The organism is Streptomyces shenzhenensis (assembly GCF_021462265.1).
Taxonomy (GTDB): Bacteria; Actinomycetota; Actinomycetes; order Streptomycetales; family Streptomycetaceae; genus Streptomyces; species Streptomyces shenzhenensis.
In genome coordinates, this window is sequence record NZ_JAJONF010000028.1 from 1 (window position 1) to 56,326 (window position 56,326).

Annotated in this window: 53 protein-coding genes and 1 pseudogene (1 of these 54 cut by a window edge); 28 read left to right on the top strand and 26 right to left on the bottom strand. The window is 70.8% G+C overall.

Annotated elements, in window-relative coordinates; genetic code table 11:
* From LQ326_RS30010 to glgB, 3 genes and pseudogenes are all read left to right on the top strand, one after another.
* Nucleotides 1-102, top strand: a pseudogene (locus LQ326_RS30010) (alpha-glucosidase C-terminal domain-containing protein); the annotation flags it as partial.
* A 111-nt stretch (nt 103-213) separates the two neighbouring features.
* Nucleotides 214-1,593 carry a maltokinase N-terminal cap-like domain-containing protein gene (locus LQ326_RS30015; protein WP_234542192.1) on the top strand — a complete coding sequence of 460 codons (1,380 nt, stop codon included), beginning with the start codon at nt 214-216 and terminating at the stop codon, nt 1,591-1,593.
* Nucleotides 1,594-1,620: 27 nt separating this feature from the next.
* Nucleotides 1,621-3,795: a 1,4-alpha-glucan branching enzyme gene (gene glgB / locus LQ326_RS30020; protein WP_234542272.1), complete on the top strand. Its 2,175-nt coding sequence runs from the start codon at nt 1,621-1,623 to the stop codon at nt 3,793-3,795.
* Here glgB and LQ326_RS30025 read toward each other — a convergent pair.
* From LQ326_RS30025 to LQ326_RS30045, 5 genes are all read right to left on the bottom strand, one after another.
* Nucleotides 3,770-6,007: a HelD family protein gene (locus tag LQ326_RS30025; RefSeq protein WP_268207739.1), complete on the bottom strand. Its 2,238-nt coding sequence runs from the start codon at nt 6,005-6,007 to the stop codon at nt 3,770-3,772. The genes glgB and LQ326_RS30025 overlap by 26 nt on opposite strands.
* Before the next feature lie 180 nt (nt 6,008-6,187).
* Nucleotides 6,188-6,505: a thioredoxin family protein gene (locus LQ326_RS30030; protein ID WP_234542274.1), complete on the bottom strand. Its 318-nt coding sequence runs from the start codon at nt 6,503-6,505 to the stop codon at nt 6,188-6,190.
* A 14-nt stretch (nt 6,506-6,519) separates the two neighbouring features.
* Nucleotides 6,520-6,948 (bottom strand): MerR family transcriptional regulator, encoded by a 429-nt coding sequence (locus tag LQ326_RS30035; RefSeq protein WP_181803379.1) that lies wholly within the window; start codon nt 6,946-6,948, stop codon nt 6,520-6,522.
* Nucleotides 6,949-6,977: 29 nt separating this feature from the next.
* Nucleotides 6,978-7,751 carry a DUF2127 domain-containing protein gene (locus LQ326_RS30040; protein WP_234542193.1) on the bottom strand — a complete coding sequence of 258 codons (774 nt, stop codon included), beginning with the start codon at nt 7,749-7,751 and terminating at the stop codon, nt 6,978-6,980.
* A 297-nt stretch (nt 7,752-8,048) separates the two neighbouring features.
* Nucleotides 8,049-9,386, bottom strand: coding sequence for a cation:dicarboxylate symporter family transporter (locus tag LQ326_RS30045; protein ID WP_372496993.1), 1,338 nt, complete (start codon nt 9,384-9,386; stop codon nt 8,049-8,051).
* Between the two features lie 180 nt (nt 9,387-9,566).
* Between LQ326_RS30045 and LQ326_RS30050 the strand changes: the two genes are divergently transcribed.
* Together LQ326_RS30050 and LQ326_RS30055 are read left to right on the top strand one after the other, a co-directional pair.
* Nucleotides 9,567-11,210, top strand: coding sequence for a sensor histidine kinase (locus tag LQ326_RS30050; RefSeq protein ID WP_234542195.1), 1,644 nt, complete (start codon nt 9,567-9,569; stop codon nt 11,208-11,210).
* Nucleotides 11,207-11,917 (top strand): response regulator, encoded by a 711-nt coding sequence (locus LQ326_RS30055; protein WP_234542196.1) that lies wholly within the window; start codon nt 11,207-11,209, stop codon nt 11,915-11,917. Before LQ326_RS30050 ends, LQ326_RS30055 begins: the two co-directional genes overlap by 4 nt.
* A gap of 238 nt (nt 11,918-12,155) precedes the next feature.
* Here LQ326_RS30055 and LQ326_RS30065 read toward each other — a convergent pair whose 3' ends face one another.
* From LQ326_RS30065 to LQ326_RS30075, 3 genes are all read right to left on the bottom strand, one after another.
* Nucleotides 12,156-12,716 carry a hypothetical protein gene (locus tag LQ326_RS30065; protein WP_234542197.1) on the bottom strand — a complete coding sequence of 187 codons (561 nt, stop codon included), beginning with the start codon at nt 12,714-12,716 and terminating at the stop codon, nt 12,156-12,158.
* Between the two features lie 114 nt (nt 12,717-12,830).
* Entirely contained in the window at nt 12,831-13,094 is a 264-nt protein-coding gene (locus tag LQ326_RS30070) for a type II toxin-antitoxin system RelE family toxin (RefSeq protein ID WP_181802709.1), read from the bottom strand.
* On the bottom strand, nt 13,087-13,353 hold the full coding sequence (locus tag LQ326_RS30075; RefSeq protein WP_181802710.1) for a type II toxin-antitoxin system Phd/YefM family antitoxin: 267 nt from the start codon (nt 13,351-13,353) through the stop codon (nt 13,087-13,089). Before LQ326_RS30075 ends, LQ326_RS30070 begins: the two co-directional genes overlap by 8 nt.
* 118 nt (nt 13,354-13,471) lie before the next feature.
* Here LQ326_RS30075 and LQ326_RS30080 point away from each other — a divergent pair, with 118 nt between their 5' ends.
* Nucleotides 13,472-13,711 carry a hypothetical protein gene (locus LQ326_RS30080; RefSeq protein WP_234542198.1) on the top strand — a complete coding sequence of 80 codons (240 nt, stop codon included), beginning with the start codon at nt 13,472-13,474 and terminating at the stop codon, nt 13,709-13,711.
* A 64-nt stretch (nt 13,712-13,775) separates the two neighbouring features.
* Here the strand turns inward: LQ326_RS30080 and LQ326_RS30085 are convergent, their stop codons facing one another.
* A complete protein-coding gene (locus tag LQ326_RS30085; protein WP_234542199.1) occupies nt 13,776-14,243 on the bottom strand; it encodes an ATP-binding protein in 468 nt (155 codons plus the stop codon).
* Nucleotides 14,244-14,496: 253 nt separating this feature from the next.
* On the opposite strand from LQ326_RS30085, the gene LQ326_RS30090 reads away from it, so the two are divergent.
* The 6 genes from LQ326_RS30090 to LQ326_RS30115 all read left to right on the top strand — a co-directional run bounded on the left by LQ326_RS30090 (nt 14,497) and on the right by LQ326_RS30115 (nt 19,625).
* Complete coding sequence (locus LQ326_RS30090) at nt 14,497-15,348, top strand: DUF5753 domain-containing protein (protein ID WP_234542200.1); 852 nt, start codon at nt 14,497-14,499, stop codon at nt 15,346-15,348.
* A 9-nt stretch (nt 15,349-15,357) separates the two neighbouring features.
* Nucleotides 15,358-15,549 (top strand): hypothetical protein, encoded by a 192-nt coding sequence (locus LQ326_RS30095; protein WP_181802713.1) that lies wholly within the window; start codon nt 15,358-15,360, stop codon nt 15,547-15,549.
* A 153-nt stretch (nt 15,550-15,702) separates the two neighbouring features.
* A complete protein-coding gene (locus tag LQ326_RS30100; RefSeq protein ID WP_234542201.1) occupies nt 15,703-17,070 on the top strand; it encodes an extracellular solute-binding protein in 1,368 nt (455 codons plus the stop codon).
* A gap of 8 nt (nt 17,071-17,078) precedes the next feature.
* Nucleotides 17,079-17,975, top strand: a complete 897-nt coding sequence (locus LQ326_RS30105) for a carbohydrate ABC transporter permease (RefSeq protein WP_372496983.1) — start codon at nt 17,079-17,081, stop codon at nt 17,973-17,975.
* A gap of 8 nt (nt 17,976-17,983) precedes the next feature.
* Nucleotides 17,984-18,814, top strand: coding sequence for a carbohydrate ABC transporter permease (locus LQ326_RS30110; RefSeq protein ID WP_234542203.1), 831 nt, complete (start codon nt 17,984-17,986; stop codon nt 18,812-18,814).
* Nucleotides 18,815-18,905: 91 nt separating this feature from the next.
* Complete coding sequence (locus LQ326_RS30115) at nt 18,906-19,625, top strand: XRE family transcriptional regulator (protein ID WP_372496984.1); 720 nt, start codon at nt 18,906-18,908, stop codon at nt 19,623-19,625.
* A 110-nt stretch (nt 19,626-19,735) separates the two neighbouring features.
* On the opposite strand, the gene LQ326_RS30120 is transcribed toward LQ326_RS30115, so the two are convergent.
* A complete protein-coding gene (locus LQ326_RS30120; protein ID WP_234542205.1) occupies nt 19,736-20,761 on the bottom strand; it encodes an ATP-dependent 6-phosphofructokinase in 1,026 nt (341 codons plus the stop codon).
* Between the two features lie 227 nt (nt 20,762-20,988).
* On the opposite strand from LQ326_RS30120, the gene pta reads away from it, so the two are divergent.
* The 3 genes from pta (at nt 20,989) to pyk (ending at nt 25,845) form a co-directional block, all read left to right on the top strand.
* Nucleotides 20,989-23,103: a phosphate acetyltransferase gene (gene pta, locus LQ326_RS30125; protein ID WP_234542206.1), complete on the top strand. Its 2,115-nt coding sequence runs from the start codon at nt 20,989-20,991 to the stop codon at nt 23,101-23,103.
* Nucleotides 23,100-24,341, top strand: a complete 1,242-nt coding sequence (locus LQ326_RS30130) for an acetate kinase (protein WP_234542207.1) — start codon at nt 23,100-23,102, stop codon at nt 24,339-24,341. Before pta ends, LQ326_RS30130 begins: the two co-directional genes overlap by 4 nt.
* A gap of 73 nt (nt 24,342-24,414) precedes the next feature.
* On the top strand, nt 24,415-25,845 hold the full coding sequence (pyk, locus tag LQ326_RS30135) for a pyruvate kinase (protein ID WP_234542208.1): 1,431 nt from the start codon (nt 24,415-24,417) through the stop codon (nt 25,843-25,845).
* Nucleotides 25,846-26,200: 355 nt separating this feature from the next.
* On the opposite strand, the gene LQ326_RS30140 is transcribed toward pyk, so the two are convergent.
* The 4 genes from LQ326_RS30140 to LQ326_RS30155 all read right to left on the bottom strand — a co-directional run bounded on the left by LQ326_RS30140 (nt 26,201) and on the right by LQ326_RS30155 (nt 30,541).
* Entirely contained in the window at nt 26,201-27,547 is a 1,347-nt protein-coding gene (locus LQ326_RS30140; protein WP_234542209.1) for a hypothetical protein, read from the bottom strand.
* The gene (locus LQ326_RS30145) at nt 27,537-28,091 is read right to left on the bottom strand and encodes a DUF6114 domain-containing protein (RefSeq protein ID WP_181802722.1); all 555 of its coding nucleotides are present in this window, start codon (nt 28,089-28,091) and stop codon (nt 27,537-27,539) included. Before LQ326_RS30145 ends, LQ326_RS30140 begins: the two co-directional genes overlap by 11 nt.
* 149 nt (nt 28,092-28,240) lie before the next feature.
* On the bottom strand, nt 28,241-28,888 hold the full coding sequence (locus tag LQ326_RS30150; RefSeq protein ID WP_234542210.1) for a DUF6230 family protein: 648 nt from the start codon (nt 28,886-28,888) through the stop codon (nt 28,241-28,243).
* A gap of 678 nt (nt 28,889-29,566) precedes the next feature.
* Nucleotides 29,567-30,541 (bottom strand): tetratricopeptide repeat protein, encoded by a 975-nt coding sequence (locus LQ326_RS30155; protein WP_234542211.1) that lies wholly within the window; start codon nt 30,539-30,541, stop codon nt 29,567-29,569.
* Between the two features lie 232 nt (nt 30,542-30,773).
* Here LQ326_RS30155 and LQ326_RS30160 point away from each other — a divergent pair, with 232 nt between their 5' ends.
* Complete coding sequence (locus LQ326_RS30160) at nt 30,774-31,406, top strand: TetR/AcrR family transcriptional regulator (protein ID WP_234542212.1); 633 nt, start codon at nt 30,774-30,776, stop codon at nt 31,404-31,406.
* 322 nt (nt 31,407-31,728) lie between these two features.
* Here LQ326_RS30160 and icmA read toward each other — a convergent pair whose 3' ends face one another.
* From icmA to LQ326_RS30200, 8 genes are all read right to left on the bottom strand, one after another.
* Nucleotides 31,729-33,429 (bottom strand): coenzyme B12-dependent isobutyryl-CoA mutase large subunit, encoded by a 1,701-nt coding sequence (gene icmA / locus LQ326_RS30165; RefSeq protein ID WP_234542213.1) that lies wholly within the window; start codon nt 33,427-33,429, stop codon nt 31,729-31,731.
* 100 nt (nt 33,430-33,529) lie between these two features.
* Entirely contained in the window at nt 33,530-33,874 is a 345-nt protein-coding gene (locus LQ326_RS30170) for a DUF3817 domain-containing protein (RefSeq protein ID WP_234542214.1), read from the bottom strand.
* 66 nt (nt 33,875-33,940) lie between these two features.
* Nucleotides 33,941-34,450, bottom strand: coding sequence for a MarR family winged helix-turn-helix transcriptional regulator (locus LQ326_RS30175; RefSeq protein ID WP_181802728.1), 510 nt, complete (start codon nt 34,448-34,450; stop codon nt 33,941-33,943).
* Nucleotides 34,451-34,871: 421 nt separating this feature from the next.
* Nucleotides 34,872-35,522, bottom strand: coding sequence for a TetR/AcrR family transcriptional regulator (locus LQ326_RS30180; RefSeq protein ID WP_234542215.1), 651 nt, complete (start codon nt 35,520-35,522; stop codon nt 34,872-34,874).
* Nucleotides 35,519-36,199 (bottom strand): DUF4166 domain-containing protein, encoded by a 681-nt coding sequence (locus LQ326_RS30185; protein WP_234542216.1) that lies wholly within the window; start codon nt 36,197-36,199, stop codon nt 35,519-35,521. The genes LQ326_RS30180 and LQ326_RS30185 overlap by 4 nt, the downstream gene beginning before the upstream one ends.
* Nucleotides 36,196-36,939 (bottom strand): hypothetical protein, encoded by a 744-nt coding sequence (locus LQ326_RS30190; protein WP_234542217.1) that lies wholly within the window; start codon nt 36,937-36,939, stop codon nt 36,196-36,198. The genes LQ326_RS30185 and LQ326_RS30190 overlap by 4 nt, the downstream gene beginning before the upstream one ends.
* Before the next feature lie 160 nt (nt 36,940-37,099).
* The gene (locus LQ326_RS30195; protein WP_234542218.1) at nt 37,100-37,393 is read right to left on the bottom strand and encodes an MTH1187 family thiamine-binding protein; all 294 of its coding nucleotides are present in this window, start codon (nt 37,391-37,393) and stop codon (nt 37,100-37,102) included.
* A complete protein-coding gene (locus tag LQ326_RS30200) occupies nt 37,390-37,734 on the bottom strand; it encodes a DUF3817 domain-containing protein (RefSeq protein ID WP_234542219.1) in 345 nt (114 codons plus the stop codon). Before LQ326_RS30200 ends, LQ326_RS30195 begins: the two co-directional genes overlap by 4 nt.
* Nucleotides 37,735-38,227: 493 nt before the next feature.
* On the opposite strand from LQ326_RS30200, the gene LQ326_RS30210 reads away from it, so the two are divergent.
* From LQ326_RS30210 to LQ326_RS30225, 4 genes are all read left to right on the top strand, one after another.
* Nucleotides 38,228-38,860: an AIM24 family protein gene (locus LQ326_RS30210; RefSeq protein WP_234542275.1), complete on the top strand. Its 633-nt coding sequence runs from the start codon at nt 38,228-38,230 to the stop codon at nt 38,858-38,860.
* 1 nt (nt 38,861) lies between these two features.
* The gene (locus tag LQ326_RS30215; protein ID WP_234542221.1) at nt 38,862-39,512 is read left to right on the top strand and encodes an AIM24 family protein; all 651 of its coding nucleotides are present in this window, start codon (nt 38,862-38,864) and stop codon (nt 39,510-39,512) included.
* Nucleotides 39,513-39,559: 47 nt separating this feature from the next.
* A complete protein-coding gene (locus tag LQ326_RS30220; protein ID WP_234542276.1) occupies nt 39,560-40,315 on the top strand; it encodes an AIM24 family protein in 756 nt (251 codons plus the stop codon).
* A 92-nt stretch (nt 40,316-40,407) separates the two neighbouring features.
* Complete coding sequence (locus tag LQ326_RS30225; RefSeq protein ID WP_181806953.1) at nt 40,408-40,884, top strand: MarR family winged helix-turn-helix transcriptional regulator; 477 nt, start codon at nt 40,408-40,410, stop codon at nt 40,882-40,884.
* Nucleotides 40,885-41,013: 129 nt separating this feature from the next.
* On the opposite strand, the gene LQ326_RS30230 is transcribed toward LQ326_RS30225, so the two are convergent.
* The 3 genes from LQ326_RS30230 to LQ326_RS30240 all read right to left on the bottom strand — a co-directional run bounded on the left by LQ326_RS30230 (nt 41,014) and on the right by LQ326_RS30240 (nt 44,627).
* A complete protein-coding gene (locus LQ326_RS30230) occupies nt 41,014-42,267 on the bottom strand; it encodes an MFS transporter (protein WP_234542222.1) in 1,254 nt (417 codons plus the stop codon).
* Nucleotides 42,268-42,416: 149 nt separating this feature from the next.
* A complete protein-coding gene (gene meaB, locus LQ326_RS30235) occupies nt 42,417-43,373 on the bottom strand; it encodes a methylmalonyl Co-A mutase-associated GTPase MeaB (protein ID WP_234542223.1) in 957 nt (318 codons plus the stop codon).
* Nucleotides 43,374-43,421: 48 nt separating this feature from the next.
* Nucleotides 43,422-44,627 carry an acetyl-CoA C-acetyltransferase gene (locus LQ326_RS30240; protein ID WP_234542224.1) on the bottom strand — a complete coding sequence of 402 codons (1,206 nt, stop codon included), beginning with the start codon at nt 44,625-44,627 and terminating at the stop codon, nt 43,422-43,424.
* 149 nt (nt 44,628-44,776) lie between these two features.
* Here LQ326_RS30240 and mce point away from each other — a divergent pair, with 149 nt between their 5' ends.
* From mce to LQ326_RS30275, 7 genes are all read left to right on the top strand, one after another.
* Nucleotides 44,777-45,217: a methylmalonyl-CoA epimerase gene (mce, locus tag LQ326_RS30245; RefSeq protein ID WP_089098737.1), complete on the top strand. Its 441-nt coding sequence runs from the start codon at nt 44,777-44,779 to the stop codon at nt 45,215-45,217.
* A 222-nt stretch (nt 45,218-45,439) separates the two neighbouring features.
* Nucleotides 45,440-49,285: a polarized growth protein Scy gene (gene scy / locus LQ326_RS30250; protein WP_234542225.1), complete on the top strand. Its 3,846-nt coding sequence runs from the start codon at nt 45,440-45,442 to the stop codon at nt 49,283-49,285.
* A 195-nt stretch (nt 49,286-49,480) separates the two neighbouring features.
* A complete protein-coding gene (locus LQ326_RS30255; protein ID WP_234542226.1) occupies nt 49,481-50,416 on the top strand; it encodes a coiled-coil domain-containing protein in 936 nt (311 codons plus the stop codon).
* 535 nt (nt 50,417-50,951) lie between these two features.
* On the top strand, nt 50,952-51,908 hold the full coding sequence (locus LQ326_RS30260; protein ID WP_234542227.1) for an ABC transporter ATP-binding protein: 957 nt from the start codon (nt 50,952-50,954) through the stop codon (nt 51,906-51,908).
* 1 nt (nt 51,909) lies between these two features.
* The gene (locus LQ326_RS30265; RefSeq protein ID WP_234542228.1) at nt 51,910-52,686 is read left to right on the top strand and encodes an ABC transporter permease; all 777 of its coding nucleotides are present in this window, start codon (nt 51,910-51,912) and stop codon (nt 52,684-52,686) included.
* A 122-nt stretch (nt 52,687-52,808) separates the two neighbouring features.
* Nucleotides 52,809-54,056, top strand: a complete 1,248-nt coding sequence (locus LQ326_RS30270) for an ABC transporter ATP-binding protein (protein WP_234542229.1) — start codon at nt 52,809-52,811, stop codon at nt 54,054-54,056.
* Nucleotides 54,053-54,907 carry an ABC transporter permease gene (locus tag LQ326_RS30275; RefSeq protein WP_234542230.1) on the top strand — a complete coding sequence of 285 codons (855 nt, stop codon included), beginning with the start codon at nt 54,053-54,055 and terminating at the stop codon, nt 54,905-54,907. Before LQ326_RS30270 ends, LQ326_RS30275 begins: the two co-directional genes overlap by 4 nt.
* Nucleotides 54,908-54,947: 40 nt before the next feature.
* On the opposite strand, the gene LQ326_RS30280 is transcribed toward LQ326_RS30275, so the two are convergent.
* A complete protein-coding gene (locus LQ326_RS30280) occupies nt 54,948-55,289 on the bottom strand; it encodes an Rv1322 family protein (protein ID WP_234542231.1) in 342 nt (113 codons plus the stop codon).
* Nucleotides 55,290-55,513: 224 nt separating this feature from the next.
* On the opposite strand from LQ326_RS30280, the gene LQ326_RS30285 reads away from it, so the two are divergent.
* Nucleotides 55,514-56,326, top strand: the 5' portion of a protein-coding gene (locus LQ326_RS30285) for an LLM class flavin-dependent oxidoreductase (protein WP_234542232.1). The gene runs 216 nt beyond the window's last position; only the first 813 of its 1,029 coding nucleotides appear in the window; its start codon is at nt 55,514-55,516; its stop codon lies off the right edge, out of view.

A 56,326-nucleotide genomic window follows, 5' to 3' on the forward strand; every position in this document is an offset into this window, starting at 1 on the left:
TTCGGCGGGGTCCGCTTCCCCGCGGTCGGCGAGCTGCCGTATCTGCTCACCCTCGCGGGGCACGGCTTCTACTGGTTCCGCCTGCGCGCGGACGCGGCGTAGGACGGCGGACCCCGCAGAGTCCACCCCGGGCGGCGGCGGTTGTGTTTCCTCCGCCCCGCCCGGGGCACGCATCACTAACGCCCCCGCCGACCGGGGAAAGGACGTACCGCCATGGCGGACACGGTCAGTCTCTCCACGCCCGCTCTGCTCGCCTCGCTCGACCCGCTGCTGCGCGAGTGGCTGCCCCGGCAGCGCTGGTTCGCCGGCAAGGGAAGCCCGGTCACCGGCTTCTCCCTGGTGGCCGACACCGAACTCCTGCCGGCGGACGGCCGGCTGGGCCTGCGCCATCTGCTGGTCCGCGCCCATCAGCCGCCCGCCCCCGCCGAGGCCGGCGACTGCTACCAGCTCCTCATAGGCGTGCGCGAGGCGCTGCCGCCCCGGCTGGCGCCCGCGCTGATCGGACACGTGACCGAGGGCCCGCTGGCCGGGCAGACGGTCTACGACGCCCTGTACGACCCCCGGCCCGCCGAGGTGCTCCTGGAGGCCCTGCGCACCCAGGCCCGGATCGGCGGGCTGCGCTTCGAGCGCGACCCGGGCCAGGAGATACGCGACGGGCTGGTGGCCCGGCTGATGACCGGCGAGCAGTCCAATTCGTCGGTCGTCTACGGAGATACGTTTATCCTGAAGCTGCTGCGCCGGGTCGTGCCCGGCGTCAACCCCGATCTGGAGATACCCCTGGCCCTGGCCCGCGAGGGCTGCGCCCGGGTGCCGGCCCCGACGGCCTGGCTGCGGGCGGAGCCGGCCGGCAGACCCGGTGAGCCGTACGTCCTGGCCGTCCTCCAGCCGTTCGTGCGCGGCGCGACCGACGGCTGGGAGCTGGCGCTTCGCGAGCTGGCGAAGGGCGAGGACTTCGCGGCCGAGGCGCGGGCGCTGGGACGGGCCACCGCCGAGGTGCACACGGCGCTGGCCCAGGCGCTGCCCACCGTCACCGTCGGGCAGAGCCAACTGGAGCCGCAGGTCGCGGGCATGGTCGAGCGGCTGGCGGCGGCCGTGCAGGCGGTGCCGGCGCTGGGCCCGTACGAGGACGGGCTGCGCTCCGCCTACACCGCGCTGGGCGACCTGGCCGCCGAGGGCCGTACCTGGACCGCCCAGCGGATCCACGGCGACCTGCACCTGGGGCAGTGCCTGCGCGCGCCGTCCGGGGAGTGGTCGCTGATCGACTTCGAGGGGGAGCCGGCCCGCCCGCTGGCCGAGCGCCGGATGCCCCAGCCGCCGGTGCGGGACATCGCCGGGATGCTGCGCTCCTTCGACTACGCGGCCCGCTCGGTGACCCCGCCGGCCCCCGGCTGGGCAGAGGTGTGCCGGGCGGCCTACTGTTCCGGCTACGCCGAGACCGCCGGCGTCGACCCGCGCACCGATCCCGTCCTGCTGCGGGCCTACGAGACCGACAAGGCCGTCTACGAGGTCGTCTACGAGGCCCGGCACCGGCCCGAGTGGCTTCCCGTCCCGCTGTCGGCCGTACACCGCCTGGCCACCCCTGACCCGACCTGATCTCCGGGAGACGCGTCCGTGACCTCCATGAACCCCGTGCCCGTAGCCGGCGGCGACCGTGAGCGGCTGCTGCACGGCACCCATCACGACCCGCACTCGGTGCTGGGCGCGCATCCGGTCCCCGGCGGCGTCGCCGTCCGCGCGTTCCGCCCGTACGCCCGCGCGGTGACGGCCGTCGCGGGCGAGGACCTGCGGGCCGAACTGCACGACGACGGCGACGGCTTCTTCTCCGTGCTGCTCCCCGTCACCGACGTACCGGTCTACCGGCTGCTGGTGGAGTACGAGGGGACGGTCCAGGAGACCGAGGACGCGTACCGCTTCCTGCCCACCCTCGGCGACCTGGACCTGCACCTGATCGGCGAGGGCCGGCACGAGCGGCTGTGGGAGGTGCTCGGCGCGCGTCCGACGACCCACCAGGGGGTGGCGGGCACCCGGTTCGCGGTGTGGGCGCCGAACGCGCGGGGGGTGCGGCTGGCCGGCGGGTTCAACTTCTGGGACGGCACCGGGTACCCGATGCGCTCGCTCGGCTCCTCGGGGATCTGGGAGCTGTTCCTGCCGGGTGTCGGCGCGGGCGAGCTGTACAAGTTCGAGATCACCCGCCCGGACGGGTCCCGGACGCTGCGGGCGGATCCGATGGCCCGGCGTACGGAGGTGCCGCCGCACACGTCGTCGATCGTCCACGCGTCCCACCACGAGTGGACGGACGGGGAGTGGATGGCGCACCGGGGCGACACCCCCGTCCACGAGGCCCCCTTCTCGGTCTACGAGGTGCACCTGCCGTCCTGGCGTCCCGGCCTGACCTACCGGGAACTCGCCGGGCAGCTGCCCGCCTACGTCAGCGACCTGGGCTTCACACACGTGGAGCTGATGCCGGTCGCGGAGCATCCCTTCGGCGGCTCCTGGGGCTACCAGGTCACCGGCTTCTACGCGCCGACGGCCCGGCTCGGCACCCCCGACGACTTCAAGTACCTGGTCGACGCCCTGCACCGGGCGGGCATCGGCGTGATCATGGACTGGGTGCCCGCGCACTTCCCGCGGGACGACTGGGCGCTCGCGGAGTTCGACGGCCGGCCGCTGTACGAGCACGCGGACCCGCTGCGGGCCGCGCACCCCGACTGGGGCACCCTGGAGTTCGACTTCGGCCGCCGCGAGGTGCGCAACTTCCTGGTGGCGAACGCCGTGTACTGGTGCGAGGAGTTCCACATCGACGGGCTGCGCGTCGACGCGGTGGCCTCCATGCTCTACCTCGACTACTCGCGCGAGCCGGGGCAGTGGACGCCGAACGAGCACGGCGGCCGGGAGAACCTGGACGCGGTGGCGTTCCTGCAGGAGATGAACGCGACGGTCTACCGCCGGGCGCCGGGCGTGGTGACGATCGCCGAGGAGTCGACGGCGTGGGAGGGCGTGACCCGCCCCACCGACAGCGGCGGTCTCGGCTTCGGCCTGAAGTGGAACATGGGCTGGATGCACGACTCCCTCGCCTACATGTCCCATGAACCGGTGCACCGCAGGTACCACCACCACGAGATGACCTTCTCGATGGTCTACGCGTACAGCGAGAACTACGTCCTGCCCATCTCCCACGACGAGGTCGTGCACGGCAAGGGCTCACTCGTCTCGAAGATGCCCGGCGACTGGTGGCGGCAGCGCGCGGACGACCGTGCCTACCTGGCCTTCATGTGGGCCCACCCGGGCAAGCAACTGCTCTTCATGGGGCAGGAGTTCGCCCAGGGCGCGGAGTGGTCGGAGGCGAACGGCCCCGACTGGTGGCTGCTCGACCCCGCCTACGGCGCCGAGGCCGACCACCGGGGCGTGCGGGACCTGGTCCGCGACCTCAACACGGTGTACCGCGCGACCCCGGCCCTGTGGCAGCGGGACACGGCACCCGCCGGTTTCCAGTGGATCGCGGGGGACGCGGCCGAGGACAACGTCTTCGCGTTCCTGCGCCTGGACGCCGGGGGAACGCCGCTCCTGTCCGTCTCCAACCTCTCCCCCGTGGTCCGCCACGACTACCGGCTGGGCGTCCCGGACGAGATCCCCGCCTGGCACGAGGCCCTCAACACCGACGCGGCGCGCTACGGCGGCAGCGGCGTCACCAACCCCGACCCGGTGAAGCCGGAGCCGCAGGGCGCCCACGGCCGCCCGGCGAGCATCCGCCTGACGCTGCCCCCGCTGGCTACGGTGTGGCTGCGGCCTGCCTGAGCCCGGCCGGCAGGTCGCCGGTGTGCAGCACCCCCAGCCGCTGGGTCGCCCGGGTCAGTGCCACGTACAGGTCGCTGGTGCCGTAGCGGCCCGGTTCCACCACCAGGACCGAGTCGAACTCCAGCCCCTTGGCCTGGCGCGGATCGAGGAGGACGACGGTCCGGGTCAGGTCGGGCTCGGCGCCGGCCGTGACGCCGTCCAGGCGGGCGGCGAGGGCGCGGTGCAGGTCGCGGGGGGCGATCACCGCCAGCCGGCCCTCCGCCGGGGTGAGTTCGGCGACGGCCTTCCGGACGGCGCCGGGCAGGTCGTCCGTCGCGCGCACCCACGGCCGTACACCCGTCGAGCGGACCGAGCTCGGGGGATCGAAGTCCGGGTGCTCGGCGCGGACCACGGCCGCCGCGAGGTCCATGATCTCGGAGGGGGTGCGGTAGTTGACGCCGAGGCGGGTGTGGTCCCAGCGGTCCTCGACGTACGGCCCGAGGATGTCCGCCCAGGAGCCGACGCCCGCCGCCTCCGCGGTCTGGGCCGGGTCGCCGACCAGGGTCATCGAGCGGGTCGGGCTGCGCCGCATCAGCAGCCGCCAGGCCATCGGCGACAGCTCCTGCGCCTCGTCGACGATGATGTGCCCGAACGCCCAGGTGCGGTCCGCCGCCGCCCGTTCGGCCGCGCTGCGGAAGTCCTCCTCCTCCTGGCGCTCGGCGAACCGTTCGGCGTCGATGATGTGGTGCGCGGACAGCACCTCGGAGGCGTCGGGGTCGCTGTCCTCCTTGTCGTCGAACTCGTAGGTGCGGGAGGCGTAGGAGACGTCGAGGACGCCCTGGGCGTAGGCGATCTGCGTCTCGCGTTCGCGTTCGGCGCGGGCCCGGGCGAGCCGCTCGTCCACGCCGAGGAGCTCGGCCGCCTCGTCGAGCAGCGGCACGTCCGAGACCGTCCAGGCCCGCGTCACCGGGCGGCGCACCGCGGCCGCGTCCTCGTCGCTCAGGTATCCCTCGGGGCCGGCGAGGAAGTCGGCGACCAGGCGCTGCGGGGTCAGCCGCGGCCACAGCTGGTCGACGGCGGACCACACCTCGGGGTTCTCGGCGAGGTCGTCGCGGATCTGGGTGATGTCGGAGGGGTCCAGCAGGTTGCTGCCGTCGAAGGGGTCGGTGCCCACGCGTTCGGCGTACAGGTCGGTGAGGGTGTTGAGGATGTGTCCCTCGAAGTGCTCGCGGGCCACGTTGTGCGGCAGCCGGGCGGCGCGGGTGCGCTCGCGGGCCATGTTCACCAGGCCGTCGTCGAGCATCAGCACCTCACGGTCGTGCTCGACGGTGAGGACCGGGTCGGGCAGCGCCTGCCGGTCCCGTACGACGGCGGCGAGCACGTCGGCCATGTCCGCGCGGCCCTTCACGGCGGCCGCCTCAGGGGTGTCGGACGCCGTCGCCTTCACACCGGGGAACAGCTCACCGACCGTGGCCAGCAGCACCCCCGTCTCGCCCAGCGAGGGCAGCACCTCGCCGATGTAGCCGAGGAAGGCGGGGTTGGGGCCGACGATCAGGACCGCCCGCTTGGCGAGCAGCTCCCGGTACTCGTAGAGGAGGAAGGCGGCGCGGTGCAGCGCGACCGCGGTCTTGCCGGTCCCCGGGCCGCCCTCGACCACCAGGACCCCGCGGTACGGCGCCCGGATGATCTCGTCCTGCTCGGCCTGGATGGTCTGCACGATGTCGGTCATCCGGCCGGTGCGGGCCGAGTTGAGCGCGGCGAGCAGCACCGCGTCCCCGGACGGGTCCTCGTGGCCGGTGCGCTCGCGGTCGCCGAGGTCGAGGATCTCGTCGTGCAGGGAGGTGACCCGGCGGCCGTCGGTGGCGATGTGCCGGCGGCGGCGCAGGCCCATCGGGGTGTGGCCGGTGGCCAGGTAGAAGGGGCGGGCGACCTCGGCACGCCAGTCGACGAGGACGGGGGTGCGCTCGGCGTCGTCCAGGCGCAGCCCGATCCGGCCGATGTGGTGCCGGGTACCGGACGTCAGGTCGATCCGGCCGAAGCACAGCGACCCGTCCACGGCGTTCAGCGCGGCGAGCAGCCCGGAGCGTTCGGTGACCAGGATGTCCCGCTCCAGCCGGGCCTGCATCGGCTTGTCGCCCAGGGCGAGGGCGTCCGCGACCGAGTCCTCGGTGTCGCCGCGCAGGGCGTCCACCCGCGCGTACAGTCCGTCGATGAATTCCTGCTCGTGACGCAATTCATCGTCTGGAAATTCGGTGTTTGACAATTCCGCTCCCGGCCGGATATACTGTGCGCACTGAACTTCTTCGCGGCTCGATCGAATTCAATCTCGACCCGAAGTCACGAACTGCCGAATATACGCAAAGAAATCCCCCGAGCGCAATTGCTCGGGGGATTCTTCGTACCACCGGCCGGTTCAGCGCAGCACGTCGGACAGCTCCTCCAGCAGTCGCCGCTTGGGCCGGGCGCCCACCATCGACCTGACCGGCTCGCCGCCCCGGAACACCATGAACGTCGGCATCGACAGCACCTTGTAGGCGTTCGTCGTCTCCGGATTGGTGTCCACGTCCAGCTGCACCACCTTCAGCCGCTCGCCCTCCTCGGCGGCGAGAGCCGTGAGCACCGGCCCCATCTGCCGGCACGGCGGGCACCAGTCGGCGGTGAACTCCACCAGCACCGGCAGCTCCGCCCCGATCACCTCCGCCGCGAAGTCCGCGTCCGTCACCTCGGTCACACCCGCCGCCTTGATCATTGCCTGGGTCCTCCCAGTTCACAGGTCGGCTCCGGACCCCCCGGAACCAGCGCCTCGGCGGCCAGCTCGTCCCGCGCCCGCTCGGCGCGCGCCAGCTGGGCCCCGACCGTCGCCCGCACGGCCTGCAACTCGCCGATGAGCGAGTCCAGCTCCGCCAGCTTGCGCCGGTAGACCGCGAGCGACGCCGGGCAGGTGTCGCCCTCCGGGTGTCCGGCCCGCAGGCACTCCACGAACGGCCGGGTCTCCTCCAGCTCGAACCCGAAGTCCCGCAGCGTCCGGATCTGCGTGAGCAGCCTCAGATCGCTCTCGTCGTAGGTCCGGTGGCCGTTCTGGGCCCGCCGCGCGGGCAGCAGCCCGCGCGCCTCGTAGTACCGCAGCGCGCGTGTGGTGGTCCCGGCCCGTGCGGCCAGCTCGCCGATTCGCATGCCTACGACCGTAAGACCTGACGTCGACGTCAAGACAAGGTCGGCTGGACCCCCGCCGATTCCTCGACCTCGAGCAGCGAGGCGCTGTGCCGCTCCTCGTCGAAGGCCCTGCGCCCGCCGCGCAGCCCGAACAGCCGCTTGGCGAGGGCGATGTAGAGCACCGCGATGATGTTCAGCACCAGCGTCGCGATCTTCAGGTAGCTGACCTTGTCGGTGAGCTCGTAGATCTCCAGCGGCAGGAACGCGGCGGTGGCGACCACCGTCAGGTACTCCGCCCAGCGCTTGGCGTACCAGAGCCCGACCGCCTCGACGAGTTCGATCAGCGCGTACGCCAGCAGCACCGCGGCCACCAGCAGCAGCGTGGAGTGCTTGTAGCCGAAGGCCTTCTGGATGGAGCCGACGACCGGTGAGTGGTCGAGGTCGTAATGGAAGTGCCGGAAGACCGGCCGGAACGTGTTCAGGTACTCGTTGAAGAGCCGGCGCACGGCGTCCTCGCTGTTGCTGAACCTCCACACCGCGACCGCGACCAGCACGATGAACACGCCGCGCACGGCCCGCTCGATCGCCAGGAAGCGCAGGATGAACAGGTCCCGCAGCACCTTCCCGCGCGGCACCAGCGGGGCGTCGGCCGCCGGCCCCGAGCCGTGCGGCTCACCGAGCACGAAGTCGCCGCACCGCAGACACCGCCAGGCCTCCCCGACCGCGGTCTGGGTGTGCAGCCGCACCCGCAGCCGCGGATCGTCCGGGGCATAGGTCACGTGCCCCTTGCGCGCGCAGTGCCGCCGGTCCCAGTCGATCGCCATCCCCCGTGCCTCCCCTTGCCGACGTGCCGTTTCGCGTTGGACAGGAACGGCACGTTAGTGGATCCGGCTGACGGGCGTGGCCGAGGGGTCGGCACACCCGTGGCGAAACGGTGAACCGGGCGGCTGGGTCAAGGGGGGAGTTCCCAGCCGCCCGGAGACCGGCGGCCGGACGGCCGGCCCGGGTTCAGGCCGAGCCGGACGTCCGGCGGCTTCATGGATGCTGCGGAGCAGCGCCCCGTCAGGGGCGCGAGGAACTGCGCGACCAGCCCCCACCCACCCGCACCCGACGACGGCGCACTACGCCTTCGCCAGTTCCTCGCGCTGCTCGGGAAGGTCAGGCGCAACCACCGGCTCCCCCTCGTCCAGCAGCGTCTTCTCGTCGAACGGCAGCTCACCGGCGAGCACCTGCCGCACCCGCGTCTTGTCGATCTCCTTGGTCCAGGTGCCGATCAGGACGGTGGCGACCGCGTTGCCGGCGAAGTTGGTCAGCGCGCGGGCCTCGCTCATGAACCGGTCGATGCCGACGATCAGACCGACGCCGTCCACCAGCGCGGGCTTGTGCGACTGGAGGCCACCGGCCAGGGTGGCGAGGCCGGCGCCGCTGACGCCCGCCGCGCCCTTCGAGGCCAGCAGCAGGAAGAGCAGCAGCGGGATCTGCTCGCCGATCGACATCGGCGTACCGAGAGCGTCGGCGATGTACAGCGACGCCATGGTCATGTAGATCATGGTGCCGTCGAGGTTGAACGAGTACCCGGTCGGCACGGTGATGCCTACGACCGGCTTGCTGACGCCCAGGTGCTCCATCTTCGCGATGAGCCGCGGCAGCGCGGACTCGGAGGAGGAGGTGGAGAGGATCAGCAGGAACTCACGGGCGAGGTACTTGAACAGCGTGAAGATGCTGAGCCCGGAGACGATCCGCAGCACCGTGCCGAGCACCACGAAGACGAACAGGGCGCAGGTGATGTAGAAGCCGAGCATCAGCACGGCGAGGCTCTTGAGCGCGTCCAGCCCGGCGGACCCGACCACGGCGGCGATCGCGCCGAACGCGCCGATCGGCGCGGCCCACATGATCATGCCCAGGATGCGGAAGACGAGCCGCTGGATGTGCTCGACACCCCGCAGCACCGGCTGCCCGGCCGATCCCATGGCCTGCAGCGCGAACCCGGCGAGCAGCGCGATCAGCAGCGTCTGCAGCACCTGGCCCTCGGTGAAGGCGGAGACGAACGTGGTCGGGATGATCGACAGCACGAAGTCGACGCCGCCGAGCGCCTCGGAGTCCACCTGGGCGTGTCCGGTGGCCTTGAGGGCGTTGGTGATGTGCAGCCCGTCACCGGGGTGCAGGATGTTGCCGACCACAAGGCCGATGGTCAGCGCGACCAGCGACATCACCAGGAAGTAGCCGAGCGCGATACCGCCTACGGCACCGACCTTGGCCGCCTTGCGCACGGACCCGATCCCGAGCACGATCGTGCAGAAGATGATCGGCGAGATCATCATCTTGATGAGACTGACGAAACCGGTACCGAGCGGCTTGAGCTCGATCCCGGCGTCGGGCCAGATGAGGCCGACCGCGATACCGAGGGCGACCGCGGCGATCACCGCGAGGTACAGGTAGTGGGTGCGGTCTCTCTTCACGGCGGGTACTGCCGTAGGCGTCGTCGTCACGGCTCGCCTCCTTGACGTCTTCGTCGGTATGACCGGCGTGCGGCTCACGTCCGGGGGTGTGGGGGATGCCGTGACTATCTCCCGGCCTGTGAGGGCGGTCACCCTTGCGTTCATTGAGTTCACGCCCGCGCCGGGAGGCACACTGCTGACATGCGTTTCCCGTCCGTACCCCGCCCCCGCAGCCTGGCCGGCCAGCTGTTCGCCATGCAGGCCGTGCTGATAGCGGTCGTGGTCGCCGGTTACGCGCTGTTCACGTACGTCAGCGACCGCCACCAGGCGCAGGAGGCGGCGACCCGGCAGGCGACGGCGGTGGCCCGCTCGGTCGCCGACGCCCCCTCGGTCCGTGCGGCCGTCCACACCCCGGACCCCTCGGCTCAGCTCCAGCCGTACGCCCTCCAGGTGATGCGGGACACCGAGGTCGACTTCGTCACGATCATGACCCCGGACGGCATCCGCTGGACCCACCCCGACCGGACGCAGATCGGCAGGCACTACCTCGGCCACATCGAGGCGGCCCAGCGGGGCCACACCTACAGCGAGACCTACAAGGGCACCCTCGGCTCCTCCGTCCGCACGGTCACCCCGGTGGAGGAGAACGGCCGGGTGATCGGCCTGGTGAGCGCCGGCATCAAGGTGGAGGCGATCAGCGAGCGGGCGCAGGAGCAGGTGACGGCGCTGCTGGGGGTCGCGGCGGGCGCGCTGCTGCTGGGCGCGCTGGGCACGTACGTCATCAACGCGCGCCTGCGCCGCCACACCCACGGCATGAACGCGGCGGAGCTGAGCCGCATGCACGACTACCACGAGGCGGCCCTGCACGCGGTGCGTGAGGGCCTGCTGATGCTGGACGGCCGGTACCGGGTGGCGCTGATCAACGACGGGGGCCGGGAGCTGCTGGGCGTGGGTCCCGAGGACGAGGTGGTGGGCCGCCCGGTGGTGGAGCTGGGTCTGCCGGCGCCGTTGACCGGTGCGCTGCTCGCCTCCGAGCCGCGGGTGGACGAGGTGCACCTGACGGCGGACCGGGTGCTGGTGGTGAACACGTCACCGGTGTCGGGCGGCGAGCGGCGCGGCACGGTGGTCACGCTGCGAGACGTCACCGAACTCCAGTCCCTGATGGGCGAGCTGGACTCGGAGCGCGGCTTCACGCAGGCCTTGAGGTCCCAGGCCCACGAGGCGGCGAACCGTCTGCACACGGTGGTGTCGCTGATCGAACTCGGCCGGGCGCCGGAGGCGGTCGACTTCGCGACGGCGGAGCTGGAGCTGGCGCAGGCGCTGACCGACCAGGTGGTGGCGGCGGTCAGCGAGCCGGTCCTCGCCGCCCTGCTGCTGGGCAAGACCGCCCAGGCGCACGAGCGGGGCGTGGAGCTGGTGGTCTCGGACGAGAGCCGGCTCGATGACGGTCTGCTGCCGGAGAGCCTGTCGGCGCGCGATCTGGTCACCATCCTCGGCAACCTGATCGACAACGCGGTGGACGCGGCGCAGGGGACGGTACGGGCCCGCGTGACGGTGACCGCATACACCGACGACGCCGACGACGCCGAGGACGCCGAGTTGGTGCTCCGGGTGACGGACACGGGCGCGGGGGTCGACCCCGCCCACGCCGAGCTGGTCTTCCAGCGCGGCTTCTCGACGAAGCCGGCGGGACCGGGCGGGCGGGGCCTGGGGCTGGCCCTGGTACGGCAGGCGGTCGTACGGCTGGACGGCATCCTGACGGTGACGGAGGCGGCGGAGGGCGGGGCGGTGTTCGAGGTGCGGCTGCCGTTGCGGGCGTCGGTGGCGGGGGGCGAGGTGCGATGACCGGAATCACCGGAACGACGGGGGAGCCGATCAGAGTCCTGGTCGTCGAGGACGACCCGGTGGCCGCGGACGCGCATGTCATGTACGTGGGCCGGGTGCCGGGGTTCGTGGCGGTGGGCAAGGCGCACACGGGGGCGCAGGCGCGGCGGATCCTGGACCGTACGGCCGTGGACCTGCTGCTGCTGGACCTGCACCTGCCGGACGTGCACGGCCTGCAGTTCGCGCGGTCGTTGCGGGCGGCGGGACATCAGGCGGACGTCATAGCGGTGACGTCGGCGCGGGATCTGGCGGTGGTGCGGGAAGGTGTCTCCCTGGGCTTCGTCCAGTACGTCCTGAAGCCGTTCACCTTCGCGACACTCAGGGACCGGCTGACGCGGTACGCGGAGTTCCGGGCGGCGGCGGGCGAGGCGAGCGGGCAGGACGAGGTGGACCGGGCGCTGGCCGCCTTGCGCGCGCCGTCGCCCGCCGCGCTTCCGAAGGGCCTGAGCGCGCCGACCCTGGAACGGGTGACGGTCGCGTTGCGGGAGGCGGAGGAGGGGCTGACCGCGGCGGCGCTCGCGGAGAGCGTGGGGATCTCCCGGATCACGGCCCGGCGGTATCTGGAGCATCTGGTGGAGGCGGGGCGGGCGGGGCGGAGTCCGTTGTACGGACAGGTGGGGAGGCCGGAGCTGGTTTACCGGTGGGTTCGTGGGGAGGGGCGGCGGTGAGCCCGGCGGCGTGGGCGCGGGCTCGGGTGGGTTCGTGGGGAGGGGCGGCGGTGAGCCTGCCGGCTCGGGCGCGGGCTTGGGCGGCTTCAGTGGGGGCGTCGGCGGCCCGGAAGTAGGCAGTGCGTGCGCCCACGGGGCGGTCGGCGGCCTCGTACGCTCCGGCCCGGCAACAGCCGAGCGCGGAGTCGGGGCAGCCGGTCGCGGGACGTGACCAGAACCCGACGCCGGCGGTACGGCGTCAGACCAGCGTCCGTGCCGGTCTCGCCGGCCTCATGTACAGCAGGATCTGCGCGCCGAGCCCCGCCACGGCAAGCGCCTCCAGGACCGACAGCCCGACCAGCAGCCCACCCCCGTTCCCACCCGCCCAGAACACCACCAGCGCCGCCAGCGGCACCGCGCAGAACGCCGTCAGATCGATCATGGCCTGGATGGTCTTACGGGTCCGCCGCCGGACGTCGGTCCGGTGGTACGCCTCCCAGCCGAAGGTGGGGAACTCCCCGTCCGCAGAAGCCAGTCGGGCGAGCCGGGGCCCCAGCTCGTCCCGCACGTAGAGGCCGATCGCCGAGATCTTCTCGTCGTTGACCAGGTAGGTCCACCCGAGCACCACACACACCGGCGGCAACGCCAGCAGCATCGGCGCCTGTTTGGCCTGCGCTGCGGCCGCGATGACCGCGGCGACGACTCCGAGCGTCACATACAGGAGATTGTCCCGGAACCCGATCCGCGCCTTCTGCTCGTCCTTGACCGTCTGGTACTCGGCGAGCAGCAACTGCCCCACGGTGACGTCTCGTTCCGGCATACGGCGCCTCTCCCCCTGTGCGGCCTACCGCGACTCGCACCCGTCGACAGCTGTGCGACGCCACTCTAAAACCGCCACCGCGCCCCCCTTGCCGCATGAATGGACGTCCGGTTCTCAGGTGCCGTAGACAGTGGACCGGTGGCCCACCTGGACAACCCACACCACGAGTTCGCCGTTGTCGATGGTGTAGATGACGCGATAGTCCCCGACGCGCAGTCGGCGCCGGTCCGGCTGGGAGACCAGTGCAGTGGTGTTGAAACCGAGCGGATCGCCCTCCAGTTCCGTCAACTTGACCAGAATGCGCAAAGCCGTGTCCCGAGGAACCTTGCGCAGCTCCGCTTGAGCCTCGGGCCGGAAGACGGTGCGGTACTTACTCACTTCGTGCCAGCGTCTCCTTCATGACGTCCTCGATCGGGACACCGGCGGCCGGATTCGCCATGCGCTCGTCGATGACGCGGTTGATCTCGCGCTCTTCCCATTCCTGATACCTGCGCAGGACCTCGATCGACACGACCGCGGCGACCTCCTTGCCGCGTCGAGTGATCACCGTCGGAGTGTCGTCACGATCGGCGCGCTCGACCACCTCAGCCAGATGGGCACGCACATCACGGATGGACTCTATGGGCATCTGCGTCATACACCCGAAGTTACCAAATGTTCCATGTGTACACAAGGGCGCAGATGCCCAGCGCCGCCGAGCTCCGGACAGGGCTGACGGGGACGCCCTCCCACCACTCGCCTTCACCATCACCGGCATGGGCGACATCGACAAGACCGCGGGGTCCGAGACGTTGCCCAGGATCAGCAACGTCCGGTCCCTCTGTTCGGCGAGGAGCGCGCGGCAGGCGTCCCGTCAGGGCGGTCACGGAAGGCGATCAGCACGCGGCGATGGTCCGTACCCGGAAACTTCGCCGGTACGCCTCATCGACCTGGAGACCATCATTCCGGACCACTCCGTCGCCCTGGCCAGCCGTGCTCTGTGCAACACCGCATGAGCGCGGCGACCGCCCCACCGCGAACCGGACGCCCGCGCCCGGGCCGTCGAACTCGCCCGGCCCCTCACCACCCTCGAGCCCCCAACCCAGGCAACACCGCCCACATCCGAGTCCCGCCCCCAGGCTCCCGCCCCTCCCCGAACCCCCAGTCCCCCTCGCACGCCCGCACCACGCACCCCAGCACCCGCAGCGCGGCCCTCCTCCGCACCTCGCAGGCCTCCGCCACCCGTGGGTGATGATGCCGAGGGTGCCCGTCGTAGAGGATCACCCGCAACGCGTCCTCCCGGTACCGCAGCGACACGTACATGTCCTCCCCCGGCGTGAACCGGCAAGCACAAGCGGCCAGTTCACTCACCACCTGCACGGCCGCATCTGTCAGCCCCTCCAGCCCGTGCACCTTCAGCACGGCCCGGGTGGCCACCCGCGCGACCCGGCAACTGGCCGCGCCCGCGGGCAACGTGAAGCTGTAGGCGAGCGTGTCGGCGGAGGGCGGCGCCGCTTCCGAGACGTCCGTGACGATAGGGCAGGGCATGACCATGAGTAACTCCTCTGCGACGTAAAGGACCTGAGGCACTCACACGGCACCACCGGTGGCCTGCCGCGCGAACCCGAACAGGCTCGCGCGATGCACTTCCGGCGACGGCGATCCGTAAGTGACCCATCACCGACTGTAGAGATATCAGGGGGCTTTTTGCCACTCACTCAACGAGATTGCCACTATCGAGGTGGACCGAGCCCGCGCTCGGGAGGCAGACTTGCGCCACAACCAACGGAGGAACTGAGACATGCCACCGAGGTCAACGCCCACGGAGCGCCAGAAGCGGCTTGGTGCCGAGTTGCGCAAGATGCGGATCGCGGCGGACGCGACCACCGACTACGCCGCCGGGTTGCTCGGACTTGACCGCACCAAGGTGTCCAACATGGAAGCGGGGGCCCGCGCCATCTCCCCCGAGCGTGTGCGGGTCCTCGCGTGCAACTACGCCTGTCATGACGAGGCGTACGTCGACGCGCTGGCCGAGATGGCGAGCGAACGCAAGCGGGCGTGGTGGGACGCGTACCGTGGGCAGCTTCCCGCGGGGCTCCTCGACATCGCGGAGTTGGAGTGGCATGCCAAGAGCGTCCGCGTCGGCTTGTCCCTGATCATGCCGGGCCTGCTCCAGACCGACGGTTACGCCCGCACGATGTTCTCCGCCGCGCTGCCACCCCTCTCGGCTGCAGAGGTCGAACTGCGCGTGGCCCTGCGCATGCAGCGGCAGCAGGTGCTCTTCCGCGAAGACCCCATCACGTACACGGGATACGTACACGAGGCAGCCCTGCGGATGGAGTTCGGCGGTGCCAAGGTGACGCGAGGACAACTGGACCATCTGTGCGAGGCATCCGAGCGTGACAACATCAACGTGCGCGTGATCCCCTTCATAGTCGGAGTGTTTCCCGGGGCCGGTCAGGCGGTGACCTACGCCGAGGGGCCGGTTCCCCAGCTCGACACCGTGGAACTGGACTCCGCACACGGCCCTGAGTTCACCCACGGCCAGTCACAACTCGACAAGTACCGGGCCCACTTGGACTGGATGGAAGCCGCGTCGCTTTCACCCGAGGCCTCGCGCGACTTCATCCAGGCCATCGCCCGCAACCTCTGAGGAGCCCCCATGCCTGACATCACCTGGGAAGAGCCGTTCTGCACCGAGGGCGCCAACTGCTTCCGCCTCGGCACCGACCCCCAGGGCAACGCCTACATAGCCGTCGCCGGTCAGGAGGACACCTACCTCACCGACACCCGCGAAGCCCTCCGCACCCTCATCCGTGACATCAAGGCCGGCAGAGCCGACCACCTCCTCTAGGGCATACGGAATACACGGGGCAACCTCACCTCCCCGTGCCCCAGCAAACCCCCGCACACTCATTGACCTGACTAGACCACTCCACTTACCTTCACACGGCAGAGAGACGAACCCCCAGGCCACAGCGCAGTGGCCGCCGAGGAGGTCGTGCCCGTGCGCCCCACCGCCGTCAGCGTCCTTGCCCTCTCCCTCGTCACCGCCGCCGCTTCCCTCACCGCGTGCGGCAGCGGGTCCGGGAGCAGCCCCGACACCGTGAAGATCTCTTTCAAGCAGTCCACGGACAACTCCATCAAGGTGATGGACACGTATCTCGCCGACATCAAGAAGCAGTTCGAGAAGGAGTACCCGGGGAAGAAGGTCGAGCTCGTTCCGATCAAGGCCCCGGACTCCGAGTACTACACGAAGCTGCAGCAGATGCTCCGGTCGCCCCGGACCGCTCCCGACCTGGTCTACGAGGACACCTTCCTCATCAACTCGGACATCACCAGCGGGTATCTCAAGCCCCTCGACTCGTACCTCGCCAAGTGGCAGGACTGGGGGCAGTTCGTCGACACCGCCAAGGCGGCTGCCCAGGGTGAGGACGGGAAGACGTACGGCGTCCCGGACGGGACCGACACCCGTGGGCTCTGGTTCGACAAGCGGGTGTTCAAGAAGGCCGGGCTGCCCACCGACTGGCAGCCGAAGACCTGGGACGACGTGCTCGCCGCCGCCCGGACCATCAAGGAGAAGGTCCCCGGCGTCACGCCGCTGAACGTCTACACGGGCAAGCCCGTCGGCGAGGGTGCCACCATGCAGGGCTTCGAGATGCTGCTGTACGGCACCAACGACGGGACCACCGACCCCCTGTACGACAGGACCGGCAGGAAGTGGATCGCCGGGAGCCAGGGGTTCAAGGACGCGCTGTCCTTCGTCGAGACCGTGTACAAGGACAAGCTGGGGCCGGACGTCTCCGACGCCCTCGACCCGAACTTCGGCACCGCCGTCCGCGGTGAACTCCTCCCCCAGGGCAAGCTCGGCATCGACCTCGACGGGTCCTGGCTGCCGCAGGACTGGCTGAAGGGCAGCGGGCACGAGTGGCCGGACTGGTCCAAGGACCTCGGCCTCGCCTACATGCCCACCCAGCACGGCCAGGCCCCCGGCAAGGTCAGCATGTCCGGTGGCTGGACCTGGGCCATCCCCAGCAAGGCGGCCAACCCCGACCTCGCCTTCGACTTCGTGAAGACCATGCAGACCAAGGCGAACGCCCAGAAGTGGTACATCGCCAACTCCGGGATCGCGGTGCGCAAGGACGTCGCGAGCGATCCGTCGTACACATCCGCCCAGCCCGGTATCAAGTTCTTCACGGACCTGGTCGCCAGTACCCACTACCGGCCCGCCTACCCGGCCTACCCGAAGGTCTCCACCGCCATCCAGGAGGCCATGGAGAGCGTGACCACCGGTGACGCGTCGGTCGACAAAGCGGCGAGTACCTACGATTCGACGCTCAAGGACGTCACCGACAACCAAGTGGTCACCCAGTGAGTCACTCAGTGCGTCAGCCAAGGGGGCGTTCGGTCGCTCGCCCGGTGACCGGCCGGCGACTGTTCCGCGCCCTCCCCCTCACCCCCGCCCTGGCCCTGCTCCTCCTCTTCCTCGGCGGGCCCATCGCCTACTGCGCCTGGATCGCCTTCACCGACCTCCAGCTCACCGGCCAGGCGCACTCCTCCTTCGTCGGCTTCGCCAACTTCCGCAGGGCGTTCGACGACGACGCCTTCCTGAACGCCGTCTGGCTGACCCTCGTCTTCACCGTGCTCTCCGCGCTCGTCGGGCAGAACACGCTGGGGCTGGCGCTCGCCACCCTGATGCGGCGGGCGTCGAAGCCGGTACGGACGCTCACCGGTGGGATCGTGATCACGGCGTGGGTGCTGCCGGAGGTCGTCGCCGGGTTTCTGCTGTACGCCTTCTTCCGGCGGGAAGGCACGCTCAACGCCCTCCTCGACTTCCTCGGTCTCCCGTCCCAGAACTGGCTGTTCACCCTCCCCATCCTGGCCGTGTCGTTCGCCAACGTGTGGCGCGGCACCGCCTTCTCGATGCTCGTCTACTCCGCCGCCCTCGACGAGATACCGACCGAGATCGAGGAGTCGGCGGAGGTCGACGGGGCCGGCGGCTGGCGCCGGATGTGGCACATCACGCTGCCGATGATCAGGCGGTCCATCGGGACGAACCTGATGCTCAACACCCTCCAGACGCTCTCCGTCTTCGGGTTGATCTGGGTGATGACCCGCGGCGGGCCCAGCGACCGGAGCCAGACCCTGCCCCTCTTCATGTACGAACAGGCCTTCCAGAACAGCATGATCGGGTACGGCACCGCCGTCGCCCTGCTGCTGCTCCTGGTCGGCTCGCTCTTCTCGGTCGTCTACATGCGGCTGCTGCGCACGGAGGTGTGAGCCGACAGATGCCCCGCAACCGGCGCCGCTCGCGCCGCCTCGCCGCCGACCTCGGCCTCCTCGTCCTGGCCGCCGCCTTCGTGCTCCCGCTCGCCTGGGTGCTGCTCTCCGCCATCGACCCGCACGCCGGTCTGAGGGTGCGGATCCCGGACGGGTTCACCTTCGCCAACTTCGACGCGATCCTCACCCCCGACATCACCTACACCCCGCTCCTCAACAGCCTCGTCCTGTGCGGCGGCGCCACCGCGCTCACCGTCGGCTGCGCCGCTCTCGCCGCCTACCCGCTCTCCCGCTACCGCTCCCGGCTCAACCGGCCGTTCCTGCTCTCCATCCTCTTCGCGACGAGCCTGCCCATCACCGCGATCATGGTGCCGGTGTACGCCCTGTTCGTACGGATCAACCTCATCGACACCATGCAGGGCACGATCCTGTTCTTCGCCGCCTCCCAACTACCCTTCGCCATCTGGCTGATGAAGAACTTCATGGACGGCGTACCGAAGGAGCTGGAGGAGGCCGCGTGGACGGACGGCGCCAACTCCGCCCAGTCGCTGGTGCGGATCGTGCTGCCGTTGATGGGGCCCGGCCTCGCGGTCGTCACCGTCTTCGCCTTCGTGATGATGTGGGGCAACTTCTTCGTCCCGTTCATGCTGCTGCTCTCGCCGGACCAGATGCCCGCCTCCGTCAGCATCAACGACTTCTTCGGCAACCGCGGCGCCGTCGCCTACGGCCAGCTCGCCGCCTTCTCCGTCATCTACTCGACGCCGGTGATCCTGCTGTACGTCCTGGTCGCGCGCCGGCTGGGAGGCGGGTTCGCGCTGGGGGGCGCTGTCAAGGGATGAACAGCTCGGCCGTCCGGCCGAAACCGTACGTTCGTACCATCCGTGTTCCTGGCCGGACGGACCGTAGTCAGTGCCCTCGGGCACCCCTACGGTGTCGGCTGTGCGCCGACCCCCAGCTCTGCCGAACCAGCCAGGTCCCCCGTTCAACGCCCCCGCGGCCCGCAGACTCCGTGCCGCTCTCGGCATGGGGCCCGAGCACGTGGCCCACGACCTGCGGGCCTCGTACGGGCTGCCGTACGTCACGCCGGATCTCGTGCGCGCCTGGGAGCAGGGGGCCATGGCCCCCACCAGTCCCGAACTCGCCGCTCTCGCGGGTGTGTTGTGGTGCACCCCGGGCGACCTGATCGGCCGCCCGCGCACCCTGCGCGAACACCGGATCGCCCGGGGGCTGGCTCCGGAGGACGTGGCGCTGGCCGTCGGCCTCGACTTTCTCGTCTACCTGGGCATGGAGGAGGACGGCGAGTGGCACGGCACGGAACGGCAGTCCGCCGTCCTGGCCGACGTACTGCGGCTGTCCCTGCCGGACTTCATCACCGTGACGGGAAAGGAGGAGAAGCTCGCCGAGCTGCTGCGAAGCGCGGTCACCACCCGCTGGCAGGCCTACGTCCGGCACATGAGCAAGCTCGTCCCGCTGGACAAGCGCCTGATCGAGGACACGCTGCGCGACCTGCACGAGGAGTACCAGAGGCAGATGACGGCAACGCTGTCATGGGGCGGCTCCGCGGCCGCAGGGCACGCGCAGCGGACGGGCGAGGACTTCCTGGCCCGCATAGTGACGCGCTTCTGGAACGAAGTGGAGGGGACTGCCTGAACACGCCCCGCTGGACGCCCCTCGGGGGCGCGGGGCGGTGTTCGGCAGCGGCTCCGCCGCGTGGGCGCGACCAGCCCCCACGCACCGCGGTCCGCAGCGCATCCCCCGCCCTAGAAGACGGACTCGGCCTCGTCCATCCGGTCCTTCGGCACCGTCTTCAACTCGGTCACCGCCTCCGCCAGCGGCACCATCACGATGTCGGTACCCCGCAGCGCCGTCATCCGCCCGAACTCCCCCTGGTGCGCGGCCTCCACCGCATGCCACCCGAACCGCGTCGCGAGGACGCGGTCGTAGGCCGTCGGCGTGCCGCCCCGCTGGACGTGCCCGAGGATGACCGGCTTGGCCTCCTTGCCGAGCCGCCGTTCCAGCTCGTACGCCAGTGCCGTGCCGATGCCCTGGAAGCGCTCGTGGCCGTACTGGTCGATCTCGCCCTTGCCGTAGTCCATCGTGCCCTCGGCGGGATGGGCGCCCTCTGCCACGCACACCACGGCGAACTTCTTGCCGCGGGCGAAGCGCTCCTCGACCATCCTGACCAGGTCGGCCGGGTCGAAGGGCCGCTCGGGGAGGCAGATGCCGTGGGCGCCGGCGGCCATCCCGGACTCCAGGGCGATCCAGCCGGCGTGCCGGCCCATGACCTCGACCACCATCACCCGCTGGTGGGACTCGGCGGTGGTCTTCAGGCGGTCCATCGCCTCCGTCGCGACGCCGACCGCCGTGTCGAAACCGAAGGTGCGGTCCGTGGACGAGATGTCGTTGTCGATGGTCTTCGGGACGCCGACGACCGGCAGGCCCGCGTCGGACAGCATGCGGGCCGCGGTCAGCGTGCCCTCGCCGCCGATGGGGATCAGCGCGTCGATGCCGAACTCCTCGGCCATGTCGGTGGCCCGCTCGCACGCCTCCCGCAGCCGGTCCCGCTCCAGCCGTGACGAGCCGAGGATCGTGCCGCCGCGGGCCAGGATGCCGCCCACGGCATCCAGGTCGAGGGGGCGGTAGTGGCCGTCGAGCAGACCCCGGAAGCCGTCCTCGAAACCGATGACCTCGTCGTCGTACTGTGCGACAGCGCGGTGTACCACCGATCGGATGACGGCGTTCAGGCCGGGGCAGTCGCCGCCTGCGGTGAGAACTCCGATGCGCATGGTGGTGTGTCTCCTGCTCGCTGTCGTTGCCGGTGAGCCGGTCCGATTGTTTCATGCCGTACTGGGCATCGCGGATTCCGTGACATTGGTCTCCCCTGGCAGGGACCACGACTGATGGGCGCCCTATCCATGTCCAAAGGTATTGTCAAGGGGGTTCCGCTCACCCCGGTGGGCGATTTTTATGGCATGGCTTTTATGGCATGGCGAGGACGGAACGGAGTGCACACGTGACGCGCAGCGTGTACGTGACCGGGATCGACCGCGGCGACGGCCGTCAGGTCGTCGAGCTGGGCGTGATGGAGCTGCTGACCCGGCAGGTCGACCGGGTCGGGGTCTTCCGGCCCCTCGTCCACGACGATCCGGACCGTCTGTTCGAGCTGCTGCGGGCACGGTACCGCCTCTCCCAGGACCCGGCGACCGTCTACGGCATGGACTACCACGAGGCCTCCGCGCTCCAGGCCGAGCGCGGCGCCGACGAGCTGGTGTCCACCCTCGTCGACCGCTTCCACCTGGTCGCCCGCGACTACGACGTGGTCCTCGTCCTCGGCACCGACTTCGCCGACACCCAGTTCGCGGACGAGCTGTCCCTGAACGCCCGGCTCGCCAACGAGTTCGGCGCCTCCGTGATCCCGGTGGTCGGCGGCCGGGACCAGAACGCGGAGTCGGTGCTCGCGGAGACGTGGAACGCCTTCCGGGCGTACGACGGCCTCGGCTGCGACGTGCTGGCGATGGTCGCCAACCGGGTCGCCCGCGAGGACCGGGACGCGATGGCCGAGCGGCTCGACGGGCGGCTGCCGGTGCCGGTGTACGTGCTGCCGGACGAGCCCGCGCTGTCCGCGCCGACGGTCGCCCAGATCACCCACGCGCTCGGCGCGAAGGTGCTGCTCGGCGACGACTCGGGGCTCGCCCGGGACGCGCTGGACTTCGTGTTCGGCGGTGCGATGCTGCCGACGTTCCTGCCCGCCCTGACGCCGGGCTGCCTGGTGGTGACCCCCGGCGACCGGGCCGACCTGGTCATCGGCTCACTGGCCGCGCACAGCGCCGGCACCCCGCCGATAGCCGGCGTGCTGCTCACCCTGAACGAGTGGCCCAGCGACGAGATCCTCACCCTCGCCGCCCGCCTCGCCCCGGGCACCCCGGTCATCTCGGTGCCCGGCAACAGCTTCCCGACCGCCGCCCAGCTGTTCTCCCTTGAGGGCAAGCTGAACGCGGCCACCCCGCGCAAGGCGGAGACCGCGCTCGGCCTGTTCGAGCGGTACGTCGACACCGCCGGCCTCAACAAGCGGATCTCGGCGCCGAGCACCGACCGGGTCACCCCGATGATGTTCGAGCACAAGCTCCTGGAGCAGGCGCGTGCCGACCGGCGCCGGGTGGTGCTGCCGGAGGGGACCGAGGCGCGGGTGCTGCGCGCGGCGGAGGTGCTGCTGCGCCGGGGGGTATGTGACATCACCCTGCTCGGCCCCGTCGACCAGATCCGCAAGAAGGCCGCCGACCTCGGCGTCGACCTCGGCGACGCCCAGCTGATCGACCCGGCCACCTCCGAGCTGCGCGAGGGCTTCGCCGAGCAGTACGCCCTGCTCCGCGCCCACCGGGGCGTGACGGTGGAGCTGGCGTACGACGTGGTCTCCGACGTCAACTACTTCGGCACCCTGATGGTGCAGGAGGGGCTCGCGGACGGCATGGTCTCCGGGTCCGTGCACTCCACGGCGGCGACCATCCGCCCGGCCTTCGAGATCATCAAGACCACGCCGGGGTCCTCGATCGTCTCGTCCGTCTTCTTCATGTGCCTCGCCGACAAGGTGCTGGTCTACGGCGACTGCGCGGTCAACCCGGATCCGAACGCCGAGCAACTCGCCGACATCGCGGTCCAGTCGGCCGTCACCGCCGCCCGGTTCGGGGTGGAGCCGCGGATCGCGATGCTGTCGTACTCCACGGGCACGTCGGGTTCGGGAGCGGACGTGGACAAGGTGCGGGAGGCGACCGAGCTGGTCCGCTCCCGGCGGCCCGACCTGAAGATCGAGGGGCCGATCCAGTACGACGCGGCCGTCGAGCCGTCCGTGGCCGCCACCAAGCTGCCCGGCTCCGAGGTCGCCGGACAGGCCAGCGTGCTGATCTTCCCGGATCTGAACACCGGCAACAACACCTACAAGGCCGTACAGCGGTCGGCCGGCGCGATCGCGGTCGGGCCGGTGCTCCAGGGGCTGCGCAAGCCCGTCAACGACCTGTCCCGGGGCGCCCTCGTCCAGGACATCGTCAACACCGTCGCCATCACGGCGATCCAGGCCCAGAACCCGGCCGAGTCCCCGGCCGCCTCCCCGAGCGAGAAGGCAACCGCCCAGTGAGCCACAGTGCGACCCGTGTCCTCGTCCTCAACTCCGGCTCCTCGTCGCTGAAGTACCAGCTGCTGGACATGCGGGACAGCAGCCGGCTGGCGGTCGGACTCGTCGAACGGATCGGCGAGCAGACCTCCCGGCTCACGCACACCTGCCTCGGCAGCGGTGACACCCGCGAGCAGAACGGGCCGATCGCCGACCACGAGGCCGCCCTGAAGGCCGTGGCGGAGGAGCTGACGAAGGACGGGCTGGGGCTGGACTCGCCGGAGCTGGCCGCGATCGGGCACCGGGTGGTGCACGGCGGGATGTTCTTCACCGAGCCGACGGTGATCGACGACGCGGTGCTCACCGAGATCGAGCGGCTGATCCCGGTCGCCCCGCTGCACAACCCGGCCAACCTGACCGGCATCCGCACGGCACAGGCGCTGCGCCCGGACCTGCCGCAGGTCGCCGTCTTCGACACGGCGTTCCACACGACGATGCCGGAGTCGGCGGCGCGTTACGCGATCAACCCGAAGATCGCCGACCGGTACCGGATCCGCCGCTACGGCTTCCACGGCACCTCGCACGCGTACGTGTCCCGGGCGACCGCGCGGCTGCTGGGAAGGGCACCCGAAGACGTGAACGTCATCGTGCTGCATCTCGGCAACGGCGCGTCCGCGTCGGCCGTCGAGGGCGGCCGGTGTGTGGACACCTCGATGGGGCTGACGCCTTTGGAGGGACTGGTGATGGGAACCCGTTCCGGCGATCTGGACCCGGCCGTCATTTTCCATTTGGCGCGAGTTGGCGGATTGTCCATGGACGAGATCGACACTCTTCTCAACAAGAGGAGTGGTCTGTTCGGTCTGTGCGGTGACAACGACATGCGGGAGATCCGGAGCCGGATCGACGAGGGCGACGAAGAGGCACGGCTCGCCTTCGACATCTACATCCACCGTCTGAAGAAGTACATCGGCGCGTACTGCGCCGTGCTCGGCCGGGTCGACGCGGTGGCCTTCACGGCGGGGGTCGGCGAGAACGCGGCCTCGGTGCGCGAGGCGGCCGTGGCGGGCCTGGAGGGGCTGGGCCTCGCCGTCGACCCGGAGCTGAACGCCGTACGGACGGACCGGGCGCGGCTGATATCGCCCGCCGCCGCGCGCGTCGCCGTCGCGGTGGTGCCGACGGACGAGGAACTGGAGATCGCGACCCAGACCTACGCGCTCGTCGGCACGGGATCCGGATCGGCACCGGTCGGAAATAACAGCTGAGCACATTAGCGCCCATTTGTATCTTCCACCAGACGGAATATTCCGTAGCGAAACAAACCGATAGGATCGCCCCATGCGCCGTTCGAAAATCGTCTGTACTCTCGGCCCCGCGGTCGACACCCACGAGATGCTCGTCGCCATGATCGAGGCGGGTATGAACGTGGCCCGGTTCAATTTCAGCCACGGCTCGCACGCCGAGCACCAGGGGCGGTACGACCGCGTCCGGGCCGCCGCCAAGGAGACCGGCCGTGCCATCGGCGTCCTCGCCGACCTGCAGGGCCCGAAGATCCGTCTGGAGACCTTCGCCGAGGGACCGGTGGAGCTGGAGCGCGGTGACGAGTTCGTCATCACGACCGAGGACGTCCCGGGCGACCGGACCATCTGCGGTACCACCTACAAGGGCCTGCCGGGCGACGTCTCGCGCGGCGACCAGATCCTCATCAACGACGGCAACGTCGAGCTGAAGGTCGTGGACGTCGAGGGCCCGCGGGTGCGCACGATCGTCATCGAGGGCGGTGTCGTCTCCGACCACAAGGGCATCAACCTGCCGGGGACGGCTGTCAACGTGCCCGCGCTGAGCGACAAGGACATCGAGGACCTCCGGTTCGCGCTGCGCATGGGCTGCGACCTGGTCGCGCTGTCCTTCGTCCGGGACGCCAAGGACGTCAACGACGTCCACCGGATCATGGACGAGGAGGGCCGCCGGGTCCCCGTCATCGCCAAGGTGGAGAAGCCGCAGGCGGTCCAGAACATGGAGGACGTCGTGATGGCGTTCGACGGCGTGATGGTGGCCCGTGGCGACCTCGCCGTCGAGTACCCGCTGGAGCGGGTCCCCATGGTGCAGAAGCGCCTGATCGAGCTGTGCCGGCGCAACGCCAAGCCGGTGATCGTGGCGACCCAGATGATGGAGTCGATGATCACCAACTCCCGCCCGACCCGCGCCGAGGCCTCCGACGTGGCCAACGCGATCCTGGACGGCGCCGACGCGGTCATGCTGTCCGCCGAGTCCAGCGTGGGCGCGTACCCGGTGGAGACCGTCAAGACGATGTCGAAGATCGTCGTGGCGGCCGAGCATGAGCTGCTCAGCAAGGGCCTGCAGCCGCTCGTCCCGGGCAAGAAGCCGCGCACCCAGGGTGGTTCGGTGGCCCGTGCGGCCTGCGAGATCGCCGACTTCCTCGGCGGCCGGGGCCTGGTGGCCTTCACCCAGTCCGGCGACACGGCCCGCCGCCTCTCCCGCTACCGCGCGCAGCCGCCGATCATCGCCTTCACCACCGACGAGAACACCCGCAACCAGCTCACCCTCAGCTGGGGCGTGGAGTCGCACGTCGTGCCGTTCGTGGCCACCACGGACGAGATGGTCGACATGGTCGACCAGGAGATCGCGAAGATCAGCCGCTTCAACCCGGGCGACACCGTCATCATCACGGCCGGCTCGCCCCCCGGTGTCTCCGGCACCACCAACATGCTCCGCGTCCACCACATCGGCGACTCCGGCAGCAAGTGACACCCGCATGACGGGCCTTGCAGGGCGCTGAGGGCGCCTCCCGTGGCAGGAGGCGCCCTCAGCGGTTCCGTCCGTCAGCCGACGGTGCCGGACTCCGCGGGGAAGCCCGGGGGGCATCCTCCCCCGGTCCCGCACCGGCCGGCCGCTGGCCGGCTTGAACCGCTCGGGGAAGACCTGCGTGGTCGCCGTCGTGGACGAGATCGTCGGGGACCGCCTGGGCGCAGTCGTCGGGCACCAGTACCGGCCGTGGTCCAGCCCGAAGGTGCTCGGACAGCACTGTGGCCCGGCCGCCGCGCGAGGCGGACGGCCGGGCCACAGCTCTGTGCGCGGCTCCCGGACGGGTCTGTGGTGACGGTCAGCTGGTTCCGTCGGTCGTGTACACGTGCATCCCGGGCACGTGCAGGGTGCCGCCGAACTGTCCTGCCTGGACGACCTTCACCTTGGTGAAGTAGATCAGCGGGATGTTCAGCGGCGGCGGGTTGTTCACGTCGAAGGTGATCGGGATCAGACCGAAGAGGTTGCCCGAGATCGACTCCGTGTACATCGTGGTGTCACCGTCGCTGATCGTGGACGTCGAACCGGAGCGGGCCTGCACGTGGTAGGTCTTGCCGATCTTCGTGTCCTTGACCGTCTGGTGCAGGTCACCGATGTCGGTGCCGCCCGAGATGACGTACTTCAGCACCTTCTTCTTCGCGCCGCTGGCCGTCCTCACCTCGACGATGCCCTGGTAGTCGGCGCTCTTCAGCGTCAGCGAGCTGGCGCTGAGGTACCAGGGGTCGTCCGCCACCGCCACCTTGTTGTCGACGCCGCTCACGTCGGCGGTGGCGACGGCGCAGTTGTCGGCCGACGTGCTGGAGCTCGCGGACGGGCTCGGCGAGGGGCTGGAGGTGGCGTCCGCGGCCGCCTTGGTGGTGTCGGCCGCCGCCTTGGTCGCCGTGTCGGTGGTGTTCTTCACGGTGTCCGTGACCTTCTTGACGGTCTTGGACACGGTGCCGGAGCCGCTGTCGCCGCTCGACGAGGACGACGACTTGGAGGCGGACGGTGAGGCCGACGGCGAGGGGGTGGCGCTCGCGGTGGAGTCCGACGAGGACGAGCTCGTCGTGCTGCCGCCGCTGAGGATGCTGCCGATCGCGTCCCCGATCGAGTCCAGCAGGCCGCCACCGCTGCCGCTGCTCGCGGTGGCGGACGGCGACGGGGTCGCCGTACCGCCGGAGCCCGACGAACCGGAGGACCCCGACGAGGAACCCGAACCGCCCGAGGACGAGGACGACTTGGACGCGGAGGGCGTCGGCGTGGCCGTGCCGTCGGAACCTGAATCCGACGAGGACGACTTGCCGGACGTCGTCGCGTCCTTCGCGCCGGCCGAGGCCGTGGCGGACGGCGAGGCCGAGTCCGAGGCACCGTCGCTCGCGCTCGCCGAAGCGGAGGGCGAGGCCGTGTCCAGGGCGGCGACACAGTTCTTGTAGTCCTCGGCGAGGCTCTTCGAGGACGACGGCGTGCTGTTGGTGTCGGCGATGGCCAGCGTCGACGTGAATCCGAAGCCCACGAGCACGGCCGTCGGCATCGCCACGGAGGCTATCGCCTTGCCCGCCGGCATGTGGAACCTGGTGAACAGCGGCTTCTTGGGTGCCGCATGCCGCGGCCCGGTTCTCACACGGGACTCGTCCACATCAGTCCCGTGGGTCACCTCGTCAGCCGGCACTGTGCCTCCCGTTCGCCCCGTTCACCGGGCTCGTTCCTGACAGGTCGTTCGACTCGTCCACCCCGTCCGGGCCCGGGAAGTAGGCGGCTGCCTCTTCCGGCGCGTCGTCCCCGGCCGGCGGGACGTCACCCTCCGGCTGCGGCTTCGGGGGCGCGCCCGGGGACCAGGCCACGGCCATCGCGCCGCCGATGAGGGCGAACAGGAAGCCCATGACGAAGCCACCGAAGTTGGACACGGGGAGCGACACCAGCGCGAGCAGGATCGCGGCGACTCCCGCGAACGTGCGGATGTGCTTCTGGAACCAGAGGCTGATCCCCAGGACGACGAGCAGCACACCGATGATCAGGGATCCGGCGCCCGCGGTGGTCGACATCGCCACCGTCAGGTTGCCGAGCTGGAGATGCGCGTACGGGAAGTACATGATCGGAAAGCCGGCGAGCAGGATGTACAGACCGGCCCAGAACGGCCGCGTGCCCCGCCAGGCGCGGAACTGCAGCCTCCGGCGGGTGAACTGGCCGGGTGCGGCAGGAGTCTCGGCGCTCATGGAAAACAGCTCCCTGGTGCGGCGTTGCTGTGGTGGTGGTGCTGTGGTGCGACACGGTGCGGTGGTGATGCCGTGTACCGCGCGTGAAGACCGTGGGAAGAAGGTGGAGGGCGGGGGTGCCGAGGGCTCCCCCGCCCGTCACGGAGTGCTCAGTAGCACTCCGCACCCGACGTCGAGATCGACATGTGCAGCCCGCTCAGCTTGAAGGTTCCGGCAGTGGTGGCCCACGCCGTCTGCTTCACGCCGGTCAGCGAGGCGTGGTCCGCCTCCTGCCCGAACCCGTTCGGGTTGGCCTGCTGCTTGTTGACCTCGTCCTGCTTGACGCCAGGACCCTTGCTCATGCTTCCGGCGGCGACACCGATGTTGATGTTGGTGAACGTCGCGTCGGCGGTGAGGTCGTCAAGGTCGATGTAGAGCTTGCTGGCCTCGACCGGCTTCTTCGCGTCGGTGCCCGCGTGCAGGATCAGGCTGACGTTCCCGAAGATCGGGACGTTCGGCGTGACCACCGACTGGCACAGGTTGGTGATCGTCGCCGTGTTGAACGCCGAGACCGCCACCGGGTGGATCGTGCTCTTACCCGCGAGGGTGACACCCGAGTCGACGGCACCGTACTGCTCGAAGCCGTCGCCCTCGAGCGAGTCGGCCGAGACCTTGAACTGCTGGCCGGACACGCTGAACGACGCGGCGAGAGCGCCCTGCGCGAGGGCGACACCTATACACGCCGTGGCGGCAACGCTGGGCACCATGACCACAGCGAACCGCTTCCATCTGGTCCCGCCACGCACCTGGGACTCCATATTTCCTCCTTCTCGGACGTACATCTCCGGCCCGGTATCGCCCCCAACGGCGGCTCAGCCGGGCAGGGATGGGAGAAGTGCTACGTCCTCGGAAGGGGAGCGCCCGTACTCGGAGGCACGAACGCACCTCGATCACCGGCGATCACCCCCGAGCGACAACCACTGGTCGCGCCTGACACGCATCACGCACAACCTTGCTGGACAGGCTTCGCCACAGGGCGAAGACCCCCCTGCCCAAGAGCCGGCGTCACTGCCGCCGACTCTGCTCGGTGGGGACCCAGATGAGCCCGCGGCCCGATTGGCTGTCGGGGTACGGGATTGGACCGAGCGTCGCCGATCGTGGTGCATTCTCGCCGCCCGCACAAGGGGCTTCGTTACTCGGTAGTAACGGCCGGATAACCGAAGGGCGGCCCGCCGGTCTCGGAAGGCGACTCTGGGTGTCATCCAGGGGCGGGGCAAAATAGTTGATTACCGGACAGAACCATTCAGGCCAACGGCCCTGCCTTACTCCAAGTAACAGCGGCCGCTATTACCAAGATTTGGTAAAGAGCGGCCGCCGTTGCACCGAGTGGGCAAATCTTTCACTTCGGCATCACAGGACGTGACGTTTAGCGACTGGTCAGCCCCGTGTTCAGATCGTGGCCCGACCGTGACCGGGGCTGTGGCCCGTGCCGTGGCTCAGAACAACGCCCGCGCCAGCGCCCGGCGCGCGCCCACCACCCGGGGGTCGTCGGTGCCCACGACGTCGAAGAGCTCGAGAAGCCTCCGCCGTACGGCGTCCCGCTCGTCCCCGGCCGTCCGCTGCACGGTCCCGATCAGCCGCCCGAAGGCGTCCTCGACATGGCCGCCCACCAGGTCCAGGTCGGCGGCCGCGATCTGCGCCTGGGCGTCGGCCGGCTTCTCGGCCGCGTCCTTGCGCACCGCCTGCGGGTCCATCCCCTGCACCCGCTGGAGCAACTCGGCCTGCGCGAGGCCCAGCTTGGCCTCGCTGTTGGCCGGGTCGTCGCTGAGCACGTTCCTGTACGCCTGGACCGCACCGCCGAAGTCACCCGCGTCCAGCGCCCGCACGGCGGCTTCGAGAAGCGCGTCGTAGGGGCCCGCCGGCATCTCCGCGGGCTCGGCCTCGGCGCCCGGCTCGGCGTCGGGGTCGACGACGAGTCCGGTCAGGCCGAACCGCTGCTCGGCGACCTGCACCAGCTGATCCAGCGTCCCGCGGATCTGCTCCTCGCCGACCGCGCCCTGGAAGAGCGGCAGCGCCTGCCCCGCGACGACGGCGAACACCGCCGGGATCCCCTGGATCCCGAACTGCTGCATCAGCATCTGGTTGGCGTCGACGTCGATCTTCGCCAGCAGGAAGCGGCCGTCGTACTCGACGGCGAGGCGCTCCAGGACCGGGCTCAGCTGCTTGCAGGGCTGACACCACTCGGCCCAGAAGTCGAGGACGACAGGGACTTCGGCGGACCGCTGGAGGACATCACGCTCGAAGCCGGCTTCGTCGACGTCGATGACCAGATCGGCCGGAGAGACGGCTCCGGCCCCACCCTGACGGGCCGCTTCGGCGCGCGTCTGCTCGGCCTTGGCCTTGGCCTCTTGGGCCGCCTTGACCGCGGCGAGATCGACGACGCCGCTCATGGACATGTTCCGTGGCTGCATGCGTCTATCCTCCCCCGTTCCCGCGCGCAAGTGAAAAGCGATGTGAAAGCTGGCCGAACATGTGTTTCGCAACGGCGCCGGGTCCCCACCCCACGCCATGGTCGTCGCCCGTGCGGTCGGCCCACGGGCTTTCGCTACGACTCGTAGCGTAATGCCATCGGGGACCCGCGCGACACCACATTCCGGTGATCTCCCTCACGGCATCACACGAACCGCCGGTTATGGTCGTGGGATGCAGACCCGCACCCCCGCCGGACGTACCGGCCGCCCGCGCAGTGCCGCCGCGGACGCGGCGATCCTGGCGGCGACGCGGCAGGCGCTGGTCGAACTGGGCTGGTCCAAGCTCACCCTGGGAGACGTGGCCACCCGGGCCGGCGTCGCGAAGACGACCCTCTACCGCCGCTGGGCGGGCAAGAACGAGCTCGTCGTGGACGCGGTGGCGGAGCTGTTCGACGAGCTCGAACTCCCCGACCGCGGCAGCCTGGCGGACGACATCGAGGGCGTGGTGCTGCAGTTCGCGGCGATCCTGGACCGACCGGAGGCCCGGAGCGGCCTGATGGCGGCGGTCGCCGAGTCGACCCGGGACGACGCGCTGCGGGAACGCATCCGCACCTCCATCGTGGACCGCCAGAAGCGGCTGGTCACGGAGGGCCGGGAACGTGCCCAGCGACGCGGCGAACTCCCCGCGCAGACCGACCCGCGCGAGGCGGAGCGCACGGCGGATCTCATCTTCGACGTGGTGGCCGGATCCGTGGTGCACCGCGCCCTGGTGAGCGGCAAACCGGCGGACGAGGAATGGGCGCGCGGCCTGACGCGGGTTCTGCTGCTGGGCCTGGCGGGCGCGGCGGACGAGGCCAAACCATAACAACGGGAGCTCTTTTGCGGCTCATTTGCGGCTCATTTGCGAAGGCGAGACCTTTTCGCCTGTGCCTCACCCATGAGAGGCACGTCCGCACGTAGGGCTTGTTGGCGGCTTCGAGTGCGTCGGTGCGGGCGTCGGAGGCGTCGCGGTAGTCGAGCGAGGCCTCCTTGCCGGCGCCGCCGTGGTGCAACGCCACCCCGGCCGGACAGCGGTCGAGCCGCACGGTCCCGCCGGCGCTGTTGCTTCATGTGGCCCGGGAAACGCCGGAACGCATCCGTACGTCAGGCGGCGGAGCCCTCCCCCGGGAGCCCCGCCGCCGGACCTCCTAGAACCCCGCCGGCTCCGTGTACACGCCCCACTCGTCCCGCAGCACCCCGCAGATCTCGCCCAGGGTCGCCTCGGCCCGTACGGCCTCCAGCATCGGCTCGATCATGTTGGCGCCGGACCGTGCGGCGCCCAGCATCGCGTCCAGGGCCGCGCGCACCGCGCCCTCGTCCCGCGCCGCCCGCCGCTCGCCCAGCACGCGCACCTGCTCCCGCTCGACCTCGTGCGAGACGCGGAGGATCTCCAGGTCCCCGGTGACGGACCCGGTGTGCACGTTGACGCCCACGACCCGCTTGTCGCCCTTCTCCAGCGCCTGCTGGTACTGGAAGGCGGACTCGGCGATCTCGCCGGTGAACCAGCCGTCCTCTATGCCGCGCAGGATGCCCGAGGTGACCGGGCCGATCGGGTGCCGACCGTCCGGATGGGCACGCAGCCCCCGCTCCTTGATCTGGTCGAAGATCCTCTCGGCCTCTGCCTCGATGCGGTCGGTGAGCTGTTCGACGTACCAGGAACCGCCCAGCGGGTCGGCCACGTTGGCGACGCCGGTCTCCTCCATGAGCACCTGCTGCGTGCGCAGCGCGATCTCGGCGGCCTGCTCGCTCGGCAGCGCGAGGGTCTCGTCGAGGGCGTTGGTGTGCAGCGAGTTGGTCCCGCCGAGCACGGCCGCCAGCGCCTCCACCGCCGTACGCACCACGTTGTTGTACGGCTGCTGGGCGGTCAGCGAGACCCCGGCGGTCTGCGTGTGGAAGCGCAGCCACTGCGCCTTGTGCGACCGGGATCCGTACACCTCCCGCATCCAGCGCGCCCAGATCCGGCGGGCCGCACGGAACTTGGCGATCTCCTCGAAGAAGTCGACGTGCGCGTCGAAGAAGAAGGAGAGGCCGGGCGCGAAGACGTCCACGTCCAGGCCGCGGGAGAGCCCCAGCTCGACGTAGCCGAAGCCGTCCGCGAGCGTGTAGGCCAGCTCCTGCGCGGCCGTCGCACCCGCCTCGCGGATGTGGTAGCCGGAGACGGACAGCGGCTTGTACGCGGGGATGCCGGCGGCGCAGTACTCCATCAGGTCGCCGATCAGCCGCAGATGGGGTTCGGGCTGGAACAGCCACTCCTTCTGGGCGATGTACTCCTTGAAGATGTCGGTCTGCAGCGTGCCGTTGAGGACCGACGGGTCGACGCCCTGCCGTTCGGCGGCGACCAGGTACATGCAGAAGACGGGCACGGCGGGCCCGCTGATCGTCATGGACGTCGTGACGTCGCCGAGCGGGATGTCCTTGAACAGGACCTCCATGTCGGCGGCGGAGTCGATGGCGACCCCGCAGTGCCCGACCTCGCCGAGCGAGCGCGCGTCGTCCGAGTCCCGCCCCATGAGGGTCGGCATGTCGAAGGCCACCGAGAGACCGCCGCCGCCGTTGGCGAGGATCATCTTGTAGCGCTCGTTGGTCTGCTCGGCGTTGCCGAACCCGGCGAACTGGCGGATCGTCCAGGTCCGCCCGCGGTAGCCGGTCGGATACAGCCCGCGGGTGTAGGGGTACTCCCCCGGCCAGCCGATCCGCTCGAATCCCTCATAGGTGTCCCCTGGCCGGGGCCCGTACACCGGCTCCACCGGATCCCCGGAGAGCGTGGTGAAGTCCGCGTCCCGCTTGCGGGCCGCGTCGTAACGGGCCTGCCAGCGTCGGCGGCCCTCCTCGATGGCGTCAGCGTCCATACCCTCAATTTACTAGGACGTCCAAGTAAATGTCGATGGAGTACCGCCGCACGGGTGTCCGTACGGCGGTGCGGTGACCTCGCCGCGAGGAGCCTGCGGCCTAGGCCTGGACCTTCGCGGCCACCGGAGAGCCCTCGGTGACCTTGGCGTCCAGCTCGCGGGTGACCTTGCGCTCCACGAAGAAGGCGGCGGTGGGGACGGTGCCCGCCAGCAGCACCCACAGCTGCTTGCCGACCGGCCACTTCGCCTTGGAGCCCAGGTCGAAGGCGAAGACCAGGTAGACGACGTAGAGCCAGCCGTGCGCGATGGCGACGACGCGCGTGACGTCGGCCGCACCGCTGATGTCCAGCCCGTACTTGGCGATCATGCTCAGGCACAGCAGCACCAGCAGCACACCGGTGACGTAGGCCAGGACGCGGTAGCGGGTCAGCACGCTTTTTTTCATGGGGAAGAGCGTAACCACCCGTTCCGGGAGATCTTGCCCCGGGGCACGGCACGGCGGGCGGCGGGTTCAGTCCTCGTCGAAGTCGTGCGCGGCCACCCGCAGCGGCCGGAGCATCGCGAAGATCTCCCCGCACTCCTCCGCGTCGTAGGCCCCGAGCCCGAAGTCCATCGCCATCAGGTCGCGGGTGGCCGCCTCCACGACCTCGCGGCCCTTCTCGGTGATCGTGGCAAGCGTGCCGCGCCCGTCGTTGGGGTTGGGACGCTTGTCGACCAGACCCGACTTCACCAGCCGGTCGACGGTGTTCGTCACCGAGGTCGGGTGCACCATCAGCCGCTCGCCGATCTTCGACATCGGCAGTTCGCCGGCCTTGGAGAAGGTGAGCAGCACCAGCGCCTCATAGCGCGCGAACGTCAGCCCGTACGGCTTGACCACCGCGTCGACCTCGGCCAGCAGGATCTGCTGGGCCCGCATGATCGAGGTGATCGCGGCCATCGACGGGACGTTTCCCCAGCGCTGCTTCCAGAGGTCGTCGGCACGGGCGATGGGGTCGAAGGGGAGACTGAGAGGCTTCGGCACGTCACCGACCCTACCGGCCGGTCATATAACGGTCAGCCGTGTCTCGGCTTTCGGTCATCTCCGCCACCACGCGGGCGGCAGGCCCGGCCGCCCGCGTCCCCGGGCGGCCGCGCGCGTCCCCCCGGACGGCCGCCACGGCAGCCGCGGTGACGCCCGCCGGCTTCCACACGTCCGCTGAGATCCGCCGCCGTACGGGGCCTGCTCGTCCGGCTGCACCGAACCGGGCGGAGCACCGACGGCCGAGGAGGCCGCCGCACGGCCGGTCCGGCATCCGCCGCCCGAAGCGCGACGGCCTCGACGGCGGCCCTGGCCGGGCTGTCCGGCGGATCAAGTCGCGGGAAAGCAACGGTGGCTGTCAGCCGAGGTGAGCGGGGCGAGCGTGCCGGCCCCCGCGGCTGCGGCAGGATCCGCCGGACAGCCCCTAACGGCGCCCGGCCCGGCGCAGATGGTGTCGGACCGCGCGCTGGGCAACCGGGCCGAGTTCGTCCAAGGCGGCCACCATCGCGCCGAGTTGCTCAAGGGCGTCCAGTGCGGCGTGGGCGCCGGCGGTGTCGACGCCCTCGTACAGCTCGATGCCGACGAAGGACGCGGCGACCGCGCGGGCGAGCCCGGCCGGGTCGGCGAAGTCACCGAACGGGGTGGTCGCGAGGACCCTGACGAGCGCCCTCTCGATCTCGGCGATCCACAGGTCGAGCCCCGCCGCCGTGGCCGGTCCGAGCGCTTCATGGGTCTGGGCGCCGGCCAGCAGCTGGCCGAGCAGGGCGACATGGCCGCCCGAGCGGGCCTCCTCGTGGATCTGCCGTCCCACGGAGAGGAGCTCGGAGAGCGAGCCGACCGCGGCGAGGCGGGGGCGGAAGCGGGCGACGGCCTGCTCGGCGCCGTACCGGCAGGCGGCGGCGAGGAGTTCGTCCACCGATCCGAAGTGGTAGAAGACCAGCGCCTGGTTGACCCCGGCCGCCGCCGCCACCGTACGGGCCGACGTCCTGGCGATCCCCTGCTCGGTGAGCGTCCGCAGCGCGCCCTCCAGCAGCTTGTTCTTGGTCTCCAGGGACTTGGCGGTCTCCGGGCTCACGCGCGCGGCTCCTCACGGACCGGCCGCAGCCCCGGCCGCACCCCGTGGCCGCGGATGTCGGTGTACGACGCCTCGAAGGAGCCCTGGTAGCCGAAGAGCGGCCCGAAGTACCGGTTCACGACCCGCACCCGGATCCGGAACCGGCCGGCGCGGTCGTCGTAGGACTCGCGTACCTCGGCGGTGGCGCCGACGAGTTCGGGGACGCGGACGTCCACCGGGCCCTCCCTGAACCGGTGCTCACCGGAGCGGATCAGCAGGGAGCCGTCGGCCTCCGCGTGCAGGTGCAGCTCGCTGGCGAGGTGCTGATGGGTGCCGAGGTAGTCGAGGATGCGGTCGCCCTTGGGGCTGAGCACCATCTGGGCGTCGAAGCGGCGGGGGCGGCCGGGCAGGTCGAAGGTGCGCACGAAGGTCACCGTCTCACGGCCGTGGGAGTCCGTGTAGGGCACATTCTCGATCTTGAAGGGCACGTTCCGGGCGGCCTCCGGGACCAGGATGTTGCGGGTGGCACCCAGTGCCAGGAACGGCTTCACGAAGGCCCCGCCGTGCCAGATCCGCTCCATCACACCGTGGCCGGTGCAGGCCTCGCCGCTCGCCAGGCCGACCGAGAAGCGGCGTTGCAGCCGTGGGTGCAGCCGGTCGAAGTCCGGGCCCAGCACCGTGCGGAACATCGAGGTCACTGCTGTTTCTCCAGAGTGTGCAGGACCCGGGGGGCGGCGATCCGGGCCGGTGGGGTGCGCAGGCAACGGCGGGCGGCGGGGGTGGTCGCGAGCGGGGGCGCGACCAGGGCCAGCGACAGGGCCACGACGAGGAGCAGCGGGACCAGGAAGGCGACGGTGGGCGAGAGCGTGCCGGGCCCCGGCCCCCGGCTCAGGCCGATGACGCAGCCGGCGATCGCCAGTGCGCGGACCGTCATCTCGGCGAACCAGTTCCACCGCGCCCGCTCCGGGGTGATCCCGCGCTCCAGCCACAGCCGCAGCCGGTCGAAGGACCACGCGGTCGCCCAGCCCATCAGCGGGCGCAGGACCAGGCGGTCGGCGAGCGTACCGAAGGCACCCCAGCGGGGCCGGTAGTCGTAGCCGGTGAGAAAACGGACGCCGTCGGCGACCGGGATGTACCGCCAGTAGCCGCTGCCCTCGGCAAGCAGCGAGAGCGGGTGCGGGGCGGCGAAGCGCAGGGCCGAGGTGCGGGTGCCGTCGGGGCGCTCCTTCTCCCCTGCCGAGACGCCGGTGCCGGCGATGGTCAGGAACGGGAGCACGCGCGTGGCGTATCGGAAGCGCTGCGGTTCGCCCGCCGCGCGGGGGAGGTAGTCGATCTCGGTGAACCGCAGGTCCCAGCGCTGATGCCGGGCCGGGTCCTGGGTGCGGGCCCACAGTTCGTCCAGATCGGCGCGGATGTGCGCCTCTATATAGAGCCCCATCGGTGTCGTACCCCCGTCACCTGGTCATTCGAGTGCTTTTTGAGCGATCGCTCAAACACTCGGGTGACGACGGTACCTTTTTTTGAGCGATCGCTCAATCAGGCGGCGCAAGAAAACCCCGGCCTCACCGAGGGGGGGCCGGGGCTCTGTCCGCTTCCGACTACTGGGCGAGGTGCCGCTCGACCGTCGCCACCTTGCTGGTGAGCCCGTCGGTGACACCGGGCCGGATGTCCGCCTTGAGGACCAGGGAGACGCGCGGGACACGCTCCTCGACGACGGCGACGGCCCTCCTGACGACGTCCATCACCTCGTCCCACTCGCCCTCGACCGAGGTGAACATGGCGTCGGTACGGTTGGGCAGCCCGGACTCGCGGACCACCCGGACGGCGTCGGCGACGTACTCCCCCACGTCCTCGCCCACGCCCAGCGGCGTCACGGAGAAGGCGACGATCATGCGTTCACGGTTCCTTCCTCGCGGGCGCGGGACGCGATGACCGCGTCCTCGGCCTCGCGGCGCAGCCTGCGCTCGGCGAAGAAGCCGCCGGTCGGCAGGACGGAGAGGACGAAGTAGAAGAGGCCGGTCTTCAAGGACCACTTGGTGCGGTTCCAGGCGTCGGCCCAGAAGATCACGTAGAGGATGAAGAGCACACCGTGGATCGCGCCCATCACGGGCACCGCGTTGAAGTCCGTGGTCCGCTTGAGCACCGAGCAGACGAGCAGGATCAGGAAGGAGACGGCCTCCGGGGCGGAGACCAGGCGCAGGCGGCGGATGGCGGTGGCGGTCTTGATGTCCACGGGTCACCTTCGGTGGGAGAGACGTCCACTCTTTGTGAACGCGAGCACAAACGTTCACCCATTGTGGCAAAGAGCCTCGCGGTCCCCGCGCGGGGGTGGGAGGCCGGGCCCGGCGGCAGGCGGGAGCGGGTGCGCGGTCGTGTTCTTCATGCCCCCGCTTCTTCATGACCCCGCCGGGACTGGTGGTACGCGCCGCGTGGGCGCCACTCGGCGACCGGCTTCGGGCAGAGCTGCACGCGGCGCTCTCCCCGGCGAGCGGAACGACCTCAAGGAGCGGCGGAGCGCCTTCCTGCCGCGCACCGACGAGGAGGACGGCGCCCCGCCGAGGTCCGTGGTCGCCCGCCGAGGTCCACGGTCGGCCTGCCGGCCGGGACGGCGGTGACACGCCTCCCGGCCGACCGGCGCCCTGCCCCCTAAGGGACGGATCGGGGGCGATGTCCACCTCCGGGACCTGTTGCCGCCGTCTGCCTGCGGCTACCTTCGCAGCGTGGCGATGTTCCGACTCCAGGGCAGCAAGGTGCTCGCCGTCGAGATGACCGGGGATGCCGTGAAGGCGAAGAACGGCTCGATGGTGGCGTACGACGGGCAGATGGCGTTCAAGAAACTGAGCGGCGGCGGCGAGGGGCTGCGCGGGATGGTGACCCGGCGGCTCACCGGCGAGCAGATGACGGTGATGGAGGTGAGGGGGCACGGGACGTGCTGGTTCGCGGACCGGGCGTCCGAGATCAACCTGGTCGGCCTGCGGGGCGACAAGCTGTACGTCGAGTCGAGCAACCTGCTCGCGACCGACGCGGGCCTGCGCACCGGCACCACGTTCACCGGCCTGCGCGGCGCCTCCCAGGGCAACGGCCTGTTCACCACCACGGTCGAGGGCCACGGCCAGGCGGCGATCATGTCGGACGGCCCGGCGGTGGTGCTCAGGGTCAGCGCGCAGTACCCGCTGACCGTCGACCCGGGCGCCTACATCGCCCACCAGGGCAGCCTCCGCCAGTCCTTCCAGTCGGGTGTCACCTTCCGCACGTTCTTCGGTGAGGGCGGCGGCGAGGCCTTCCAGATCCGGTTCGAGGGGGACGGCCTGGTGTACGTACAGCCGAGCGAGCGGAACACGATCGCGGGGGACGTCTGACATGACCCTGCGCGAGGTGAACTCCAAGATGGTCGAGGCGACCGTCGTGCCCGGGCAGCGGCTGTTCAGCCAGCGCGGCGCGATGCTCGCCTACAAGGGCGAGGTGTCCTTCACCCCCAACATCCAGGGCGGCCAGGGCGGCCTGATGTCCATGATCGGCCGCCGGGTCGCCGGCGAGGCCACCCCCCTCATGACCGTCGAGGGCAGCGGCACGGTCTTCTTCGGGCACGGCGGGCACCACGTCCAGGTCATCACCCTCACCGGCGACACCCTCTACGTCGAGGCGGACCGGCTGCTCGCCTTCGAGGGCACGCTGCAGCAGGGGACGATGTTCATGGGTTCCCAGGGCGGCGTGATGGGGATGGTGCGCGGTCAGGTCACCGGCCAGGGCCTGTTCACCACCACCCTCAAGGGCCACGGCGCGGTCGCGGTGATGGCCCACGGCGGGGTCTTCGAGATCCCGATCACTCCGCAGCGCCCGGTCCATGTGGACCCGCAGGCCTACGTCGCCCACCACGGCGACGTGCGCAACAAGCTGTCGTCCGCGCTCGGCTGGCGGGACATGGTGGGCCGCGGCTCCGGCGAGGCGTTCCAGCTGGAGCTCAGCGGCAACGGCATGGTGTACGTGCAGGCGTCCGAGGAGAAGCTGTGAGCGCATACGGGGCCGCCGGGGCGGCCGGGCCGGTCGTGTACGACCCCATGACCCTCCCCGTCGACGACAACGTCAACAAGTACACCTTCTGTGTGGAGCTCAAGAGCGGCCAGTGGTTCCTGCAGAAGGGGAAGATGATCGCCTACTACGGCGCGATCGACTTCAACGGCGTGGGACACGGCCGGCTGGACCGCCTGGTCCGCACTTCCTTCCATTCGCCTCTGCACGCGAGCGACTGGGTGGTGGCGGAGGGTTCGGGCAAGATGCTCCTCGCCGACCGGGCCTTCGATGTGAACTCCTACGACCTGGACGACGGCAACCTGACCATTCGCTCGGGCAACCTGCTCGCTTTTCAGCCAAGTCTCGCGCTGAAGCAATCGATCGTTCCCGGTTTTCTGACCCTTATAGGAACCGGGAAGTTTGTGGCGGCGTCCAACGGCCCGGTGGTGTTCATGGAACCCCCCGTCCGGGTGGACCCGCAGGCACTGGTGGGGTGGGCCGACTGCCCCTCCCCGTGCCACCACTACGACCATGGGTACATGACCGGTGTGATGGGCGGTCTACGTGCACTGACAGGCCTCGGCGGGGCCTCCGGGGAGGAGCACCAGTTCGAGTTCGTGGGGGCCGGCACGGTCCTGCTCCAGTCCACCGAGACCCTGATGGCCGAGCAGGCCACGGGAGCGGTTCCGCACGAGCCCGGAGTGCCCGGCGGAGGCGTCCCCGCCACAGGCCGTCCACAGCAACCGGGCGCACCGCGCCTTCCCGGACAGCTGGGAGACCTCCAGCGTCGCTTCGGGCTGTGAGCGGTAGTCTGCGGAGTGTGACATCGAACGCGTGCGCACAGTCACACCACCCTCACTAGTTCGCCTTTCAACATTTTAGGTAGACTTCACTCATGGAGACCGAGACGGCCACGCGCTGGCTGACGGATGCGGAGCAGTGCGCCTGGCGCACCCACCTGGACGTCAACAGGCTGTTGACGTATCAGCTCGAAAAAGATCTGCAACCGTTCGGCCTGACAATGAACGACTACGAGATCCTGGTGAACCTGTCCGAGTCGGAGGACTACCGGTTGCGGATGAGCGATCTCGCCGCCGCGACCCTCCAGTCCAAGAGCCGGTTGTCCCACCAGATCACCCGCATGGAGAACGCGAACCTGGTCCGCCGCGAGAACTGCGAGTCGGACCGCCGCGGTCTGTACGCCGTCCTCACCGAGCACGGCATGGAGACGATGAAGAAGGTGGCGCCACATCATGTCGCCTCCGTGCGGCGGCACTTCATCGACCTGCTGTCACCGGAGGCACTCATGGAGCTGGACAAGGGCCTGAAGCCGATCGCGGACCACCTGCGGGGGCAGCGCGGGCGCCCGTGACGACAGGCGGCACCCGAAGAGCGGCGGACGGGGGTTCAGGTGCCGTCCGCCGCTCCGCCGCGTGGCGGTCACGGCATGCCCAGGGACGCGCGGGCACGCTCTGACCACCTCGCCGGCGTGGCTCTGAGCCTATGCGCGGCTGCCGCCACGCGAGTGCCGCCGGCCCTCACCGGCCCGCAGCCCGGAGACGGCCCGGACCGCTGCCGCGGAGACCAGGGCGACGCACCCCGCCAGGGCGAAACAAGCCCCCACCGACAGCCGTCCGACCAGCAGACCGGCCACCACGGAGCCTCCCGCACTTCCGGCGTTGACGGCCGCGTTCACCCACGCCCCGGCCCGCGTCCGCTCCCCCTCCGCCGCCGTCTCGTCGGCCAGCAGATACGCCGTCGTCAGGGTCGGCGCCACGAACGCCCCCGCCACCGCCATGGCCCCGCCCAGCGTCCACATCCCGGGTGCGAACCCGGCGGCCCCCAGGACCACCCCCAGCCCCACCGCCAGCCAGGCCAGCCGCTCCCCCGCCGGACGGCGCCACTCCACCGCCCCGTTCAGCAGTCCGCCCACCGCGCTGCCCGCCGAGAGCGCGGCCAGCACCCAGGGGACGGCCTCATCGCCGTACGACCGTTGCCCGGCGAACGCCATCACCAGGAGTTCCGCCGCGCTCAGCGCCAGGCCGAGGCCGGCTGCCGCGGCCACCGGGGCCGCCGGGAAGCGGCCGGGCGAGCGGCCCGCCTCCTTGTTCTTCTTCGGCGGGACCACTGCCCGTACCGCCGGTGACATCACGAACGCACACGTGCCGGCCGTCATCAGCACCGCGCTCAGCAGCAGCCCCGCCGGCGGCGGGCCGAACCGCAGCAGCAGGCCCACCAGTGCCGGGCCTGACACGAACAGCAGTTCCTCGGCGACTCCGTCCAGGCTGTACGCCCGGCGTAGCAGGGCGGGGTCGTCGGCCAGCCGCCCCCACACCGCCCGCATCGTGGGGCCAAGCGGCGGCGCGACGCACCCGGTGAGCGCGGCGGCCGCGGCGAGGGCGGCCGGTGGCGCGCCGGGTCGCCAGGTCAGGACGGCCAGGAGGCAGAGAAGAGCGCTGTAGAGGGCCGCCAGCAACGGCAGGACGCGCCGTGGGCCGTAGCGGTCCACCAGCGTCGCCCGGACGGGCAGCAGGACGACCACCGTGCCGCCGAAGAGGGCCATCACCAGGCCGGAGACGGCATAGGAGCCGGTCGCCCCGGTCACGGACAGCAGCACGGACAGCGGGACCGTGCCGTAGGAGAGACGGGCCACGAGGGCGGCCAGGAAGGTGTGGCGCGCGGACGGGACGCGCAGGACGGCGGCGTACGAGGTGTGCCGCACCGGTGAAGGGCGTGACGTGGTCGACGCGGACATGCGTGAGTTCCTCTGAGAGAGGCGGAAGAGGGGACACCTGAGCGCGCCACGGCACGGGACGTTCACATGCCGTGGTGCTGGGTGCGCTCTACGCCAAGGAGAGGAACATGCCGGTCAAGGTAGCAGCGGCAGCCGGGGGCCGGCCATCGTCAGCCCTCCGTCAGCCCCGCCACCAGTTCGTCGGCCGCCCGGTACGGGTCCAGTTCGCCGGCCACGATGCGCTCCGCGAGGGCGCCGAGGTGGCGGTCTCCGTGGAGGTCGCCGATGCGTTCGCGCAGGGCCGTGACCGCGATGGTCTCGACCTCGCGGGAGGCGCGGGCCAGCCGGCGTTCCGTCAGGACGCCCCGCTCCTCCATCCAGGCGCGGTGCTTCTCCAGGGCTTCCACCAACTCGTCGATGCCCTCCGCGCGGGCGGCGACCGTCTTGACGATGGGCGGACGCCAGTCGCCGGGACCGCGGGACTCGCCGAGGCCGAGCATGTGGTTCAGTTCGCGGGCGGTGGCGTCCGCGCCGTCCCGGTCGGCCTTGTTGACGACGTAGACGTCGCCGATCTCCAGGATTCCGGCCTTGGCCGCCTGGATGCCGTCGCCCATCCCCGGGGCCAGCAGCACCACGCTCGTGTCCGCCTGGGAGGCGATCTCGACCTCCGACTGGCCGACGCCGACCGTCTCGACGAGGATCACGTCGCAGCCCGCCGCGTCCAGGACCCGGATGGCCTGGGGTGCCGACCAGGCCAGGCCGCCGAGGTGGCCCCGGGTGGCCATCGAGCGGATGTAGACGCCGGGGTCGGAGGCGTGGTCGGACATCCGGACGCGGTCGCCCAGGAGGGCTCCGCCGGAGAACGGGGAGGACGGGTCGACGGCCAGGACGCCGACCCGTTTGCCCTGTTTGCGATAGGCGGTCACGAGCGCCGAGGTGGAGGTCGACTTGCCGACCCCCGGGGAACCGGTCAGGCCCACCACATAGGCGTTTCCGGTCAGCGGGGCGAGCGCCGCCATGACCTCCCTGAGCTGTGGGGACGCCCCCTCCACCAGGGAGATCAGGCGGGCCACCGCACGCGGTCGGCCCTCCCTCGCCTGGGCCACCAGTGAGGAGACGTCCTGCATCACAGCTCCGTTCGCTCCGTTCGCTTCCGTTCGCTCAGCGAAACGTACTCAGGCCTTCGGCACCCGCACGATCAGCGCGTCGCCCTGACCGCCGCCACCGCACAGCGCGGCCGCGCCGACCCCGCCGCCCCGGCGCTTGAGCTCAAGGGCCAGGTGCAGCACAAGGCGCGCTCCGGACATCCCGATGGGGTGACCCAGGGCGATCGCACCACCGTTGACGTTAACCGTTTCGGTGGACACGCCGAGGTCCTTCATTGACTGCACGGCGACGGCGGCGAAGGCCTCGTTGATCTCGATGAGGTCGAGGTCGGAGACCTCCAGGCCCTCCTTCTTCAGGGCGTGCCGGATGGCGTTGGACGGCTGGGACTGGAGGGAGTTGTCCGGTCCGGCCACGTTGCCGTGGGCGCCGATCTCGGCGAGCCAGTCGAGGCCCAGCTCCTCGGCCTTGGCCTTGCTCATCACGACCACGGCCGCGGCGCCGTCCGAGATCTGGGAGGAGGTGCCGGCGGTGATGGTGCCGTCCTTCGTGAACGCCGGGCGGAGCCTGCCCAGCGACTCCGCCGTGGTGTCGCCGCGGATGCCCTCGTCCTTGCTGAAGACGACGGGCTCGCCCTTGCGCTGCGGGATCTCGACCGGGGTGATCTCGGCCTCGAAGACGCCGTTCTTCTGCGCGGCGGCGGCCCGCTGGTGGGACAGGGCGGCGATCTCGTCCTGCTCGGGGCGCTGGATGCCGAGACGGGTGTTGTGCTTCTCGGTGGACTCGCCCATGGCGATGTTCTCGAAGGCGTCGGTCAGGCCGTCGTACGCCATCGCGTCGAGCATCTCGATCGCGCCGTACTTGAAGCCCTCGCGGGACTTCGGGAGCAGGTGCGGGGCGTTGGTCATGGACTCCTGGCCGCCCGCGACCACGATGTCGAACTCACCCGCGCGGATCAGCTGGTCGGCGAGCGCGATGGCGTCGAGACCGGAGAGGCACACCTTGTTGACCGTGAGCGCCGGGACGCTCATCGGGATGCCGGCCTTCACGGCGGCCTGGCGGGCCGGGATCTGCCCGGCGCCGGCCTGGAGCACCTGCCCCATGATCACGTACTGCACCTGGTCGCCCCCGATCCCCGCACGGTCGAGGGCGGCCTTGATCGCGAAGCCGCCGAGGTCGGCTCCGGAGAAGGACTTCAGCGAGCCCAGCAGTCGTCCCATGGGCGTACGCGCGCCCGCGACGATCACCGAGGTGGTTCCAGAGTTTCCAGAAGTCATGAGCTGCGAATCCCCTTACCGGCTGCACTGCCGAGGAGTGAACGAGGGTTTACTTCGAATGTATTGCGTGGCACTCCGTGCCGTCATCGGGCCGTCAGTGTGATCGCTGGCACGTTGCGTAACCACCGTCGTGGCGCTGCACTGAATCCATGCTGACGCGAATCGACCACATCGGGATCGCCTGCCACGACCTCGACGCGACCGTCGAGTTCTACCGGGCCACGTACGGCTTCGAGGTGTTCCACACCGAGGTCAACGAGGAGCAGGGCGTGCGCGAGGCCATGCTCAAGATCAACGAGACGTCCGACGGCGGCGCCTCCTACCTGCAGCTCCTTGAACCGACCCGGGAGGACTCGGCGGTCGGCAAGTGGCTCGCGAAGAACGGCGAGGGGGTGCACCACATCGCCTTCGGTACGGCGGATGTGGACGGGGACGCGGCCGACATCCGCGCCAAGGGCGTACGCGTGCTGTACGAGGAGCCACGGATCGGCTCCATGGGGTCGCGGATCACCTTCCTGCACCCGAAGGATTGCCACGGCGTACTGACAGAACTGGTCACTTCGGCGGCTGTTGAGTCACCTGAGCACTGACCCTCGTACATATGGGCCGGTAGGGTTGGGGGCGGTCGTCCCTTCGCAGGTTCGCAGGGCCGGGGCGGCCGCATGCCGGGGTCCGGGTTTCGGGGGACGAGCGTCGGGGCAGCAGCCCGTGCTCCGCCGTTGATCTGACACCATTCCCCGGGGGCCCCGTTCGGCGGATGGACGGAGCTCGTTCGGAGAAGGTTGCGACCAGGGGACGGATGGGACCGCGCAGTGCGGGGCTACGAGAGCCAGGAGCGAGAGCCGGCGGCTGACGTCGACCACCTCTCTCGGTTCGAGGCCGAGATGAAACGGCTGAAGACCGAGCGGGAAAAGGCGATCCAGCATGCCGAGGACCTCGGCTACCAGGTCGAGGTGCTGCGCGCCAAGCTGCACGAGGCGCGGCGCACCATCATGTCCCGGCCCGCGTTCGACGGCGGCGACATCGGCTACCACGCCGAGCAGCTGCTGCGTAACGCCCAGATGCAGGCCGACCAGATCCGCCAGGAGGCGGAGCGGGTGGCCGCGGAGGCCCGGGCGCAGACCCAGCGGATCCTCCAGGAGCACGCCGAGCAGGCCGCGCGGCTCCAGGCCGAGCTGCACCAAGAGGCGGTGACCCGCCGCCAGCAGCTGGACCAGGAGCTGGCCGAGCGCCGGCAGACCGTCGAGTCGCACGTCAACGAGAACGTTTCGTGGGCCGAGCAGCTGCGGGCGCGCACGGAGTCGCAGGCCCGGCGGCTGCTCGACGAGTCGCGGGCCGAGGCCGAGCAGGCCATGGCCGCCGCCCGCGCCGAGGCCCAGCGGCTGACCGACGAGGCCCGGCAGCGGCTGACCAGCGACGCCGAGGCGGCCCGCGCGGAGGCCGAGCAGATCCTGCTGCGCGCCCGCCGGGACGCCGAGCGGCTGCTGAACGCCGCGTCCACCCAGGCCCAGGAGGCCACCGACCACGCGGAGCAGCTGCGCAACTCCACCGTGACGGAGTCGGACGCGGCCCGCCGGCAGGCGAGTGAGCTGAGCCGGGCCGCCGGGGAGCGGATGGCGGAGGCCGAGGAGGCGCTGCGCAAGGCGCAGTCCGAGGCCGAGAAGCTGGTCACCGAGGCCGAGGCGAACGCCGCGAAGGCGCTCTCCACCGCCGAGGCCACCAACCAGCAGCGCACCCAGACCGCCAAGGAGCAGGTGGCCAGGCTGGTCAGCGAGGCCACCAAGGAGGCGGAGGCCACCAAGGCGGACGCCGAGCAGGTCGTCGCGGACGCCAGGGCCGAGGCCGAGAAGATCATCGCGGAGGCGTCCGAGAAGGCCCGCAGCCTCACCGCCGAGGAGAGCGCCTCCCAGCTGGCGAAGGCCGCCAAGACCGCCGAGGACGTCCTCAACAAGGCCTCCGAGGAGGCCAAGCGGACCACGCGGGCCGCCGCCGAGGAGGCCGAGCGGATCCGCACCGAGGCGGAGGCCGAGGCGGACCGGCTGCGCGCCGAGGCGCACGACATCGCCGAGCAGCTCAAGGGCACGGCGAAGGACGACACCAAGGAGTACCGGGCCAAGACGGTCGAGCTGCAGGAAGAGGCCCGCCGGCTGCGCGGCGAGGCCGAGCAGCTGCGGTCCGACGCGGTCGCCGAGGGCGAGTCGATCCGCGCCGAGGCCCGGCGCGAGGCCGTGCAGCAGATCGAGGAGGCCGCCAAGTCCGCCGAGGAGCTGCTCGCCAAGGCCAAGGCCGACGCCGACGAGCTGCGGCAGACCGCGACCACGGACAGCGAGAAGGTCCGCACCGAGGCCATCGAGCGCGCGACCATGCTGCGCCGCCAGGCCGAGGAGACCCTGGAGCGCACCCGGCAGGAGGCCGACCGGCTCCGCGCGGAGGCCCAGGAGCAGTCCGAGGCGGTCCGGGCGGACGCCGAGCGGGCCGCGGCCGAGCTGCGCGAGGAGACCGAGCGGGGCGTCGAGGCCCGGCGCGCGGAGGCCGCCGAGGAGCTGACCCGGCTGCACGCCGAGGCCGAGGACCGGCTGGCGGCGGCCGAGCGGTCGCTGACCGAGGCGCGCGAGGAGGCCGGCCGGATCCGCCGGGAGGCCGCCGAGGAGATCGACCGGCTGCGCGGCGAGGCCGCGGAGCGGATCCGTACGCTCCAGCAGCAGGCCGAGACCGAGGCCCAGCGGCTGCGCGACGAGGCAGCCGCCGACGCGTCGGCATCGCGCGCGGAGGGCGAGAGCATCGCCGTACGGCTGCGGTCCGAGGCCGCGGCCGAGGCGGAGCGGCTCAAGCAGGAGGCCCAGGACAGCGCCGACCGGGTGCGCGCCGAGGCACAGGCGGCCGCCGAGCGGCTGTCCACGGAGGCGTCCGAGACGCTGGCCGCCGCCCAGGAGGAGGCCGCCCGCCGCCGCCGGGAGGCCGAGGAACTGCTCGGTTCGGCGCGCGAGGAGGCCGGCCAGGAGCGGGAGCGGGCCCGCGAGCAGAGCGAGGACCTGCTGGCCCAGGCGCGCAACCGGGTCGAGGAGGCGCAGACCGAGGCCGTACGCCTGGTCGAGGAGGCGGACCGGCGGGCCACCGAGATGGTGTCGGCCGCCGAACTCCACGCCCAGCAGGTACGGGACTCGGTCGCCGGGCTGCACGAGCAGGCACAGGAGGAGATCACCGGGCTGCGCTCGGCCGCCGAGCACGCCGCCGACCGTACCCGGCGGGAGGCCGAGGAGGAGGCGGACCGGGTCCGCGCCGACGCCTACGCCGAGCGGGAGCGGGCCAGCGAGGACGCGACCCGGATCCGGCGCGAGGCGGCCGAGGCGTCCGAGGCGGCCAAGGCGCTCGCCGAGCGGACCGTCGCCGACGCGATGACCGAGTCGGAGCGGCTGCGGTCCGACTCGGCCGCGCACGCCCAGCGGGTGCGCACCGAGGCCTCCGACACCATCGCCCAGGCCGACCAGGACGCCACGCGCACGCGTGCCGAGGCGCGTGAGGACGCCAACCGGATGCGTTCGGACGCGGCGACCCAGGCCGACACCCTCATCACCGAGGCGCGCAGCGAGGCCGAGCGGCTCCAGAACGAGACGATCGCGGAGGCCGACCGGGTCCGCGCGGACGCCATCGCCAAGGCGGAGAAGCTGATCGCGGACGCCAGCGGCGACGCGGAGCGGCTGCGCGCCGAGGCCGCCGAGACGGTCGGCTCCGCCCAGCTGCACGCCGACCGGACCCGTGCCGACGCCGAGCGGCTGAAGCGGGACGCGGAGGCCGAGGCCGAGCGGATGCTGGGCGCCGCCCGCGAGGAGTCCGACCGCACGCTCGACGAGGCCCGCAGGGACGCCAACAAGAGGCGTCAGGACGTGGCCGAGCAGGTCGACACGCTCATCAACGAGACCACCGCCGAGGCGGACAAGCTGCTCACCGAGGCGCAGCAGCAGGCGATGAAGACCACCGCGGACGCCGAGTCGCAGGCCGACACCATGGTGGGCGCGGCCCGCAAGGAGGCCGACCGGCTGGTGTCCGAGGCCACGGTCGAGGGCAACTCGCTGGTGGAGAGGGCCCGTACGGACGCGGACGAGCTGCTGGTCGGCGCCCGCCGGGACGCCACCGCCATCCGGGAGCGGGCCGAGGAGCTGCGCGACCGCATCACCGCCGAGATCGAGGAGCTGCACGAGCGGGCCCGCCGCGAGGCCGCCGAGACCATGAAGTCCACCGGCGACCGCTGTGACGCGCTCATCAAGGCCGCCGAGGAGCAGCTCGCCAAGGCCCAGGCCAAGGCCAAGGACCTGGTCTCGGAGGCCGGCTCCGAGGCGGGCAAGGTCCGCATCGCCGCCGTCAAGAAGGCCGAGGGGCTGCTCAAGGAGGCCGAGCTGAAGAAGGCCACGCTGATCCGGGAGGCCGAGGAGCTCAAGGCCGAGGCGATCCGCGAGGCCCGCCGCACGGTCGAGGAGGGCAAGCGCGAGCTGGAGATCCTGGAGCGCCGGCGGGAGAACATCAACGGCGAGATCTCCCGTGTCCAGGACGTCCTGGAGGCGTTGGAATCCTTCGAGGCTCCGTCCGCGAAGGAGGGCGGCGTCAAGGCGGGCAGTACGGTGGGGGCCCCTCGATCGGGTGGCAAGTCATCAGAAAGTTAGAAACCGAGGTCCGTTCTGTACTGTTCTGGTGCTTTTGAGTGAACCTTCGGCGGAGGCTTTGGCAAGTGATCTCACAGCCGGCCACCCAAAAGTGGTGTCATTCTCCAGATCAAACACGCATACGCTCGATGACACACCGCATCGGCCCCTAGGATTCCACCTATCACCTCACCGGTCTCACTCGACAGGAAACCCATGAGCGACACTTCCCCCTACGGCTTCGAGCTTGTGCGGCGTGGGTACGACCGCGCTCAGGTGGACGAACGGATCTCCAAGCTCGTCTCCGACCGTGACAGCGCTCTCGCCCGCATCACCGCTCTGGAAAAGCGCATCGAGGAACTCCACCTCGAAACGCAGAACGCCCAGGCCGCCGTCAGCGACGCGGAGCCCTCCTACGCCGGTCTCGGCGCGCGTGTCGAGAAGATCCTCCGCCTCGCCGAGGAGGAGGCGAAGGACCTGCGCGAGGAGGCCCGGCGGGCGGCCGAGCAGCACCGGGAGCTCGCCGAGTCGGCGGCCCAGCAGGTGCGCAACGACGCGGAGTCGTTCGCGGCGGAGCGCAAGGCCAAGTCCGAGGACGAGGGCGTCCGGATCGTCGAGAAGGCCAAGAGCGACGCCTCGCAGCTGCGCGCGGACGCGCAGAAGGACGCGCAGTCCAAGCGCGAGGAGGCGGACGCCCTCTTCGAGGAGACCCGTGCGAAGGCCGCGCAGGCCGCCGCCGACTTCGAGACGAACCTCGCCAAGCGCCGCGAGCAGTCCGAGCGTGACCTCGCCTCGCGTCAGCAGAAGGCGGAGAAGCGCCTCGCGGAGATCGAGCACCGCGCGGAGCAGCTGCGCCTGGAGGCCGAGAAGCTGCGCACCGACGCCGAGCGCCGGGCCCGCCAGACGGTCGAGACGGCTCAGCGTCAGGCCGAGGACATCGTCGCGGACGCGAACGCCAAGGCCGACCGGATCCGTTCGGAATCCGAGCGTGAGCTCGCCGCGCTGACGAACCGCCGCGACAGCATCAACGCCCAGCTGACCAACGTCCGCGAGATGCTGGCCACGCTGACCGGCGCCGCGGTGGCCGCCGCCAGCTCCCCGGCGGACGACGAGCCGATCTCCCGCGGGGTCCCGGCTCAGCAGTCCCGGTAACCCACCAGGTAGGAACGACTTCCGTCGTCGCACGAACGAAGGCCCGCATGTCCCTCGGGGGGTGCGGGCCTTCGTCGTGGGGCGTGGGGTTCCGTCACGGGCCCGGCGGCACCACTGCCCGCGGCCGCGTAGCGCCCCGTAGGGGGCACGGCCCCGTCCCACGCACCCGCAGGGGCGCACGGCTTCGTCCTGCCGGGGCGGACGGGCTGCCGGACGGCCCGGGTGTCCTTGCCCGTGCAACGTCGAGTCCGGGGCCCGGCCTCGCGGCAGGCGGGAAAAGCGTTGTCGGGTCGTGGGAGCCCGGTGGTGGACGTCCCGGATGCACAAGAGTCCGGAATTCGCCGAGCTGCTGCGGCCGGGGCCCGGTGGACTCCCTGAAGCTGGACGGCGACCGGCGCGTCTTCGACCGGCTCCTGGCCTGGGACCCGGAGGAGTAGGCCCCCGGCCCGCCCCGGACCTGCCGTACCCGACCCGGCCGCAGCAACTGAACCCCGCTCAGGTGGCAGCCCCCCTGAGGCGGTTCTAGCGTGGCCGCATGATCGAGCTGGCGGGCCTGACCAAACGCTACGGCGACAAGACGGCGGTCGACGACCTCACGTTCACCGTCAGACCCGGCATCGTGACCGGGTTCCTCGGACCCAACGGTGCCGGGAAGTCCACCACCATGCGGATGATCCTCGGGCTCGACCACCCCACGGCCGGCCGGGTGCGGATCGACGGCAAGCGGTACGAACAGCTCAAGGACCCGCTGACGTACATCGGGGCGCTGCTCGACGCCAAGGCCGTGCACGGCGGGCGCAGCGCCTTCAACCACCTGCTGTGCCTCGCCCAGAGCAACGGGATTCCGAGGGCGCGGGTGGCCGAGGTGCTGGACACGGTCGGGCTGACGGCGGTGGCGCGGAAGAAGGCCAAGGGGTTCTCGCTCGGGATGGGGCAGCGGCTCGGGATCGCGGGGGCGCTGCTCGGCGATCCGCGGATCCTGATGTTCGACGAGCCGGTGAACGGGCTCGACCCCGAGGGCATCCACTGGATCCGGACCTTGATGAAGACCCTCGCCGCCCAGGGCCGCACCGTGTTCGTCTCCTCCCACCTGATGAGCGAGATGGCACTGACCGCCGACCACCTCGTCGTCATCGGACAGGGCCGGCTGCTCGCCGACACCTCCATGGCGGACTTCATCCGGACGAACTCACGGTCGTACGTCCGGGTCCGCTCCCCGCAGCGCGAGCGGCTGCTCGACGTGCTGCACGGGGCCGGGATCACCGTCGTCGAGACGGGGACCGGAGCCCTGGAGGCGGAGGGCGGAAAGGCCGAACCGATCGGGGAGCTGGCCGCGCAGAACGGGATCGTGCTGCACGAGCTGAGCATCCAGCAGGCCTCTCTGGAGGAGGCGTTCATGCAGCTGACGGCGGAGTCCGTCGAGTACCACGCGCACACCGACTCGCCCCCGGTGCCACAGGCCTGGGGCACCGGCTGGGACAAGGGGGCATGACATGGCCGTCGTCACTCAGGTCGTACGGTCCGAGTGGACCAAGATCCGGTCCGTCGCCTCGACGGTGTGGACGCTGTCCCTGGCCGTGGTGGTCACCGTGGCCGTCGGGACGCTGCTCTCCGGGCTGGCGAACAGCCAGTTCTCCAAGATGCCCGCGCGGGAACGGCTCTCCTTCGACCCGACGAACATCAGCTTCGCCGGGATGACCCTCGGTCAGCTGGCGATGATCGTGTTCGGGGTGCTCGTGGTCTCCAACGAGTACAGCACCGGGATGATCAGGGTCTCGCTGGCCGCCGTGCCGGGGCGGGCCACCTTCCTGTTCAGCAAGATCGCGGTGGCGGCGGCCCTGGTGCTGGTGGTCGGCATGGTCACCAGCTTCGCCGCCTTCTTCCTGGGCCAGGCCATGCTCGGCTCCCACCGGGCCCATCTGGGAGATCCCGGGGTGCTGCGCGCGGTCGTCGGCGGCGGGCTCTACATGACGCTCATCGCGATGTTCTCCATGGGCGTGGCCGCGATGCTGCGCTCGCCGATGCTGTCGCTGGGCATCCTGATGCCGTTCTTCTTCCTGGTCTCCAACATCCTGGGCAACGTCGACGCGACCAAGAAGATCGGCCGGTTCCTGCCGGACCAGGCGGGCAGCCACATCATGCAGGTGGTGCCGAGGGTCGGCGACGACGTCCCGTACGGGCCCTGGGGCGGGCTCGGGATCATGGGGCTGTGGGTGATCGCCGCGCTGGCCGGCGGATACGTCCTGCTGAAGCGGCGCGACGCGCAGTGACCGGCCCTGCCGCCTCAAGTCTTTGCATGCTCTTGGCCGGAACCGTCAGCTCCCCGATATCCTCCTAACCCTTACGGGGGGCGACTGCCCCGCTGTCCTGATCCTTTCGATGGGTGCGGAGCATGATCGAGGCTGTAGGCCTGACCAAGCGCTACGGCGACAAGACCGCCGTGTACGACCTCTCCTTCCGGGTACGTCCCGGAGCCGTCACCGGCTTCCTCGGGCCGAACGGCTCGGGCAAGTCGACGACCATGCGGATGATCCTGGGGCTGGACAACCCGACCGCCGGCGCGGTGACGATCGGCGGCTACCCGTACCGCAAGCTCCCGAACGCCGCCCGCCAGGTCGGCGCGCTGCTCGACGCCAAGGCGGTGCACGGCGGCCGGTCCGCCCGTAACCACCTGCTCTCCCTGGCCCAGCTCTCCGCCATCCCGGCCCGCCGGGTCGACGAGGTGCTCCGGGTGGTGGGCCTCCAGGACGTGGCCGGAAAGCGCTCCAAGGGCTTCTCGCTCGGCATGGGCCAGCGCCTGGGCATCGCCGCCGCGCTGCTCGGCGACCCCCAGGTGCTGCTCTTCGACGAGCCGGTCAACGGCCTCGATCCCGAGGGCATCCTCTGGGTGCGCAACCTGATGAAGTCCCTGGCCGCCGAGGGCCGCACGGTCTTCGTCTCCTCCCATCTGATGAGCGAGATGGCGCTGACCGCCGACCATCTCATCGTCATCGGCCGGGGCCAGCTGCTCGCCGACATGAGCGTGACGGACTTCATCTCGGCCAACTCCGCCGACTTCGCCCGCGTGCGCACCCCGGACACCGAGCCGCAGTTGCGCGAGAAGCTCAGCTCGGCCCTGACCGAGGCCGGCGGCCATGTCCTGCCGGAGCAGGACGGCGCGCTCAGGGTGACCGGGCTGCCGCTGCCCCGGATCAGCGACCTCGCGCACGAGGCGGACGTACGGCTGTGGGAGCTGTCCCCGCACCAGGCCTCGCTCGAGGAGGCCTACATGCGGATGACGCAGGGCGCCGTCGACTACCGCTCCAGCATCGACCAGAAGGCCGGCCTCCAGCAGCTCCTGCCGCCCGGCGCCCAGCCGCCGATGCCGGTGCCCGGACAGGGCCAGCCGGGCTGGTACGCCCCACCGCCGCCCCAGCAGGGCGGCCAGCCGTTCGCAGGGCCGTACGGCGCGCCGGGGGCGCCCGTCGCACCGCCGGGCGGGTTCGGCTCGCCGCAGGGCCCCTACGGGGCTCCGCAGGCCGCTCCGAACCCCTACGCGCAGCCGGCACCCGCGCCCGCGCCCGGACCGGCGCAGCCGGCTCCCGCCGCCGCGCCCGTTCCCGCCCCCGCCGACCTGACCAAGCCCGAGGACGCCCGATGAGCACCCACCAGCCTCCGCTGCCGCAGGCGGCGCCCGGCGGTTCGTACCCCGGTTACATCTCGCCGATCCCGGTGGTGCGCACCCACCTCGGGCACGCCATCGCGTCCGAGTGGACGAAGATCAGGTCGGTGCGTTCGACGATGTGGACGCTCGGCGTCTTCGTCCTGCTGGTGGTCGGCATCGGCCTGCTGGCCGGCGCTCTGGTCAGCAACTCCTCCTCGTCCGGCGACCTGTCCGGCGCCAGCGCGCTGTCGCTCGGCTTCTTCGGGCTGCTGCTCGGCAGCATGTGCATCATCACGCTCGGCGTGCTGACGACCGCCTCGGAGTACGGCACGGGCATGATCCGTACGACGATGGTGGCCTGCCCCTCCCGCGCGCGCGTGCTGGTGGCGAAGGCGATCGTCTTCTTCTCGGTCGCGTTCGTGATCACCCTCGCGGCCAGCGCCTTCGTGGCCATGACGCAGGTGTCGATGCTGGACGGCGTGACCCGGACCCCGACCAGCGGGGAATGGCTGAAGGGAACCGTCGGCGTCAGCCTCTACATCGCGCTGCTCGGGCTGCTCTCGCTGATCATCGGCTCGGTCATCCGGCACTCGGCGGGTGCCGTCACCATCATGATCGGCGCGGTGCTCGCCCCGCTGGTGATCGCGCTGTTCATGTTCTCGTCGTCGCTGGAGAAGGTGCGTACGGCCCTGTTCGAGTACTCGATCCCGAACCAGCTGAGCGTCTTCTACTCCAACTCCCTCGGCGATTCCGGCCCTTCGGGCTGGGACCCGCTGTGGATCATCCTGGGTGTGACGGCCGTCGCGTTCGCGGGCGCGTACGCGCTGCTGGAGAAGCGGGACGTGTAGGACAGGTCGGGACGAACCGCTCGTACCGACCGTAGGGCGCTCAGAACTTCGGCGCGTTCCGGGACCGCTGCATCCGTGTGGTGCGGCGGTCCTTCGCGTTCCAGCAGGCCTTGTGCCAGTGCCGGCGCTCGTCCACGCCCGAGTGCTCCGGCCAGGCCACCACGTGCGGAACGCCGGAGGGGATCATCTGGTCGCACCCCGGGCAGCGGTACGTCTTGCCGACCGCGCTGGCGCCCGCCACGTGCCGCACGCTCCACTCCTCGCCCTGCCAGCTCTCGGTGGACTGCCAGCCGCCGTAGCGGTCCGCGCGGTCGTCCTCGGCGCTCCGGCCGGACGAGGCCGCTCCGTTCGGGCCCTTGGGTCGGTTGCGACGCGGGGACACGGGACACCTCTCGGGGCTATACAGGGAGCACGGGCTGTGTCCAGCCTACGACGCGCGCACGCGGGTACGCGTAGGGCACCAACCCGCACAAGTCCCCCTCCAGGGCGACCCATTCTCCAGACAATCCGTAAATCTCCCCGCCAGGCCGTGTCCTCGGCACGTGTCAGACGGTTATGCCCGGTAGGGGGAGCTCCGGGTCGGAGCCAGGAAAGCAGGAAGAAACGATGCGCGTAGGTAGTTTTGTGCTGGCCGCCCAGTTCCCGGGCCAGGGCCAGGGGGAGGCCCTGCACCGGGCGGTGCGCACCGCCGAGGTGGCCGAGGAGTCCGGTCTGGACGCGGTCTGGCTGGCCGAGCACCACTTCGTGCCGTACGGCACGTGTCCGTCGGCGGTCACCCTGGCGGCTCTGCTGCTGGGCCGCACCCGGCGGCTGCGGGTCGGTACGGCGGTGAGCGTACTGCCCACCGTCCACCCGGTCGCCCTCGGCGAGCAGGCCGCGCTGCTGCACGTGACGAGCGGCGGCCGCTTCACGCTCGGGGTGGGGCGGGGCGGCCCGTGGGTGGACCTGGAGGTCTTCGGATCCGGCCTGGAGGCGTACGAACAGGGCTTTCCCGAATCACTCGATCTGCTGATGCGCTGGCTGCGCGAACCGGCCGTGTCGGCCTCCGGGCCGCGCTACTCGTTCCGTGAAGTCCCCGTCGTACCGCGCCCGTCGGAGGCGCTGACGGAGGTGCCCGGGCCGGAGGTGGTGGTCGCCTGCACCTCCCCGGCGAGCATCCGGCTGGCCGCGGAGCGGGGGTTGCCGATGCTGCTCGGCATGCACGTCGGCGACGAGGAGAAGGCCGAAATGGTCGCGTTGTGGCGGCAGCACGCGAAGGCGGCCGGGCGGCCGGGCGACGAGATCGCCGGGGCGGCCCATGTCTCGGCCGGCGTCTGCCAGATCGCGGACCGCCGCGCCGACGCCGCGGAGACGCTGACGAAGGCGATGCCGGGCTGGCTGAAACAGGGACTGGAAGCCCATGTGACGGTGGACGGCCGC

Bases quoted from the DNA above. Each gene is read 5' to 3' on its own strand.
- LQ326_RS30015 (WP_234542192.1), top strand. From the start codon at position 214: ATGGCGGACACGGTCAGTCTCTCCACGCCCGCTCTGCTCGCCTCGCTC.
- glgB (WP_234542272.1), top strand. From the start codon at position 1,621: ATGAACCCCGTGCCCGTAGCCGGCGGCGACCGTGAGCGGCTGCTGCAC.
- LQ326_RS30035 (WP_181803379.1), bottom strand. From the start codon at position 6,948: ATGCGAATCGGCGAGCTGGCCGCACGGGCCGGGACCACCACACGCGCG.
- LQ326_RS30040 (WP_234542193.1), bottom strand. From the start codon at position 7,751: ATGGCGATCGACTGGGACCGGCGGCACTGCGCGCGCAAGGGGCACGTG.
- LQ326_RS30050 (WP_234542195.1), top strand. From the start codon at position 9,567: ATGCGTTTCCCGTCCGTACCCCGCCCCCGCAGCCTGGCCGGCCAGCTG.
- LQ326_RS30055 (WP_234542196.1), top strand. From the start codon at position 11,207: ATGACCGGAATCACCGGAACGACGGGGGAGCCGATCAGAGTCCTGGTC.
- LQ326_RS30065 (WP_234542197.1), bottom strand. From the start codon at position 12,716: ATGCCGGAACGAGACGTCACCGTGGGGCAGTTGCTGCTCGCCGAGTAC.
- LQ326_RS30075 (WP_181802710.1), bottom strand. From the start codon at position 13,353: ATGACGCAGATGCCCATAGAGTCCATCCGTGATGTGCGTGCCCATCTG.
- LQ326_RS30080 (WP_234542198.1), top strand. From the start codon at position 13,472: ATGGGCGACATCGACAAGACCGCGGGGTCCGAGACGTTGCCCAGGATC.
- LQ326_RS30085 (WP_234542199.1), bottom strand. From the start codon at position 14,243: ATGCCCTGCCCTATCGTCACGGACGTCTCGGAAGCGGCGCCGCCCTCC.
- LQ326_RS30090 (WP_234542200.1), top strand. From the start codon at position 14,497: ATGCCACCGAGGTCAACGCCCACGGAGCGCCAGAAGCGGCTTGGTGCC.
- LQ326_RS30095 (WP_181802713.1), top strand. From the start codon at position 15,358: ATGCCTGACATCACCTGGGAAGAGCCGTTCTGCACCGAGGGCGCCAAC.
- LQ326_RS30110 (WP_234542203.1), top strand. From the start codon at position 17,984: ATGCCCCGCAACCGGCGCCGCTCGCGCCGCCTCGCCGCCGACCTCGGC.
- LQ326_RS30120 (WP_234542205.1), bottom strand. From the start codon at position 20,761: ATGCGCATCGGAGTTCTCACCGCAGGCGGCGACTGCCCCGGCCTGAAC.
- pyk (WP_234542208.1), top strand. From the start codon at position 24,415: ATGCGCCGTTCGAAAATCGTCTGTACTCTCGGCCCCGCGGTCGACACC.
- LQ326_RS30145 (WP_181802722.1), bottom strand. From the start codon at position 28,091: ATGAGCGCCGAGACTCCTGCCGCACCCGGCCAGTTCACCCGCCGGAGG.
- LQ326_RS30150 (WP_234542210.1), bottom strand. From the start codon at position 28,888: ATGGAGTCCCAGGTGCGTGGCGGGACCAGATGGAAGCGGTTCGCTGTG.
- LQ326_RS30155 (WP_234542211.1), bottom strand. From the start codon at position 30,541: ATGCAGCCACGGAACATGTCCATGAGCGGCGTCGTCGATCTCGCCGCG.
- LQ326_RS30160 (WP_234542212.1), top strand. From the start codon at position 30,774: ATGCAGACCCGCACCCCCGCCGGACGTACCGGCCGCCCGCGCAGTGCC.
- icmA (WP_234542213.1), bottom strand. From the start codon at position 33,429: ATGGACGCTGACGCCATCGAGGAGGGCCGCCGACGCTGGCAGGCCCGT.
- LQ326_RS30170 (WP_234542214.1), bottom strand. From the start codon at position 33,874: ATGAAAAAAAGCGTGCTGACCCGCTACCGCGTCCTGGCCTACGTCACC.
- LQ326_RS30190 (WP_234542217.1), bottom strand. From the start codon at position 36,939: ATGGGGCTCTATATAGAGGCGCACATCCGCGCCGATCTGGACGAACTG.
- LQ326_RS30195 (WP_234542218.1), bottom strand. From the start codon at position 37,393: ATGATCGTCGCCTTCTCCGTGACGCCGCTGGGCGTGGGCGAGGACGTG.
- LQ326_RS30210 (WP_234542275.1), top strand. From the start codon at position 38,228: ATGTTCCGACTCCAGGGCAGCAAGGTGCTCGCCGTCGAGATGACCGGG.
- LQ326_RS30215 (WP_234542221.1), top strand. From the start codon at position 38,862: ATGACCCTGCGCGAGGTGAACTCCAAGATGGTCGAGGCGACCGTCGTG.
- LQ326_RS30220 (WP_234542276.1), top strand. From the start codon at position 39,560: ATGACCCTCCCCGTCGACGACAACGTCAACAAGTACACCTTCTGTGTG.
- LQ326_RS30225 (WP_181806953.1), top strand. From the start codon at position 40,408: ATGGAGACCGAGACGGCCACGCGCTGGCTGACGGATGCGGAGCAGTGC.
- LQ326_RS30230 (WP_234542222.1), bottom strand. From the start codon at position 42,267: ATGTCCGCGTCGACCACGTCACGCCCTTCACCGGTGCGGCACACCTCG.
- meaB (WP_234542223.1), bottom strand. From the start codon at position 43,373: ATGCAGGACGTCTCCTCACTGGTGGCCCAGGCGAGGGAGGGCCGACCG.
- LQ326_RS30240 (WP_234542224.1), bottom strand. From the start codon at position 44,627: ATGACTTCTGGAAACTCTGGAACCACCTCGGTGATCGTCGCGGGCGCG.
- mce (WP_089098737.1), top strand. From the start codon at position 44,777: ATGCTGACGCGAATCGACCACATCGGGATCGCCTGCCACGACCTCGAC.
- LQ326_RS30255 (WP_234542226.1), top strand. From the start codon at position 49,481: ATGAGCGACACTTCCCCCTACGGCTTCGAGCTTGTGCGGCGTGGGTAC.
- LQ326_RS30260 (WP_234542227.1), top strand. From the start codon at position 50,952: ATGATCGAGCTGGCGGGCCTGACCAAACGCTACGGCGACAAGACGGCG.
- LQ326_RS30265 (WP_234542228.1), top strand. From the start codon at position 51,910: ATGGCCGTCGTCACTCAGGTCGTACGGTCCGAGTGGACCAAGATCCGG.
- LQ326_RS30270 (WP_234542229.1), top strand. From the start codon at position 52,809: ATGATCGAGGCTGTAGGCCTGACCAAGCGCTACGGCGACAAGACCGCC.
- LQ326_RS30275 (WP_234542230.1), top strand. From the start codon at position 54,053: ATGAGCACCCACCAGCCTCCGCTGCCGCAGGCGGCGCCCGGCGGTTCG.